The sequence below is a fragment of the Pseudomonas sp. WAC2 genome (genome assembly GCF_030403525.1).
GTDB classification, from domain to species: Bacteria; Pseudomonadota; Gammaproteobacteria; order Pseudomonadales; family Pseudomonadaceae; genus Chryseomonas; species Chryseomonas luteola.
This window is the reverse complement of the sequence record NZ_JAUEPD010000005.1, coordinates 1-56,232: the sequence shown is the minus strand read 5'-3', so window position 1 is coordinate 56,232 and position 56,232 is coordinate 1. Positions and strand designations below refer to the sequence as shown.

Here is a 56,232-nt window from a genome sequence, read left to right as displayed (position 1 = left end):
ATTTCGGCCCGGTCCTGCTGGTGTTTCTACTGGTCAATCTCTTTGTGCATTGGCGCCGGCGTGAGCCTACGGCGTTCGGGTTGACGGCCAGTTATTCGAACAATGTCCTGATCGGTATTCCTCTGGTCGTCAATTTGATGGGGGAGGAAAATCTCGTCTATGTGTTCGCCATTCTGGCGCTGCATAGCCTGACGTTGTTTGCCATGCAGAGCTTTTATACGGCCTTTGGCGGCACGGAAAAGGTTAGCATCCCAGAGCTGCTGATGAGTCTGGCAAACCCGTTGATCGTCGGGCTTTTGCTGGGAGCTGCCGTGAATGTATCAGGGCTAACTTTGCCGGGCCCGATATGGCAAATCGCGACCTGGCTGGCACAAGCCGGTCTGCCTTGCGCCTTGATTGTGCTGGGCGTGAACCTTTCACGCTACCGGCTAAGGCCGAGCCTTTCCGTTGTCGGGTTGACGGCAATAAAGCTGCTGGTCTTTCCCTTCGTGGTCTGGACGGTATGCCTGTGGCTGCCGGGCTTGAGCGGTGCAGCACGAAGTGTGCTGATGCTGATGGCCGCCTGCCCGAGCGGGGTAAACGTGTTGGCATTTGCCCGGACGCCTGAGGAAAACCGTGTCGTCAGCTCAACGGTGTTTCTTTCAACCGTTCTGGCTGTCGTAACCGTGCCGTTGTGGATGGCACTGGTCGGACTAAATCGGTGACTGGCCGTCCGGTAAAAATCGGACGGCCAGAGCGTGGGATCAGCTGGGCAGGATACGGCAGGTCAGACTCTTGATGTAGCGGGTCTCGGGGATGGCAAGGTGGACCGGATGATCAGGGCCCTGGGCACCACGCTCGATCAGCTGGATATGACGATCCAGGTGACGTGCACTGCTGAGCAGGATTTCCTGCAGGTTCTCTTCAACAAGATGCATCGAGCAGGAGGCGCTGACCAGAATGCCGTCCTTGTTCAAGAGGCGCATGGCCTGCTCGTTGAGACGACGATAGGCGGCCTCGCCGTTTTTCACGTCCTTCTTGCGCTTGATGAAGGCGGGCGGGTCGGCCACGATCACGTCGAAGCGCTCGTCAGCAGCCTTCAGCTCCTTCAGGGCCTCGAACACGTCGCCTTCTACACAGGCCATCTTTTCGGCAACGCCGTTCAAGGCCGCATTGCGCTCTACACCATCCAGGGCAAAGCCGGAGGCATCCACGCACATCACTTCGCTGGCACCGAATACAGCGGCCTGCACGCCCCAGCCACCAATGTAGCTGAACAGGTCCAGAACGCGCTTGCCTTGTACATAAGGTGCCAGGCGGGCACGGTTCATGCGATGGTCATAGAACCAGCCGGTCTTCTGGCCCTCAACGATAGGCGCTTCGAATTTCACGCCGTTTTCTTCCAGGGCAGCCCATTCCGGTACGTCACCGTAGGCGGACTCAACATAGCGGGGCAGGCCCTCGGCTTCTCGAGCACTGGAGTCGTTTTTCCACAATACGGCCGCCGGCTTGAGTACCTGAAGCAATGCAGCCAGCACATCATCCTTGTGACGCTCCATGGTGGCCGATGCCAGTTGAGCCACGATAACATCGCCAAAGCGATCCACCACCAGGCCAGGCAGCAGGTCCGAGTCGCCGTAGACGAGGCGATAGAACGGTTTATCGAACAGGCGCTCACGCAGGCTCAGGGCGACTTTCAGGCGATGGACAAGCAGGGATTTGTCCAGTAGATGCTTGGTATCGCGGGAGATCAGACGGGCGCAGATCAGGTTGTGTGGGGACAGGGCAACGATACCGATCGGCTTGCCACCAGCGGCTTCGAGAACGGCTTGTTCGCCGGCCTGGAAAGCGGTCAGCGGAGTGGCTGCCACGTCAATTTCGTTACTGTAGACCCAAAGGTGCCCGGCGCGCAGACGGCGCTCGGCATTGGCTTTCAGTCGCAGGCTGGGCAAGGACATTTGAGGGACTCCAAGAAAAAGGGGCGAAGTATACCTGCCCTGGCGGCACGGCGCCTTCGCGCTTGAAGATCAGTCTCAAAGATAGAGAGAAACACGACGTACGGGTGAAAAATGGCCCGGCTGATACCGTGCGGGCCATGGATTAGGCAGGCTGGGGATCAGGCGGCGATCATGTTGATCAGCTCGCGATTGAACGCGGGAATGTCATCAGGCTTGCGGCTGCTGACCAGTTTTCCGTCCACGACGACTTCCTTATCCACCCACTGGGCACCGGCATTTTTCAGGTCATCGGTCAGCGAAGGCCAGCTAGTCATGGTCTTGCCATCCACCAGACCGGCGGAAATCAGCAGCCAGGCACCATGGCAGATCACGGCGATCGGCTTGCCGCTGCTGCTGGCCTCTTTGACCAAAGTCTGCGCACGCTCATCGGTGCGAGTGGTGTCTGAGTTGACAACGCCGCCTGGTAAAACCACTGCGTCATAGTCGCCGATGTTGGCAGCATCGAACGTCAGGTCGACATTGAATGTGTCCGCCGGGTCGGTGTGGTTCCAACCCTGGACGGTACCAGACTTGGCAGAAATGATATGAGTCTTGGCGCCCACCTTCTCGAGGGCCTCCTTGGGGCCGGTCAGCTCGGCTTGCTCGAAACCGTCAGTTACCAGGATTGCTACTTTTTTGCCTTCTAGCGATGCCATCATGAAACCTCCGTAAGCTATGTGATCTAGGATTAAGTGGAGATGCGTTTCCACGGCTTCTGTATGAGTCGAACCCGGGAAAGCAGGCAAGTTCCTCCAGTGATCAGTGGTTGCTGAGCGTAGGGTGGGCTAAAATGTGAGGTCATTCACAGGTATCTGATCCATGTCGCTAGAGCTTCAACCCGAGCAGATTCGCCAGGCTCTTCAGGGAATCACCATCCCGCCTCAACCGCAGGTCATGGTTGATCTACAACTTGAGCAGCTTGCCCCGGACCCCAGCCTCAAGGTGATTGCGCAGCTGATCAGCCAGGACCCCGGCTTGGCAGGCGCGCTGCTCAAGCTCGTCAATGCACCCTGTTTCGGGCTGGCCAACCGGATTACGTCTATCCAGCGGGCCGTCAACCTCCTGGGGATCAATTCCGTCGTCAATCTCATCAATGCGCAGTCCATCAAGAGCGAGATGAGTGATGAGACGATCGTGACGCTAAACCGCTTCTGGGACACCGCCCAGGATGTGGCGGAAACCTGCCTGACACTGGCCAAGCGGACAGGCTATCAGGCTCCGGATGAGGCATACGCTCTTGGGCTCTTTCACAACTGCGGCATACCGCTGATGCTAGGGCGCTTTCCTCATTATATGGAAGTGCTGGAGGAGGCTTATGGACGGGTTGGGCCTGAAAGGCGTGTCGTGGATACGGAAAACCATTACTTCAACACCAACCATGCGGTCGTCGGTTATTACACGGCCCGCTCATGGCGTTTGCCAGCCCATGTCGCTGAGGCCATTTCCAATCATCACAATGCGCACCGGATTTTTGTCGACGGTGACGCCAGCAGTGTGCCGATGAAAAACCTGTTGGCCATTCTGAAAATGGCCGAGCATATCTGTGGCTGTTATCGCGTGCTGGGCAATCAGGCTCAGGACGCCGAGTGGAATCTGGTCAGTAATCAGGTTTTGGATTACATCGGTCTTTCCGAGTATGACTTCGATATGCTCAAGAACAACATCCTTGAAATGGGGCTTGGGCACATCCATTTTTAAGAGCATATTGTTTTCTCTGTCGAGGGCTGAATGCCTGAATTACCTGAAGTCGAAACGACCCGGCGTGGAATAGCGCCGCACCTGGTAGGGCAGCGTGTGTCCCGTGTCATCATTCGTGATGCCCGGCTGCGCTGGCCCATTCCGGAAGACCTGGATGTTCGCCTGTCCGGCCAGAGGATCGAGGCGGTCGAGCGGCGCGCCAAGTACCTGTTGATTCGTGCCGAGGCGGGTACGCTGATTGCTCATTTGGGCATGTCCGGCAGCCTGCGAATGGTGCCGGTCGGGACGCCGCCGGTTAAGCACGAGCATGTGGATATCGAACTCGAGTCAGGATTGTCGCTGCGCTATACCGACCCTCGCCGCTTCGGCGCCATGCTGTGGTCCCATGAGCCTCTGGAGCATGTGCTGCTCAAGTCGCTGGGGCCGGAGCCTCTGACCGAGGCGTTTGACGGGCGGCGACTCTACGAAATGTCGCGTGGTCGCTCCATGGCGGTAAAGCCCTTCATCATGGATAACGCCGTTGTGGTGGGCGTTGGCAATATTTATGCGACGGAGGCCCTGTTTGCGGCCGGTATCGATCCGCGTCGGGCGGCGGGCAGCATTTCCCGTGCGCGCTACGACCGGTTAGCCCAAGAGATCAAGCGCATCCTGGCCCTGGCTATCGAGTCCGGGGGTACGACCCTTCGGGATTTTGTGGGTGGCGACGGCAAGCCGGGCTATTTCAAGCAGGAGCTGTTTGTCTATGGCCGGGCAGGTGAGTTCTGCAAGAACTGCGGCTCAGGGCTACGTGAGGTACGTTTGGGGCAACGCGCCAGTGTCTATTGCGGCAAATGCCAGCGATAAATGAACGTGCGTGAGCTATTTCTCTTTTTGTAAGTCAGCCGGTTAACGTACGGGCTGCACAGGGCGGAATCCTGATCTAGGCTGTGGTCGCTTGCCAAACAGCAGAACTGACCCACAAAATCAAGGATAAGCCATGTCAGTCCGTCGTCTCGCTCTTGCCTCCCTGTGCGCTGCAATTTCCTGCGCCAGCGCCGCCCATGCCGCTCCCAACCCGTACAGTCATCTGGTCGTCTTTGGCGATAGCCTGAGCGACTCGGGACAGTTTCCCGACCTGAATGGCCCATTAGGCTCCTCGCTGCGCTTTACCAATCGGGTAGGGCCCACATACCAACCGGGGAGTGGTGAGCCGGTCGGGCCTACCAGCGTCATGCTGCTGGGCGGCCGGCTAGGCTTTTCCAGCCAGGAGCTTGGGCCTTCCACATCGCTCATCAATTCCGTGTTGGGACTTTCCGACGGCAACAACTGGGCGGTAGGCGGTTATCGAACCGACCAGATCCTTGCGTCGATTACCGAGGAGAATGGCTCTGTTGTGGCCACCAATGGTCTGACGCTTCGCCGCCGGGATGGCTATCTGGTCGATCTGGCGGATCAGGGCCAACGCCTTGATTCCAACGCATTGTATTACCTGACGGGAGGGGGAAATGACTTCCTGCAGGGTGTGGTCACATCGCCTGCGACAGCCCAGACAGCGGCCAATCAACTGGCTGCCAGTGCCAGCGCATTGCAGCAGGCCGGTGCCCGCTACATCATGGTCTGGCTGCTGCCTGATATCGGCCTTACGCCTGCCTTGAGCGGAACCCCACAGCAAGCGGCTGCGTCCCAGCTCAGTGCTGTGTTCAACAATCAGCTGGTGTCACAGCTTTCCACCATTGATGCGCAAATCATTCCATTGAATGTGCCACGACTTCTGAGTGAAGTGTTGGCCGATCCTGCCCGTTACGGCCTGGCGGCCGACCAGAACCTGACGGCTACCTGTTTCGATGACTGCACGCAGCAGAACGCTGTTTACGGCCTCGACAGCGCCAACTCTGATCCGACCCGGTTGCTCTACAACGACCGTGTGCACCCTACGATTACTGGTCAGCGCCTGATCGCCGACTATGCCTATTCAATTCTGGCGGCCCCCTGGGAGCTGACCTTGCTGCCGGAAATGGCCTATGGTTCGCTGACTGCCCATCAGGGACAGCTGTATTCGCAATGGCTGAGTGACCGCAATCACTGGCAGCCAGTAGGCACATGGAATTCCTTCGTATCGCCGGGCGGGTTGCGTCAGAACTTTGATGGACAGTCCAGCAGCGTGAGCGGTGATGGTGACGGCTACAGCCTGGACTTGGGAGGCAGTTTCCGCCTGAATGACTATTGGCGTGTGGGCGTGGCCGCCGGGTTTTACAAGCAGGATCTGAACGTGGGTGCTGCTGATTCTCGCTATGACCTGCGCAGTTATTTCGCTACCGCCTTCGCGCAATATCAGCAGAATCACTGGTGGGCCGACCTGGCCTTGACCGGGGGACACCTGGATTACCATGATCTCAAGCGTACCTTCGCCCTGGGGCCGACTGAGCGTAGCGAAAAAGGCGATACCAACGGTCATCTGTGGGCGGCAAGCGGGCGGCTGGGCTTTGATCTGGCCCAGCCACAAAGCGCCTGGCACCTGTCGCCGTACATCAGTGCCGACTACGCGCGAATTACCGTGGACAGTTATTCGGAAAACAGTGATCGAGCAACGGCGCTGAATATCGACGAGCAAAAGCGCCGCTCGCGGCGCCTGGGCGCTGGTCTGCAGGGGCAGTTCGAGCTGACCACCAGAACGCAGGTTTTCGCAGAAGTGGCTCGGGAAAAGGAGTTCGAGGACAGTACGCAGGACCTTACGATGTCTCAGGTTGACCTGCCAGGACTCAGCTATACGTTGCAGGGCTATACGCCATCGGATCGGTTGGACCGTGCTTCGCTAGGGGTTAGCCAGCAGCTGACCGACGATGTGGCAGTGCATGCGAGCTATTCCTATCGCAAGAGCCGGGAAGACGATGCTCAGCAGTCTGTAGGCCTCAGCGTGTCGTGGCAGTGGTAATAAAGAGGTCTGAAATGGGAGTCGACGCATAAAAAGTCGTCGATTCCTTGGACCTATTTGCCGTTTCGACCTACAAAGATAGGTATGCACCCTTAATCATGGGCCGGACGATGTGTCTCACCAATACCTTCCAGACACGCTTGCCGGTCAGCCTATCAGTGTTCGTTATGCCGAGGTTGTTACTAGATGACGAGAGCCCGTTTTATCTCGCCCAACGAAGTTGCTGCTCTGCGTTCCAACATTCTTTCCAAGCTGACCTATGACGTAGGCAAGGACCCCGAGCACGCCCTGGATCATGACTGGTTCATGGCGACTGCCCTGGCGACGCGTGACTATATCGTCGATCGCTGGATGAGTCGGACGCGTGAGGCTTACCGGGCCAACCAGAAGCGCGTCTATTACCTGTCCCTGGAGTTTCTCATTGGCCGCCTGCTGATCGACAGCCTGTCCAATCTGGGCATACTGGAGGAAACCCGTCGCGCACTGGCAGACCTGGGTGTCGACCTTGAGCGTATCCGCGGACTGGAGCCGGACGCTGCCTTGGGTAATGGTGGTCTGGGCCGTCTGGCGGCATGCTTCATGGAAAGCATGGCGACGCTGGGTATTCCTTCCCATGGGTACGGTATTCGCTACGAGCACGGCCTGTTCCGTCAGGTCATCGCTGATGGTTTCCAGCACGAGCAGCCGGAGAACTGGCTTGATTTCGGTAATCCGTGGGAATTCGAGCGTGCCGAGGTCGTGTACGAGATCGGGTTTGGCGGTCATGTCACGCCCTATGAAGGCAATTCCTTGCGTCAGGTCTGGACGCCGGGTGAGAAAGTTCGTGCGGTTGCCTATGACACGCCCATCATGGGGTGGGGTGGGGAAGGGGCCAATACGCTGCGCCTGTGGCGCTCCCGCCCTCTGGAAAACATCAAGCTGGACACCTTCAACGCAGGTGACCATGTCGGGGCCGTAGCCGATCAGGCCCGGGCTGAAAGCATCTCTCGAGTGCTGTATCCGGCCGACAGCACCGAGGCGGGACAGGAGCTGCGCCTGCGTCAGGAGTATTTCTTCGTGGCCGCCTCGCTGGCGGATCTTACCCGCCGCCATATTAAGCAGCACGGCGACATCATGAGCCTGCCCGAATACGCGGCCATCCAGCTCAATGATACTCACCCGGCCATTGCCGTGGCCGAGTTGATGCGCTTGCTGGTGGATGTGTACGGTCTGCCATGGGACGCTGCCTGGAGCACCACCGTCAACACGCTGTCCTATACCAACCACACCCTTCTGCCGGAAGCACTGGAAACCTGGTCGGTCTATCTGATGGAGCGCCTCCTGCCGCGCCACATGCAGATCATCTACATGATCAATGCCCAGTTCCTCGATTCGCTCCGTGCACGGGGCGAGACAGATGGCTCCATGCTGTCTTACGTGTCCCTGATCGATGAAAGCCACGGCCGCCGGGTACGTATGGGCAATCTGGCCTTTATCGGTTCGCACAAGGTCAACGGCGTGTCCGGATTGCATACCGAGTTGATGCGCAAGACCGTCTTCCGCTCCATGCACCGGCTCTTCCCGGATCGAATCAACAACAAGACTAACGGCATTACCTTCCGCCGCTGGCTCTATCAGGCTAACCCTGCGTTGACCGATCTTTTGGTGGATGTATTGGGCGAGGATGTCCAGCACGATCCTGAAAAAGCACTCCCCCGGCTCAAGCCCTATGCCAACGATGCCAATTTCCGAGAGCGTTTTGCCCACCAGCGGTTGCATAACAAGAACAGTTTTGCCGAACTGGTGAAAAAGACGCTGGACGTCTCCCTCAATACCGACGCCATCTTCGATGTGCAGATCAAGCGCATCCATGAATACAAGCGGCAGCTGATGAACCTGCTGCAGACCATAGCGCTGTATCAGGCCATCAAGGACAACCCCAACGGGCAATGGACGCCTCGTGTAAAGATTTTCGCGGGCAAGGCAGCTGCCAGCTATCACCAGGCCAAGCTCATCATCAAGCTGGCCAACGACGTGGCCAAGGTGGTTAATAATGACCCGTCCATTCGTGACCTGCTCAAGGTGGTGTTCCTGCCTAACTACAATGTGAGCCTGGCTGAAGTCATTATCCCGGCGGCCGACCTTTCCGAGCAGATTTCCACAGCGGGTCTCGAGGCTTCAGGCACCAGCAATATGAAATTTGGCCTGAACGGTGCACTTACCATTGGCACGCTCGATGGCGCCAACGTTGAAATGAGTGAGTTTGTCGGTCAGGAACATATGTTCATCTTTGGCCTAAAGGCGGCCGAGGTTGAAGAGCGCCAGCGCATGGGGGGCAACTCTTCGGACATCATCAACAGCTCGCCACGGCTGTCGGCCGTACTTTCAGCCATTCGCAGCGGGCAGTTCTCACCGGATGATCCCTCTCGCTATAACGGGCTGCTGGACGTGCTGACCTGGCACGACCGCTTTCTGGTCTGTGCTGATTTTGATGCCTACTGGGATGCTCAGGTGGCTGTCGAACAGCGTTGGAATCAGCCGGACGAGTGGTGGCGCTCAGCGGTACTCAACACGGCCAGCATGGGTTGGTTCTCCTCCGATCGAACCATTCGTGAATACGCCACGGATATCTGGCAAGTCTTGTAAGTCTCAATAGCCGGCACCTTCGCGTGCCGGCTTTTTTCTGCATTACGGAGATTTTCTGTGCCCCGCCACGTGACTCATCTCGAAACCGGAAACCCTGCTGAACTGGGCGCGACACTGGTCGGCGATGGCATCAACTTTGCTGTGTGGGCGCCAGAGGCCGAGCGGGTAGAGCTCTGCCTGTACGATGCCAGGGGCGAGCATGAAACCCATCGACTCGTCTTCCACGAAAAGACAGGCAGTGTCTGGCATGGGCATTTTTCAGGAGGTAAGGCGGGGCAGCGTTATGGGCTGCGGGCTTATGGTGCCTATCAGCCCTCTCAAGGACTTTACTTCAATCCTCACAAGCTACTGGTCGATCCTTATGCCAGGGCAGTAGATCGGCCGTTCGTGCTGCATCCCAGCGTCTATGGCTTCGATCCAGACCACCATGATCGCCCTGACCATCGCGACAGCGCGGCTCATGTTCCCAAGGCCATCGTTCAGGCACCGCTAACACCGCTTGAGCTGGAAGGCCCGCGTTACAGAGGTAGCCAAAGCCTTATCTATGAGCTGCATGTGCGTGGCATGACCATGCAGCATCCCAAAGTTCCTAAAACCATGCGTGGCAAACTGGCCGGGCTTCGGCAGCCTGCCGTGATCGAGTATCTGCAAACACTTGGGGTCACTACGCTGGAACTGCTCCCTATTGCGGCCTGGGCGGATGATCGTCATCTGCCCAAGCTTGGGCTTGGCAATTACTGGGGCTATAACCCCGTCACCATGATGGCTGTCGACCCCCGTCTGGCAGGACGTGACGCCATTATTGAGTTACGTGAAACCGTGGCAGCGCTGCATGCGGCAGGGTTCGAAGTCATCCTTGATGTGGTGTTCAACCACACCGGTGAAGGTGACGAGCTGGGTCCGACCTTTTGTATGCGAGGACTGGATAACCGAGGCTATTACCGGCTGCACCCAGACGATCCTTCGGTTTACATCAATGATGCAGGTTGCGGTAATTGCCTGGCGCTGCAACGCGAGCCAGGGCTGAGGCTGACGATGGACTCGCTGCGCTATTGGGTGCAGGCGGCAGGTGTAGACGGTTTCCGTTTCGATCTGGCGCCCGCACTTGGACGGCTTGAGACCGGCTTTAGCGTCGATGCACCATTGATGCTGGCTATTGCCCAGGACCCGGTTCTGCGGGAGGTCAAGCTGATCGCCGAGCCTTGGGATATTGGCCCGGGCGGCTATCAGGTCGGACAGTTCCGCAGCCCTTGGGCTGAATGGAATGATGATTTTCGCGACGATGTTCGCAAGTTCTGGCGGGGCGACGATGGCATGCGTGGCGCACTGGCGACCCGATTGTCAGGAAGCGCCGATCTGTATGACCGGCACGGCCGGAACATCGACGCCAGCATCAACTTTGTGACGGCTCATGATGGGTTCACGCTGGCAGACCTTGTGACTTATGCACGTAAGCATAATGAAGCCAATGGCGAAGAAAATCGCGACGGGACTCAGGATAATCACAGTTGGAACAACGGTGCCGAGGGCCCGACCGACGATCCCCACATTAATGAACAGCGTGCAGCTGATCAGCGTGCCCTGCTGGCAACGCTGCTGCTGGCAGGTGGCACGCCAATGTTGACGGCTGGCGACGAGTTCGGTCGCACTCAGCATGGCAACAACAATGCCTATGTTCAGGATAATCCGCTGTCATGGTTGGACTGGGCACTTGCCAGCAGCCCAACCGGCAAACGCCAGATCGATTTTGTCGCCCGGCTGGCTGCGCTGCGTCGTCAATACAAGGCGTTGCAAGCCGAGCACTTCATCGGGCGTCCCGCTCACGGTGACTGGGTTAGCGTGCAATGGCTCGATGCAGAAGGTGAACCCTTGGACGAGGCGGGTTGGAACAGGCCCGAATCTGCGCCATTGGCACTGGTGCTCTCGCCCATGAACGGTGCCGGGCACCTCAGGGCAGAGCGGTTATGGCTCTGTTTTCAGCCGCTTAACCATCCTCAGACGTGTCGGTTAGCGCTATCTCGTGACGGTCATCACTGGTCGCTCATTCTAGATAGCGCACGACCTGAACTGGAAGCCGGTCATGCAGTCTACTCCAGCGCCGAAAGCCTAGCGCTCGGCCGCGGTGTTAGCATAGCCGTGGAGTTGCTGCGTCCCTAGCGGCGTGCAGACCTTGTCTCTCGAACAATCAGAACGTTGAGTGAGGCTTGTAGGCCGCTTCGCTTGAGACGGAGCTTGAGCATCCGCGCTACACTGCGCGAACCTTTTCTACCGGAGCCTCACATGTCCCGTATTACGCTGAGCCGCTATCTGATCGAACAGACCCGTAGTCATAAAACCCCAGCCGATCTGCGTTTTCTGATCGAAGTCGTAGGCCGTGCCTGCAAGCGAATCAGCTATGAGGTATCCAAGGGTGCGCTAGGTGGCGTACTGGGCAGCATGGGCACTGAAAACGTTCAGGGCGAAGTTCAGAAGAAGCTGGACGTCCTGTCCAATGAAATCCTGCTTGAAGCCAACGAGTGGGGCGGCACCCTGGCTGGCATGGCGTCCGAAGAGATGGACCAGGTTCACCAGATCCCCGGTGAGTACCCCAAGGGTGCTTATCTGCTAATGTTCGATCCCCTGGACGGCTCCTCCAACATTGACGTGAACGTTTCGGTCGGCACCATCTTCTCCGTTCTGCGTAAGGATCATGGGGGCGCCACCTACGGTGATACTACTGAAGAAGCCTTCATGCAAAAGGGCACTGAGCAGGTCGCTGCAGGTTATGCCATCTATGGCCCCCAGACCATGTTCATTCTGACCCTGGGCGATGGCGTCAAAGGCTTTACCCTGGACCGTGAGTTGGGCAGCTTCGTATTGACACACGAAAACATCTCCATTCCGGAGACAACTGCCGAGTTCGCTATCAACATGTCCAACCAGCGTCACTGGGAGCCGCCGGTACAGCGTTACGTAAGCGAGCTGCTGGCTGGCAAGGAAGGTCCGCTGGAGAAGAACTACAACATGCGCTGGATCGCCTCCATGGTGGCCGATGTGCATCGTATTCTCACCCGTGGCGGTATCTTCATGTACCCACGTGATGCCCGTGAACCGGAAAAGCCCGGCAAGCTGCGTCTGATGTACGAAGCCAACCCGATGGCTATGCTGGTCGAGCAGGCAGGCGGTGCGGCCACCAATGGTTACCAGCGTATTCTGGAAGTGCAACCGGAAGGCCTGCATCAGCGTGTAGCCGTCTTCCTCGGCTCCAAAGAAGAAGTCGAGCGCGTTACCCGTTACCATCAGGACGCCTGATGACCGACTGGCCAATGGTCATTTACCGTTGGCCAGTTCTCTTCTCCCGCTAATGCAGGCTTCGTTCAGCCTGTATTAAGCCGCGATTCAGACGCTGTTAAGGGCTCTTTTTCTAATCTGACCCTGCTTGCTCATTCATGGCCAGCGAGGACAGCATTATGAATCTCTTTCAGAAAATGGCAGCGTTTGCAGTAATCAATACCGTGAGCTACACCGCCCTGGCAGCAGATCGCGATGCTTCTGTTGAAACCCCGGTCGGCTCTACGGGCGGTGGTGTGATGGATACCCGGGACTTACTGCAGACAGCCAAAGAATCCGATACCGGCGATGGGGTTTCCCAAGGTCCGCAGTGGAGTCAGCGCCTTGGGCGCTCCGGTCAGCGCTATACAATTGCAACCCAACGCTTCAACGGTAAGGCTATTGAGCCGCATAACCTCTCCGGGCATTACTCCGGTGTCTCGGCCACAAACCCGCTGGGTACTGTAACTTTCGAGGTTCCGTCCCTCGAGCAAAGCACATCGGCTCATCAGCCGACACCGTACTCATCTGGCAAAGGGACAATCTGACGGCGTAAACCTCTGCACGGGAGCGCAGTGCTCCCGGCAGGGCAGGTTCATGGCCGACGGGTTGCCAGAAACTCACCTTTGCCTACCGGCACGAGGCAAGTCGAAAAGTCCGGATCGCTCTCAACCAGAGCTTTGAAGGCCGCCATTTCATCGGCATGGGACAAGGCATTGTCCACGATCAGAAGGCCGCCCGGGCGCAGGACTCTTCTGAGGTCAGGCCACCAGCCACAATATTGGCAGCGCTCGGAATCAAGAAACACAAGGTCCAGTGAGTACTTGTCCTGTGCAGCCAGGATGGCACCGCCGTCACCGTAAAGCTGTGTTATCACCGCCTCGAGCCCGGAGCGCTTGAAGTTCTGCCGTGCCAGCTCGATTTTGGCTTCAGAAAGCTCCACGGTGCGAATGGTTCCGCCCACTGTATGAGCTGCTTTTGCCAGCCATAAGGTGGAGTAGCCATTGGAAGTTCCGATTTCCAAGACACGCTTGGCATTGGTAGCCTGAACCATGACATAAAGAAACTCACCCGTATCACGTGTGATATTCAGCATGCGATTTGGCCGCTCATGGGTACGGCTATCGTTAACTTCCCCAAAGGTTTCCAGTTCTTTTAATAAAGTATCCAGGTCGGAAGGCATTAATTATCCACTCACTGTTTTTGTTTTAGGGAATTAATACTGCTGGATAATAGTAAGTGTTTGGAGAATAAAAAAGCCCCGCCAATATAATTAGCGGGGCTTTTAGTTAACGCTTTAGGAAGCAACCGAGGGTGTATCGTTACTCGGCTGCTTTGGGTGCTTTTTTAGGAAGCTTAACTTTGGTGCCTGGAACATATAGTCCATATGCAGTTTCAGCATGATTTTGGCAGCAATAATCGGTACGACAATGCCAACAAGGCACGCTGCAAAGATATGCAGGTAGACGTTATCGACATGCAGGAACTTGCTCAGGATAACGCGCACGCCGCTCCCGGCCAGGATGTGCATGAGATAGATCGGCATGGACAGCGTGCCGATGGTAATGAACCACTGAACAGGTTTGCGGGCCAGCAGCATAGACAGGCTCGTAACCAGCAGAATGGCCGATAGCGCCACCATCAGCGACATCCATCCGCGGTCGGTATAAGTGTGATGCGAGATGATATGGAACTGATACTCCAGCCCCGCTGTAACCAGAAGCGTAAAGGCTGCTATGCGACCTGGCTGCGCTTCGATGGCAGCAGCGATATTGGTAAACCAGACGCCAAAGGCGAAAAACACGAAGTTCTGGATCAGAAAGTCGACCAGCATCTGGCGCGGCGCGTATTGCTGGAGCCCGTAGGCCACGGCGGACAGCAGGAAAATGGGTAGGAAAACCTTCTTCGATTTGCTGCCGTACAGCACGATGGACAAAACAAATACAAAGAACAGCGCATACAGGAACCAGAACTGCGCTCTGGGCCGCCACAAGAGGGAGAACACCTCACCCAGCGTCACATCGCCATTGGTATAGCGAGAGAGAAAGGCTTCAATCACGCCCTGCAGGATTGACCAGACAAGGAAAGGGTAGACAACCGTGTCCAGCTTGTTGACGAATACACCCTTGCCGCCGCGACTCGTTAGCGATTTGAAGAAAAACAGGCCAGACAGGAAGAAGAACAACGGCATGTGAAAGCTATAGATGATGCTGTCCACAAGCATGTGCGTCTCGACATCGGTCTTGATGATGCCGGCATTTAAAAGCCCGCGGAGCACATGGCCATAGACAACCAGGATTATGCCAATGGCTTTGGCATAATCGACCCACACATTTCGGTTATTCATTGAACTATCCTTGATTCAAAGGTTGAAACTAAGACGATTTTTTAGAGGTGGTAAGTTGGGATCCAACTGCTCGTCCCTGTGCCTGAGGAGTTCCGCTTCCTTGGTCAGGCTTGGCCGCTTTAATAACAACGCGAGATCGTAAAGCCATCATAAATTAGAATGTGAAACGTATAGTGAAAAGTCTAAAAAAATAATTCCGACAATCGGGATTTGCTTTAAAGTCTGGCCAGACCTACGCACGCTTATTGTTATTGGCAAAATTAAATACGCCAATAAAACCCTGAATAAAGAACGGGTTTTATAACAAGATAAAAACGTGTTTATGGAACAATCACAACTCCAGCGACGAGGTCTGACAATGGCGATGTGCTATTGTTCCGTGGCGCTTTGAAAAGATTTCGCTGTTCTGTCTGGCAGATCGCCAAATCAGCATTTGAGGCTGGACATCTGCATGCTGGAGTGCTCACTGGCAGTCTAGAGGTCTGGATTGATGCCCTTGAGCTGCTGTTTGACGAGGATCTTCTCGTAATCGGGTGAGGTGTAGATCAGAAGTGCCTGCCGCTTCATATCTGCGTTGGTGGAAAACCTGTAGAACACCGTATTGTTATCGAACGCCATGAACGCATGACTGTTGGGCTGACTTTCCAGTTTGATGAAGTGATCGGACGGCGATTGCGAGGAGGGTGGCCCATATTTCTCGGTCAGGCCTTGAGCAATGAGAAAGCTCTTTTCAACCGGCGTGACAATCGAAAGGCGCAAGAAGCGGTTGTCGATAAAGAACAGCCCAGCCTCAAGGCTATCCTTGCCCAGCTTAAGATCGGGGCAGCTATAATACTCCAGCCCCTCGATAGGTGCAGTACGCGGTGTCAGAGTACAGATCTTGCTTTCCAGTACCGTTTGCTTGCTATCACCAAAGTGCAAATCTTTATAGCCGTCTACGGCTTGGGAAAGGCCTGCATGCAGCGAAGCGATAACGCCTAGCAGATACCCTGACTTGCACATTACATGACATTCCGACGTAAGGGTGAATGATGATGACGCGCATCATACCTCATGTCAGCGATGTTGAAAGAAGTGGTGCAGTCGCCGAGTAAGCCGGGAGGGGAACCCAGGCTTACCCGTTCAGAGGTAAATTACCAGACGCCAGGAGGAATGATGTCGTCAGAGTCATATTTGATCTTGTCGATGTTCTCTTTCTTGCTGTGTTCCGGCGTCGTGTCATCCAGGGTTTCAGGCTGGGTATCGTCCTTGGGATAGTCTTCAGCTTCAGGCATACAGGCGTCCTCCAGTGGATACGGGGTCTCTTGTTTGGGCCGATAAATGCCCATCAGGTTCCTTGAGAACCTTATTCAGGGGCCATCACGACTCGATTACGGCCCTCATGCTTGGCCTGATAAAGAGCCGCATCAGCGCGTTTCAACAGTGACTCGGCAGGCTCATCCGCATCCCCATCTGCGCCGCCAATGCTGGTGGTAACCGCAACTGGGCCGTTGACGGTCAAAAAGGGGGTGTCAGCAATGGCAAGGCGTATGCGTTCAGCTATGCCGTCCAGCTGTTCCGTCTTGTCGATGCGGGTAATCACGACAAACTCTTCACCTCCCAGTCGGAGTAACAGGTCATGGGGGCGAAGCGTGGTGGCGATCCGGTGTGCGGTTTCGACAAGCACCTGATCGCCTGCGGCATGGCCATGCTGATCGTTGACTGCCTTAAAGTGATCCAGGTCGATGAACAGCGCGCCGATTCGCTCGTTGTCGCGCCGCGCGGCAGCTTGCTCGACCGGATAGAAGTGCTCCAGCGCCGCACGATTCCATAATTGTGTCAGCGGATCGAGCATCGCTCTGCGGCGCTCGCGTGAGATAACGGTGCGCAGGTAGCGGGTCTGCTCTGAAAGGCTGCGTAGTTTCAAGTAGCCGTCAGCCATTTGGGCAAGGTCTCTCAGGCGGTCACGCTCCCGAGCCGTCAGCTGCCTGGGCTCGGAATGCATCAGGCACAAGGTGCCAATGGGCAGACCTGATGGCGCCACGAGGGGATGCCCTGCATAAAACCGTATGTACGGGGGCTCGATCACCAGTGGGTTGGATGCAAAACGCTCATCGCTCAAGGCGTCCGGTACGATCAGCGGGCGATGGGTATCAAGCAGAGCATGGGCACAAAAGGCAACACTGCGTGCTGTAGCGCTGAAGGGTGATCCACTGTGGGCCTTGATGCACTGTTGTTCACGGTCGATCAAGCTGATCAGCACTCGGTCGACCTTGAACAGGTCCCGCGCGATCCGCACCAGGGCATTCATATAGGCATCCGCCGGGGTATCCAGTATTTCAAGCGACTCCAGCGCTTTTTGGCGCTCGGCTTCACGAGGGTGTGCAGGCGCAGCGTGCATGGTGAATCCTGTGGCAGGTAGGTGCGATAACCTTGTTCCAGAAGGCGTTCCGCTTGATATGACCCTCGGAAACGCGCGGTGTTGCCAAGGAAAATAGGCGGCGTGTAGGAGGTGAGGGGCGAAGCCCGGCTGTCATCTCTCCGCCGGGCTAGCTGTGCCAACTTTGCTAGGCATCAAGAAGGGTCTTGATGGTGCTGATCAGGTATCCAGGCGTTGCGTCTGGTCATCTGCCAGGCCTGAAAGCTCTGGACGATACCTCTCAAGGCCATGAAGCCCAGAAACGACAACCACAGCCCATGGTTGCCCAGGTCTTTGAGCGCAATGCCTAGCGGAAGGGCGAGCAGGACGGCAATGACCATCGCATTGCGCATTTCCCGGGCTCGGGTTGCTCCGATGAACAGCCCATCCAGCAGGTAACTGCTCATGGCAATGACTGGCAGTGCGGCCAGATACGGAAGGTATGTATAAGCCGCTTCACGTACCGCGGGAAGATCGCTTTGCAAGTCGATGAAGCGTGCACCGAACAAGGCAAACCCCAGGGCAAATAAGAGACTGGCCAGCAGCGACCAGCCGGCGGCAATGACCAGGGTTTGCCGGAGGGCCTTGCGATCACGAGCCCCAATGGCGTGCCCTGCCAACGCCTCCACCGCATGGGCAAGTCCATCCAGGGCGAATGCGGTCACCATCAGGCCATTGAGGAGAAGGGCGTTAGCGGCCACCGTGGCATTACCTAAACGTGCGCCCTGAAATGTGATCAGAAAGAAGACGCCTTGCAAGGCCAGCGAGCGGATAAAGATATCGCGGTTAACCGCCAGCAGGGGGCGCCAGGTGGACCAGCGCTTGAGTCGCGCGATGCGAACCGCGCCTGCCATGTGATGCAGTGTCTGGCGCGCCAGCCATAGGCCAAGCCCCACGCCGAACCACTCAGCCAGGGCGGTTGCTGCTGCAATACCGCGAATGCCCCAGCCAAAGCCGAACACGAACAACACGTCGAGCAGCAGATTGACGATGTTGGTGGTCAGCAGCATCGCCAGCGGCGCACGCGCATTCTGGGTGCCCAGCAGCCAGCCGATCAGGGCATAGCTCGACAGGGCTGCAGGCAGACCCAACAGGCGAATCTGGAAAAAGCGCTCGGTGGCTTCGCTCAACGCTGCCGAGGAGGTCATGCTGTTCAGCAGCAGAGGAAGGCCTAGCAGTGAAAGGCCGATCAACCCCAGCGCCAGCACACAGGCCAGCAACAGACCTTGCAACAGAATTTGCCGAAGCGCACTGCCATCCTTACGGCCGCTGGCTTGCGCAGCGAAGCCGGTCGTTCCCATGCGTAGGAAGCCCAGCACCGCGACCATTGTAGTGTAGAGGCTTCCCCCCACCGCCACGGCGCCCAGATCATGTACATCCGGCAGATGACCGGCGATGGCGCTATCTAGCAGGGTCACGAGGGGTACGGTCAGGTTGGACAGAATCATCGGGCCGGCCAGCAGCCAGACACGACGATGCATTGGACGGTAGCGCCAATCGGCAAGCAGGGTGGACATAAGGGCTCCAGTCAGCAGAACCCCTAGTGTAAAGGCTTACCGATCATCATGTTTCATGGCTGAGAAAACAGTACTGGCCGGGCAGGGGCGGTAGGGCTAGTGTTGAGGGTGCGCCATCGGCATGGCATTACCTGTGTGTAGTGATTTTTCTTTGGGAAAGGAGCTGACATGTACAAGCATTACCCTGCTGCCTATCAAGCAAGTCATGGTTCGGCCCTGTCGGTGGATACGGCCTTCTATGACCGTATTCGGGAGGGCAAGGACAAGCGGACGCTTATTGAGTCCTTTGACGTTCCGATCCGTACCGGTCGTGCGTGGCGGGTGCCGGCCGGGCATGTCTTTCGAGTGACGACGCCTGTAGGGCCGCAAGTGGGCGACTTCAATATCTGGAATGCCCATGATCCACGGGAGCGGCTATGGGCAGCCCGTACCCGTCAGCTACAGGGCGCTCATGTGTCTATCTATGATCGACTGTGGTCGAACCTGCCCTTTCTGCGGCCAATGGTCACCATCACGGACGACACCCTGGCTAGTTATGGCATCGACGAACATGGCGGACGCATTCATGACCTGCTGGGTACCCGCTGCGATCCTTACGTCAACAAGCTCCTGACCGGAGAAGATTTCCATCATCACTGCCATTCGAACCTGACCCGCGCGGTATTGCCCTACGGGCTGACCGAGTTCGACGTACATGATGTGCTAAACATTTTTCAGGTGACCGGGCTTAACGATGAGGACATGTACTTCATGAAGGCCTGCCCGGCGAAGCAAGGAGACTACCTGGAGTTTTTCACGGAGATCGACGTGCTGTGCGCTCTGTCGACCTGCCCAGGTGGTGATCTGTCCGTTGCGCTGTGGGGGCCGGACGCGCAAGACCCGCTGTCCGTCTGCCGCCCTCTGGGCGTTGAGGTTTATTCGCTGGATGACACCCTACTGGCAGGCTGGTCATCCCCGGAGCGGGCGGGTTACAAGGGAAACCACGGCCTGGAACTGGTGAGGCCTGCGTGGGATCGGTGAAGGACTGTCCTTTTGAGCCTTGCACTGCACAGCCGTTGTTCCGCGTAACGGTAAACAGCTAGTTCAGTTGTCCACCGGTTTCCTTGAGGTCGTTGGGCGTCATCATAGCCGCCTTCACGGCTATTCCAAGGCCCGCTACCAGGGTCTCGAGTGCCATGGAGGGCTGGCCTGGATGCCGGGCCGCTTGTTCGGGCAGATAAGGGATATGGATGAAGCCGCCGCGCACATTCGTGCCGGCGAGCCGGTGCATCAGTCCATAAAACACATGGTTGCAGACAAATGTGCCAGCCGTCTGCGATACCGAGGCAGGAATACCGGCATCCCTGAGTGCCCGTACAATGGCTTTAATAGGTAGCGTCGAGAAATAGGCCGCCGGACCGCCTGGCACTACAGGTGTATCGATGGGTTGTTGACCATTATTGTCGGGAATACGGGCATCGTTCACGTTGATGGCTATGCGCTCGAGGGTCAGGTCCGTACGCCCCCCGGCCTGGCCTACACCAATCACCAGGGCGGGCCGATGAGCTGCCAGCATGTGATCCAGCGAGACCAAGGCAGCACCAAAGACGCACGGCAGCTGGCGCGTGATGATGTAGGCATCGCCCAGATTCAGACCATCCAGTTGGCGCACGGCCTCCCAGGAAGGATTCACGGGCTCGTTCTCGAACGGTTCGAATCCGGTCAACAGGATGGTAGTCATGGTGGTCCTCACATCAGGATATATAGCAGCATGATATTAACTGCCAATAGACTCAAGGCGGTGGGGATTTGTGCCTTGATGACACTATTCTTGTCCGGCAGATTCAGCAGGGCGGCTGGCACGATGTTGTAGTTGGCTGCCATAGGTGTCATCAGCGTGCCGCAGTAGCCTGAGAACATGCCTATGGCCGCCATCACCGCCGGGTTGGCATCGTACTGCCCGATCAGAATTGGAACGCCCACACCGCCTGTCATCACCGGGAAAGCCGCAAAGCCGTTACCCATAATGATGGTAAACAGCGCCATCCCCACGACATACACGGCCACCGCCACGAAGCGGAAATCCATATTGATATAGGAGGTGGTGAGGTGTGCGACGGCCTTGCCAACGCCCGCATCGTTGAACAGGAGCCCCAGCATAGCGAGCATTTGCGGCAGTACCAGGGCCCAGCCCAAGGCCTCGGTCAGGCGGCGTGATTCGCGCATGGATTGCACAGGCGTATCGCGCGTCAGCCAGCAGGCGAGGGCCAGGGAAACCAGACAGCCGACACCCAGGGAGACAAAGGTCGTATTTTTAGGATCCAGCAGTGGAAGGCCACCGATCTGCACGTCCTTGACCACTACCGAGCCGATAACGGTGACCAGCGGAATGGCCAGGGCGGGAACGAACAGTTTGTTCTTGAGGCGCAGCGCACTGGCTTGGCGTTTTTCAGCAGGCAATTCCCCATGCTTGCCCAGTCCGACGCCACCTGTGCCTGCAATGACGGCCATGACCAGCACGCCTACGCCTACCCAGGCGGGCGGCAATAGATCGCCTACCAAAAAGACAAGGCTGAACAGCGCCCAGAAAAAACCTGTTGTCCAGCGCTTGGGATGAGCGCGATCGGCAAAGGTCATAATTGCCGTGATTGCCAGGATGATGCCGGCCAGCCAGTAAAGGTATTGAATCGAGAGGATCATGGCATCACTCCTGACGGCCGATAGGCGTATGGTCGGCGTCCGGACGTTTTCCGCCCAGCTCGCGCTCCAGCTGACTGTTGAAACGCTTGAGGCGAATGGCATGGATAATGAACGCACAGATGGCGGTAGGAATGCCCCAGACCGCAATGTGCAGCGGCTCGACATCGATATTGGAGCCGAGCAGGAAGGTATGCATCAGGGCGATGGCGCCGAAGGCGACAAAGATGTCCTCGCCAAAAAACAGGCCGACATTATCGGTAGCAGCGCACAAGGCGAGTAGTTTGTAGCGAATTTTCTCCGGCAGCTTGCCGTAGCGGTTTTCTGCAGCCCCTTCGGCCATGGGCGCGAGCAAAGGGCGCACCATCTGCGGATGCCCGCCCAGGCTGGTCAGACCCAGCGCAGCCGTCAGCTCCCGTACAAACAGGTAAAAGATTAGGAGCCGGCCCACCGTGGCGGTGCGGATCTTGGCAATCCAGTTCTGGGCATGTTCACGCAGGCCATGCCGTTCGAGAAGACCGATTACGGCAAGCGGCAGGAGGATGATGAGGGGCAGGGCACGTGTCTTGACGAACCCGGCGCCGATAGTGGCAAGAATGGTCTCGAACGGCATGGAGGCCGCAAAACCGGTCGCCAGGGCTGCCAGAGCCACGACCAGCATGGGATTGAAGCGCAGCACAAAGCCGATGACGATAACCAGGACACCGATCAGTGGCCACAGGTTGACTGTGGTTTGCATAGGGAGTCTCCCTCGCCGGTTATGCCCAGGCAGGTGGGTTTGACGGCTGTGTGGAGGCGATCGGGAGCGCCTCCTTTGATGTTTACGCCGCCCGAGCCGGCGTCAGTTCTTGTTATGACTGCAACGGGCACGATCGCACCAAAGGTATCGATCTGCGATACCAGAAACCTGCAGTGGCTCGCTCAAGGCGAAGCGTCCCCATTTTTTGTATGGATAGTGAAGAACGTCCAACAAATAAAAGTGTTCACCGCTGATTGATAAAAAGCGTGGCCTTTCAGGGGCGAGGCGACTGACGGCCAGTGGTGAGAGGTCGTTCAAAGGGGGTAGAGTGAAATGCTCTACGGGGATGGTAAGCCAGCATGAACCTTCGCTTTCTCGAAACATTTGTCTGGGTGGCGCGTCTGGGCAGCTTTCGGCTGACAGCTGAAAAACTGTCCAGCACCCAGGCGGCAATTTCCAGCCGTATCGCCGTGCTTGAAGGCGAGCTGGGTGTCCAGCTGTTCCTTCGCGATCCGCGAGGCGTCACGCTGACAGCCGATGGCCAGAAGGTCTTGGGTTATGCCGAGCAGATGATCGATACCTGGCACGACCTGCGCAAAGTGCTTGGGCAGGAAACCCGGCTGAGCGGACGGATACGCATCGGCGCCATGGACACGGTCATCCACAGCTGGCTGAGCGCCTTGTTCACCTGTGTAACCGACGCCCATCCAAACGTGGAAATCGAGCTGCTGGCCGATACGGCGCTCAACTTGAGCGACCAGCTGCTCAAGGGACAGCTTGATCTGGTATTCCAGACCGATCTCTTGCGCGCCGAAAGCGTGCGTAACCTGAAGCTGGCCAGTTATCCCATCCGCTGGGTGGTTGCAACCGACTCGCCGCTCAACCGCGCGTACACGAGTCTGGATGAGCTGGCCCGCGAGCGGTTGATTACCTTCTCGCGTAATTCGCGTCCCCATCAGGACCTGCTTAACTTTCTGCATCAGCACGGGATTTCGACGCCCCGGGTCTCTTGCGTCAACTCGGCGGCGGCCATCATCCAGTTGATCAGGGACGGATTTGGCATTGGTGCATTGCCCCCGGCCCTCGTTAGCGAGGCGCTGAAGCACGGGGCCCTGGCGCTTTTGCCTTTCGAGGCACCGCCGCCGTTTGCCGTGTATGCCAGTTGGCATACGGGCGTGGGACTGACGTTGAACGAGGCCATTGTGGCGCTCAGCCAGCAGGTAGTCGGCGGCTTCTGTGCGCAGGTGGGGCCTGAACAGGCATTACCGGCCTGAAGCAACAAAGCCTTATCGCCGGGGGCCGGAAAGTTTTGTTGGACAGCCGGCATGATTTCCTCAAAGACTGGTTTTTCCGCATCAAGGGAATCCTGATATGAGCACGCGTATCCTTCTGAATTGCGATATGGGCGAAAGCTTCGGAGCCTGGACGATGGGCGACGATGCTCATGCCATGCCACTGGTGGACCAGGCCAATCTCGCGTGTGGCTTCCATGCTTCGGACCCGCTGACGATGCAGAAGACCGTAGCCCTGGCCGTAAGGCATGGTGTTCGAATCGGTGCTCATCCGGCTTATCCAGACCTGGTCGGCTTTGGCCGCCGGCATATGGTGTGCTCGCCGGAGGAGGTGAAGGCGCTGGTGCTCTATCAGATCGGCGCACTGGATGCCTTCTGCCGCGCAGCAGGAGCGACCGTGCAATATGTGAAACCTCACGGTGCCCTGTATAACGATCTGGTGCGTGACGATACCTTGCTCAATGCCGTGCTCGAGGCCTGTTTGCAGTTTCGTGAGGGGCTATCGCTTATGGTGCTCGCCAAGACGGACAACACCCGTGAGCAGCAGCTGGCGGAGAAAGTCGGCGTACCCTTGCTGCGTGAAGCCTTCGCCGACCGCGCCTACATGCCTGACGGGCAACTGGCGCCTCGCCGGGAAGCGGGCGCGGTCCATCATGATCCCGAACGTATTTTATCCCAGGCGATCGCCATTTCCCGCGGGGATGCCTTTCCTGGTTTCGATGGCCAACCCATGTGCCTGACGGCAGACAGCCTGTGTGTCCATGGAGACAACGCCGAGTCACTCGCTGTGTTACGTCGCCTGCGGGCGGCTCTGGATGCGGCATGATCCGGATTGAGCCCTACGGCGCCGAGGCGCTGATGTTGACCCTGGCGGATACACCCACGCCCGATCTCCCCGGACGTATTGCTCGTCTAGCCGATCTGATTGAACACAGACTGGGCGACGGTGTGATCGATCTGGTGCCGGGCTGGAATACGTTGCTCATTCACTATGACTTGCTGCGCTACGACCTGACGGACATTCAAGCTCGCGTCACGGCGATCGTCGAGCGGTGGCGCAAGGAGCCGGAAACCGTACAGAGCTCTTCACGCCGGCATGAAGTGCCCGTCTGGTACTGCGGGCCGGACCTGGAGCCGGTGGCCAAGGCCTGCTCGCTGACGGTCGCGGAATTGATTGCTTTGCATAGCGGACGCGATTATCTGGTCGGTGCCATCGGCTTTGCGCCCGGTTTTGCCTATATGGGCGAGCTGGATGAGCGAATCGTCCTGCCTCGACTGGCCTCACCGCGGCCTCGGGTGGAGGCTGGTAGCGTGGCGATTGCCGAACGCATGACCGCCATCTATCCCCAAGCGTCACCCGCGGGCTGGCATATCCTTGGACTAAGTGCCTGGCCGCTCTTTGACGCACAGGCCGAGCCGCCATGTCCGCTTGCTGTGGGCGATCAGGTTCGGTTCGTTGCGGTTGACGAGGCCGCCTATCGCGCCGCGGGAGGTCAGGTATGAAAGGGTTGAAAGTCATAAAACCGGGGCCGCTGAGCCTGCTGCAGGACGTCGGTCGTTATGGGTGGCGTCATCTGGGCGTATCCACATCAGGTCCGATGGACCGTCAGGCGGCGGCCTGGGCCAATCATCTGCTCGAAAATCCCTATGGTAGTCCGGTCCTGGAAATTGCCCTGGGTGGCGTAGAGATGGAAGCCCAGGTCGATACCTGGCTGGCACTGACCGGGGCGCCGCTGGGCGCGACGGTAGATGGACAGACGGTTCCTGCCTGGTCGCGCTTCTGCATGAAGGCCGGGCAGCGGCTGCAATTGGGATTTGCCCAGGCCGGGCAACGCGCTTACCTGGGCGTAGTGGGTGGCTTCAGGGGTAAGACCGTGCTGGGTAGCGTGGCCACACATCGTCGCGAAGGTCTGGGCGGACTGAATGGCGATGGTCAAGCGTTGCAGGCCGATGACATTCTGGTTTGCAGCCCTGGGCTTGAGGCTTTCGACAAGGCACTGGGTGCGGCGAGCCGCTTCATTCCCGACTACCGTGAGTCTCCGGTGTTACGTCTGGTCGTCGGGGGCGATGGAGAAGCCTTTGCGGTCGAGCAGCGGGATCGGTTCTTTGGTTCATCCTGGCGAATCAGTCCTCAGGCCGATCGGATGGGGATTCGTCTACAGGGCGATGCACCGCTTGCAGCGCCAGTCCGTCAGTGGTCTCTGGGGGTTCTGGCCGGAGCGGTGCAGGTTCCGCCGGAAGGCCAGCCCATTGTGCTCATGGCAGACTGTCAGACCATGGGGGGATATCCGGTCCTCGGCTTCGTGCATCCGCTGGATCTCTGCCGGCTGGCGCAATGCCCTGCCCACCATGAAGTGCGCTTCAGGCCGATCGAGCTGGAGGAGGCCCAGGGTGATCTCAAGCGGTTCTATCGGTTTTTCAAGCACCATGAAATGAACTTATGTGCGGACTAGAGGGTGCCGTTTGTGCGAGTGATTTTTGCTGAGCCGTGCGTCATGACGTATAACGTTATGTAAGTATGGCCAGAAGTGATCAACGTACAAACAGATGAAAACACCCAAGCGCATGGAATCTCTGGTCGAAGACGGCCTGATTGATGAGGTGCTGCGCCCGCTGATGAGCGGCAAGGAGGCCTCCGTATATGTAGTTCGGTGCGGCGACGAGATCCGTTGCGCTAAGGTCTACAAGGAAGCGAACAAGCGCAGCTTTCGTCAGGCGTCCGAGTATCAGGAAGGTCGCAAGGTGCGTAACAGCCGTCAGGCGCGCGCCATGGCCAAGAGCACCAAATATGGCAAGAAGGAGCGGGAGGAGGCCTGGCAGAACGCCGAGGTTGCCGCCCTGTACCGGCTGGCAGGTGCCGGCGTTCGCGTACCGAAGCCGCATGACTTCCTGGATGGCGTCCTGCTGATGGATCTGGTGACGGACGAGCGGGGGGATGCCGCTCCGCGTTTGAATGACGTGACCCTGACGCCCGACGAGGCCCGTGAGTATCATGAGCTGATGATCCGGCAGGTGGTGCTTATGTTGTGTGCCGGACTGGTACACGGCGACTTGTCCGAATTCAACGTGTTGTTGGCGACCGATGGGCCGATGATCATTGACCTCCCTCAGGCCATCGATGCGGCGGGCAACAACCATGCCTTCCGTATGCTCGCCCGTGATGTGGAAAACATGGCCCAGTATTTTGGGCGTTTTGCGCCTGAGCTGAAGCAGACCCGGTATGCACCAGAAATGTGGGCGCTTTATCAGAAGGGCGAGCTATACCCGCACACCCCGCTTACGGGCATCTATGCTGAACCCGAGGGGCAGACCGATGTTTCATCCGTCATGCGCGAAATCGAAGATGCCCGGCGCGAAGAGGCACGTCGCCAAGCGGCTCGTAAAGAGGCCGAGGCACCGTCGTCCAGCGATGAGCCTCCACCCCCGCCATGGCTGAGCTGAGCCTGATGTTCGGCCCGGTGCGATCATTTTATTAGGTAGTAACCATGAAAGGTCATACGCAAGTCATTGATTATCTGAAGGACCTGCTCCGTGGTGAGCTGGCCGCACGCGATCAGTACTTCATCCATTCCCGTATGTATGAAGACTGGGGGTATCTGCGCCTTTACGAGCGCATCAACCATGAAATGGAAGAGGAAACCCAACATGCAGATGCCCTGCTGCGTCGTATCCTCTTTTTGGAAGGGCAGCCGGACATGCGCCCCAAGGACATCAATGTAGGCCATACAGTGCCGGACATGCTGCGCAGCGATCTGGCGCTGGAATACGAAGTGCGTGAGGCACTGGCCCAAGGCGTTGCGCTGTGTAACAGCGTGGGTGATTTCGTCAGTCGTGAAATCCTGGTGGCACAGCTTGAAGACACCGAGGAAGACCACGCCTATTGGCTGGAGCAACAGCTGCGCCTGATTGACAAGCTGGGGCTGGAAAATTACCTGCAATCCCAAATGAAGGCCGGCGAGCCTTCCGAGGCGGTATAGCGCGCCTGGTTATGAGGCGCAATACAGCGCCTCAGGCCACTTCCTGAATACAGACATCACTTAGCCCAACCTCAACGGCACGTCGCTCGATGCTGGGCTGAGCATGCAGCTCCCAAGGGGCATCCACCACACCGGTAGGCTCGGGGACATGCTTGATCAGTAGCTGCATGATGGCCTGCTCCTGAGTGATGGGTTCAAAACTCTCCATCTGTTCTTCGAGCGGCTCGCCATTAAAGCGGTAGTGAATGGCGTAACGGTGCAGGTTATGCATAACGATCTCCTTAAAGGACCTGTACCTAGATGGACCGCGGCGGCGCCTTACTCGTTTCAATCATTTCGGCTTCGCGCTTGAGTAGCGTCTCCTTGCGCGCAACGCCCCAGCGATAACCGGTCAACGCTCCGCTGGCGCCGATGACGCGATGACAAGGCACCAGCAGGCCCAGGGTGTTACTGGCACAGGCGCGGGCAATGGCGCGTGGATGACTGTCCAGTTCTACAGCAAGCTCTCCGTAGCGCCGGGTCTCGCCGGGCGGGATCTGCATGAGGGCCTGCCAGACCCGTTGCTGAAAGGCACTACCCTGCATATCCAGCGGCAGGGCATGCACCTGGGTCGGCTTATCGAGCTGAGCATGGACATGGGCAAGCTCATCGGCCAGGGCGGCGTCGTCATGCTCGCAATGGGCGGCGGCAAAGCGCTCGGCCAATTCCCGTTCAAGCGCTGATGCCTCGTCCCCAAACAATACGGCGCAGAGGCCACGGGAGGTCTTGGCGACTAATACCAGCCCAAGTGAACAGACAGCAATGCCATAACGGATGTGTTCTCCTGCACCCTTGCGCCGACGTTGCGCCAGCGCCAGGGCGTTGGGCTGTTCATAGACAGCGCGGCTGCTGCCATACCCACTGGCTAGCGCAGCTTCCAAAACAGTCTCCGCTCGAGGCAGGTTAGCCTGCAGACGCTGCTGGCGACGGGCTTCAGCCCAGGCGCGGGGTGTAAGCCCGGTACGCTGTTTGAACAACCGGGCCAGATGCGAGGGTGAAAGCCCAATGCGCGAGGCCAGTTGATCCAGGGAGAGCGGCTGCTCGGCCTGGTCGAGCAGGGCACATGCTGCCTGAATCAAGGCGTCCTGCTGCTTAACGGGGCTTTCCCGGTCCGGCTGACAGCGTTTACAGGCGCGATACCCGGCTGCTTCTGCCTCGCGTGGCGTTGTGTAGAACGTCACACGCTCCTGACGAGGGCGACGGGCAGGGCAGGAGGGGCGGCAATAGATGCCAGTGGTCTGGACCGCAAACACGAATCGGCCGTCATGGGCCGTATCGCGGGTACAGACGGCATTCCAGCAGAGGTCGATGTCGAGCATGGCGGGGATCTCATCTCGTCAGGGTTTGGATGATTGTCGGCTTCCAGGCCGCAGTGGGCAATCCGATTCACGCTTTCAAATCCGTACAGGCACGCTCCGTCCGAGACGAATAAAGATTTGTATCACTCGAGCGATACCCTCTCACAGTTAACACGAAACTAGCCTCTGGGCTTCTGGGACCAGGCAATGAGCCAGATCAAGACCGCACTGTTTTTTCTGACGCTTCTCATGGGCGGTCTGCAACCTGTTCAGGCCCACGAGGTAGCGCTGCGCGTCGTGACGGAAGAGCTGCCGCCTTACAACATGACCATTTCCGGCAAGCTGACCGGCTTTAGTACAGAAGTTGTAGAGGCTGTATTGGCCCAGGCCGGACTCAACGGGGCCTTTCAGTCAATGCCCTGGGCCCGCGCCTACGAGACGGCGCTGCACGATGAAAATGTCCTGATTTATTCGATTGCCCGTACACCCCAGCGGGACGGGCTATTCAAATGGGTTGGCGTCATTGCTCCAGCTCAATGGGGGCTATTCAGCGACCGTACGCGGAATATTTCTCTTAATGCACTTGAGGATGCCAGGCGCTATCAGATCGCTACGGTACATGGTGATGTAGGTGAACAGTATTTGCAGTCCCGCGGCTTTTCCGTGGGACTGAACCTGCAATCCAGCAATACCTATGCGCAAAACTACCAGAAGCTCAAGCGTGGACGGGTGGACCTGTGGGTCGCCAATGCCGTTATGGCCAAGTATCTGGCACGGCAGGCAGGTGAACCGTTTGATGACACCGTGACTCAGGTTTATCCACTGACCGATATCGGACGCAACGAAGGGCTGTATATGGCTTTCAGCGCCCGGACGCCCGATGAAGTGGTCGCCCGAGCCCGAGAAGGGTTCGAGCAGATCAAGCGTAACGGTATCTATGAGGCATTGAAAAAGAAATGGCTGTAGATACCGATAATACTCATGCAGAGCTGCCGGAGCACTGGCAGCAGGGACGACACTCGCTGGGCTGGCGTCTGGTAGTTGTCACGCTGGGGTTCTGTTTTTTTTTCACGCTGATCACCGTTGGGGTTCGTACCTGGGCGGTGTGGCACGAGAATGTCCATCAAATGGAGATTGAGTTGGGGCTGATCGAGCAGGTCTACCAGCGCACCTTGACCAAGGCCATCTGGGACATGGATCAGGAGTCGGTCGAGGCGCATCTGGACAGTGCCGTTCATATCGCGTCGGTGGCGCGCGTGCAGCTGACCGTGTTTTCCGCTCAGCAAACGCCGATCGTTCAGGTGCGCTCCCGTACCGGATGGATCGAGTCAAACCTGGCTCCGATGCGCCAGGTTCCTCTGGTCTTTTCACCGTACGCCGGGAGCAGGGAGACTGTTGGGGAGCTGAGACTCTATGGCAATGAAGACCTGCTCTGGTCTGAACTGAAATCGGTCGTGGTGTCAATCGTCGGGTTCCAGCTTCTGCAATCCATGCTGCTGGCCGGCCTGATCATTCTTATGTTCAGCCGTCTGGTCACGGTACATATCCGGCGTATTGCGCTTCACTTGGCTGAGTTGAGCCCCGAGCGGCTTCACCTTCCCTTACGGCTTTTTCGTTCTGCCAGGCGCGAGGACGAATTGACCCTGTTGGTACAGGGGATCAATCAGCTACAGAACAACCTGTCCGGGTATCTGGGGCGGCAACATGTGTACGAAAAGGAGCTGGCCGCGCACCGGGATCAGTTGGCCGAGCGCGTACAGGCCCGTACAGCGGAGTTGCAACGCCTGACCGAGGCGCAGCACATGGTGCTGCTGTTGTCCAATCGGCTTATCCGTGCGCCGTATGAGCGGCTGGAGCTGTATCAGCAGTCCTGCCTGAGCGAAGTGGCCCAGCGCCTGGGGGCCTGTTATGCCCTTTGGTATATCCGTGAGGAGTCGAGTGCTTATTTTCGTCTGGCCATGCATTGGTGCTGTGAAACCCACGCCGTCCCGGAAAACCAGATCAACGCAGCGCAGCTGGCGCATCTGGAGGTACTTCTTGATCAGGGCGAGCCGGTTACGTTCACTTCCGGCAAGGCGCTTACCGATGTGCTGTCAGCGTATGGTGCTGCCGCCTTCCAATTATTGAATGCCGAAGCCACTGCATTTGTCCCGGTAGGAGCTGGCGATGAGCAGCTGGGGTTTCTGGTGTTCATTCGCAAGCAGGTTATCGACGTCTGGCAACCTGATGAGCACGCTTTGTTGGCCATGACGGCGCAAATGCTGTTGCACAGCACCCGGCATCGCGTGCAGCTGGGCGACATCATGCAAACCCAGGAGGCGTTGCGGGAAGCCAATGCTCAGTTGAAAGCACTTTCGCGGAGCGACCCGCTGACGGGGTTGCCCAACCGGCGGCATTTCGATGAGGTCAAGGACGTTGAGTTCAGCCGTGCTCAGCGTTCGGGCCAACCCCTGTCCGTGCTGATGTGCGATATCGACTACTTCAAGCGCTACAACGACACCTATGGCCATGCCCAGGGGGATGAGTGTCTGCGCCTGGTGGCGGCGGCCATGAAGGCCAGCATTGCGCGGGCAGGTGATCTGGTCGCGCGCCTGGGTGGGGAAGAGTTCGCTGTTCTGCTGCCGGCTACAGACAAGGCTGCGGCGTACCTCTTGGCAGAGCGATTGCGTCAGGCTGTCTGTGACTTGGCTATTCCCCATGACGAATCGTCTGTCGCACCCATCGTCACCCTGAGCATCGGACTGGCCACGTTCGAAGCAGGCATTTCCAGCACCTTTCATGAGCTGCTCGAACTGGCTGATCGATCCTTGTACCAGGCGAAAGGGGATGGTCGTAATCGGGTAGTGAGCGCCACATTCAGGAAGACGTTATGAAAATTGGAAAATGGATGGCACTGCTGGCGGGGATGGTTGGTACTCATGTCATGGCCGAGCCGATTCAGGTGGTTACCGAAGAAAGCCAGTTCATTACAGTCAAAAATGGGCGTATTGGAGGGGCGGCAACAGAGGTCGTTGAGCTCACGCTGAGTCGGGCCGGGCAGACGGACTACAGGATTGGTCTTTACCCTTGGGCAAGGGCCTACGATATCGCGACCAACCAGCCAAACGTTCTTATCTATCTGGTTGCCCGGACACCGCAGCGTGAATCCTTATTCAAATGGGTAGGGCATGTAACGAGCATGCAATATTACTTTTACAAGCTGAAGTCCCGTACGGATATTGATCCGCAGAGCCTGGAGGATGCGCGGCAATACAGCGTAGGCGTGATGCGTGATGATTTCCGGCATCAGTATCTACTGCACCATGGGTTTTCCCGGTTGGTGATATCGGCTGGGGTTGAAGAGAACTTTCAAAAGCTTATCAATGGAAAGGTGCAGCTGGCACCGCTGACGGAAAGCAGCGCCGCCCACGAGTGCGCCCGAAAGCATTTTGACTGTACCGAACTGGAACAGGTTGCAGCGCTAGGTACCATTGAGGCGGAACTGTACATGGCCTATAGCGTGGCAACGGATGATGCTGTCGTGGAAAGGACCCGCACCGCCTTCGGACAGCTCCAGCAGGAAGGTGTTGTCGACAAGATCATTGGTACGCTCACGAATAACCATTGAGACACCTGCTCGATGCATTATGAATTGATCCAAGTCTCGTCTTTACCGTAACGCATCGCCGGTTATTTGCAGGAATACACACCTTGGCAATCCGGTGCTCACTTGCGCCGACATGCCGTTATCCTAGGGTGTCTGAGGATTGTTTTTGTAATTAAGGGATTGAGCGATGCAGGCTTTGACAACCATTACCAATTTTGGTGATTCCTCGGTCATGTTGCCGTGCGCATTCATTGTTGCTCTATGGCTGTGGCTTGGCGCTTCACGCCGTACGGCACTGCTCTGGCTGTCGTTGTTTGGTGGGGCATGCCTGCTGGTAGCAATTTCCAAGATGGCTTTCTTTGGCTGGGGTATTGGCATCCGCGCCTACGACTTCACCGGCTTTAGTGGGCACTCCATGCTGGCCTGCAGTGTCATACCGGTTCTGTTCTGGCTGTTGGCAGCCAAGGCCCGGTCTGTCGTGCGCTGGGTCTGTGCCGGAGCCGGGGCGCTCTTCGCCCTCGCGATTGCGGTCACCCGAATCAAGTTGGGGTTTCACTCGGTTTCCGAAGTGGTTACCGGGGTGCCGATCGGCTTTGCAGCCAGTGGTGTCTTTCTCTGGCTCATGCGTGATCGAGCGGTCGTGGTGAAATCAAACCTGGCTGTCATTGCCAGCCTGCTGGCCCCCTTGCTGGTGCTCTATGGGCTCAATGCACCAACCCAGCATTTCATGGAGGATGTCGCAACCAAGCTGGCCAACGGTGCGAACCCCTATACACGTGCTCATCAGCGTGCAGGTGTTAAGCCGATAGGCGATTAGACCTTAGTAGGGTGTATGATGGTGTATCCCGAGGAGTGACAGCTGCCATGGAGCAATCTTCTCCCGTACAGCTGTCATAGAAGCATAGATGGTGCGCTCGTGTGTCATCGGCTTCGAATCCATCAGCCCTGTCCAATGGAGGTCTTATGGCCACACCTTCGCAGCATGAGTTGCGAAAGCAGTTTCGTGCATTGCTTGAATCCAATAAGTGCTATGACGTTGGTTCGGTATTCGATCCGATGTCTGCCCGCATCGCGGCCGATTTAGGCTTCGAAATGGGTATTTTGGGCGGATCGGTTGCGTCGCTCCAGGTTCTGGCTGCACCTGACTTTTCCCTCATTACCTTAAGCGAATTTGTCGAGCAGGCGACCCGTATCGGTCGTGTCGCGACACTGCCCATCATTGCCGACGCCGATCATGGCTACGGTAATGCCCTGAACGTCATGCGTACCATCGTCGAGCTTGAGCGCGCCGGTGTGGCAGCCTTGACTATCGAAGACACCCTGCTGCCTGCCCAGTATGGTCGCAAGTCTACTGACCTGATTCCATTGGATGAAGCTGTTGGCAAGATCCAGGCCGCTCTGGCAGCCCGTATCGATCCAGCACTGAGCGTGTTTGCCCGGACCAATGCCGGTGTCTTGAGCGTTGAGAAAACCATCGAGCGCGCCCGTGCTTATCAGGATGCAGGCGCCGATGGCATCTGCATGGTGGGTATCAAGGACTTCGATCATCTGGAGCAGATTTCGCAGCACCTGAGCGTGCCGCTGATGCTGGTTGCCTATGGCAATCCCGAGCTGCGTGATTTCGAGCGTCTGGCCAGCCTGGGCGTGCGTATCGTTCTAAATGGCCATGCGGCCTATTTCGCCGCTATCAAGGCCACCTACGACTGCCTGCGTGAACAGCGCGGCATCCATGCTTCCGACCTGAGTGCTTCCGAACTCTCGACGAAGTATTCCACGCTTGATGAGTACCGTGTCTGGGCACGTGACTACATGAACGTGAAAGAGTAAGGCGCTTCTTCGCGTCCCGACTCCAGTGAGCCCGACTGCCTGCTGAACGGAGAACTTCCACTCAGCAGGCGGGCCGCTTAAACCATCGTATACGCCTTGGGCGATGCCGCATCCTCCTGACTCACCCCCGTACACTGCTCCCGTTGCGCCTTGTGCGCTTCCTCCATGCGGGCCACATCTGCAGCCTTGATGTAATAGCCGTGATCGTCCTTGAAGCTATGCAGGATGGCAGTGGCAATCATGCCGATAAATCCCAGAATGGCCATCCACCAGATGTACCAGATCAGACCAAAGCCCAGCACAAAGCTGAATCCGGCGATGATCAGCCCGGCGCCGGTGTTGCTCGGCATGTGGATATCCTTGTAATCCGCCTGGTGCTTTTCCCTGACGCCATGCTCTTTCATGTCCAGATAGGCATCAATGCCATGGACTTCCGGCAGCTCGGCAAAGTTATACGGAGCTGGAGGCGAGGCTGTGGACCATTCGAGCGTACGGGCATCCCACGGATCGCCGGTCAGGTCCTTATTGTGGGCGCGCTGGTGAATGCTGACGAGCAGCTGCGCTATCTGACAGATGATGCCGCACAGGATGGTCAGGGCACCGACAGCTGCCACGATCAGCCAGGGATGCCAGTCTGGGTTGGCATAATGGTTGAGGCGGCGCGTCATGCCCATGAAGCCCAGCACATAAAGCGGCATAAAGGCCAGGTAGAAGCCGACCACCCAGAAAAACAAGGCATAGCGTCCAAGCCTTTCGTTTAGGGTGAAGCCAAACATCTTGGGAAACCAGTAGGTGATGCCGGCAAAGTAGCCGAACAAGGCACCGCCGATGATTACGTTGTGGAAGTGCGCCACCAGGAACAGGCTGTTGTGCAGGACGAAATCAGCCCCGGGGACAGCCAGCAGCACGCCGGTCATGCCACCGATGGTAAAGGTCACGATGAAGGCAACGGTCCACAGCATCGGGGTAGTGAACTGAATTCGCCCCTTGTACATGGTGAACAGCCAGGTAAAGATCTTTACGCCGGTTGGAATGGCAATGATGCTGGTGGCAATGCCAAAGAATGCGTTGACGTTAGCTCCTGAGCCCATCGTGAAGAAGTGGTGCAGCCATACGAGGAACGAGAGCACCGTGATCGCCACCGTAGCCCAGATCATCATGTTGTAACTGAACAAGCGCTTGCGGGTAAACGTCGCGGTCACTTCAGAGAACACACCAAACGCCGGCAGAATCAGGATGTACACCTCGGGATGGCCCCAGGCCCAGATGAGGTTCACGTACATCATGGCGTTGCCGCCCAGCTCATTGGTGAAGAAGTGCATTCCTAAGTAGCGGTCCAGACTCAGAAGCCCCAGGGTTACGGTCAGGATCGGGAAGGCTGCCAGAATCAGCACGCTGGTACAAAAGGCCGTCCAGGTAAAGATCGGCATTTTCATCAACGTCATACCGGTGGTACGCATCTTCAGGATCGTGACGAAGAAATTGAGGCCGGTCAGCAGCGTGCCGAGGCCTGAGATCTGTAAGCTCCAGATGTAGTAGTCCACGCCAACGCCAGGGCTGTACTTGATTCCGGAGAGCGGCGGATAGGCGACCCAGCCCGTCTTGGCGAACTCGCCCAGGCCGAGCGACAGGTTGACCAATACTGCTCCGACAACGAACAGCCAGAAACTGAGCGAGTTGAGGAACGGGAAGGCCACGTCACGTGCACCAATCTGCAGCGGTACCACCACGTTCATCAGGCCGACCACCAACGGCATGGCTACGAAAAAGATCATGATCACGCCATGGGCGGTAAAAATCTGGTCATAGTGATGCGGAGGCAGGTAGCCCTCTGCGCCACCCGCCGCAATGGCCTGCTGGGCACGCATCATGATTGCATCCGAGAACCCCCGAAGCAGCATTACCATGGCGACGATGATATACATCACGCCGATTCGCTTGTGATCGACCGAGGTCAGCCACTCCGACCACAACCAGCGCCACTTGCGAAAATAGGTGAGTGCACCCACAGAGGAGAGGGCCACCAGAATAATGAAGCCGATGGCGCCCATGATAATAGGTTCATGAATCGGAATGTCCGATACACTGAATCTTCCGTACATTCGCGTTGCTCCTCCAATGTAACTAGGCGTAATGACCTGAACGCTGGAGATTTCGTTAGTTCCACTCAATACCCTATCGAACCCGCCTCAGGTCTTTTGCAGGCCGGTGTTTAGGATGGGGCTCAACGAGCATTGGCGGCACGAAGCGAAAAGAGCGCCATGCCTTTAGTGCTGGTCCCGGTACCGCTCAAGAATTGCAATGCCGACAGCTCGCATTTCCCAGCGAGTCCAGAATGGCGCATTCAGGATGTTCGTTGCCCGGGCACTGATCCACCAGCTGTTGCAGGGTGTCACGCAGGCTCGCCAGTTCAGCGATCTTGCGGTTCAGCTCATCCACATGGGCGCTGGCCAGGGCCTTGACCTCGGCGCTAGCGCGGTGTCGATCACGCCAGAGCCCCAGGAGTCTGCCGACTTCCTCAAGCGAAAATCCCAAGTCTCGCGAGCGCTTGATAAAGGCCAGCGTCTCCAGATCACTGGTGCGGTACTGTCGATAACCACTGGCGCTGCGCCCGGCTGGGTCCAGCAGCCCGATATTTTCGTAGTACCGGAGCATCTTGGGGGTAAGCCCGCTTGCACGGGCGGCTTGGCTGATGTTCATGACTGACTCATCTTCTCTGGTTGCCAACGTTTGAGCAGTAAAGCGTTACTGACAACGCTCACGCTGGAAAAGGCCATAGCAGCCCCGGCGAAGACCGGGTCAAGCAGGCCAAACGCCGCCAGCGGAATACCAATGACGTTGTAGATAAAGGCCCAGAACAGATTCTGGCGAATCTTGCGATACGTACGACGGCAGATATCCAGCGCCCCCGGCACCAATGCCGGGTCGCCACGCAACAGGGTAATCCCGGCGGCATGCATGGCGACATCAGTCCCGCTGCCCATGGCGATACCCACATCGGCGGCCGCCAGGGCGGGTGCGTCGTTTATCCCGTCACCCACCATCGCCACACAGCGGCCTTGCGACCTGAGCTGCTGTACGACCGCGGCCTTGTCGGCTGGCAGCACTTGGGCATGAACGTCTCGAATACCGGTCTGCCGTGCAACAACCCTTGCGCTGCCTTCGGTATCACCTGTGATCAGATGGCTGCTGATATGGTGCTTTTCAAGCGTGGCAATTGCATGACCCGCTCCCGGCTTGAGCTCATCGCCAAAGGCCAGAAGGGCCAGTACCTTTGGTTCGGGCTGCTGCTCAATCAGCCAGGAAAGCGTGCGACCTTCCTTTTCCCAGGCGTTGGCCTGAGCGAAAAGCGGACCTTTATCGAGCGCTAGCTCATAGAGCAATTGCCCGTTAGCCAACGCCAACTGCCGGTGGTCGATCTGGCCCTCAATACCGCGCCCCGGCAGGGCGCGGATATTCTGTGCAGCAGGTGCGTCCAGCAGGTTCTGCTCGCAGGCAGTGAGAACGGCTTGAGCCAAAGGATGTTCGCTGCCGCGTTGCAGGCGGGCCGACAGGGCAAGTGCCTCTTTCTCACTTACGGTATCTGTCGCCAAATGAATCAGGCGAGGCTGCCCCGAAGTCAATGTACCGGTCTTGTCAAATGCGACGGTATCCACGGCATGGGCTATTTCCAGCGTCTGCGCATCCTTGATCAAAATGCCGTAGCGTGCCGCGACGCCTGTTCCGGCCATAATGGCCGTAGGCGTGGCCAACCCTAGGGCGCAGGGGCAGGCAATCACCAGAACGGCGACGGCATTGATGAGCGATGTTTCCCAGCCTGCGCCTGCCAGCAGCCAGCCAACCAGCGTCAACAACGCGATACCCAGCACGACGGGGACGAACACCTCACTGACGCGATCGACCAGGCGTTGAATGGGCGCCTTGGCGGCCTGGGCGTCCTCTACCAGCCGGATGATACGCGACAGAACGCTTTCATTGCCTAATGCGGTTATGCGAACCGTCAGCATACCCTCGCCATTGATGGAGCCTCCCGTGACACGATCACCCGGTCCTTTGGCCACTGGACGGCTTTCTCCACTGATCAAGGCTTCATCGGCGTAGCTGTCTCCAGACTCCACGAGACCATCGACGGGTATCCGTTCACCGGGACGGATACGTACCCGATCGTCTATCTTGAGCTCCGCCAGACTGACCTCCTGCTCCAGTCCGTCGTTGGATAACCTAAAAGCCCGTTCCGGTCGCAAGGCTTGCAGGGCACGGATGGCATCACCGGTCTGCTGCTTGGCGCGGCTTTCCAGGTATTTGCCCAGGCGGACCAGGGCGATGACCACGGCAGCCGCCTCGAAATACAGGTGCGGCGTACTGTGAGGCGGTGCGCTCCACCACTGGTATAGGCTAAGGCCATAGGCTGCGCTGGTGCCAAGGACAACCAACAAATCCATATTGCCGGAGCGGGCCCGCACAGCCTTCCATGCAGCTACATAAAAGCGAGCACCCAGCAGGAACTGAACGGGTGTTGCCAGTGCAAACTGCACCCAAGGTGGCAGCATGGCGTGGATACCCAGTGGTTGCAGCAGCATCGGCACAATGAGGGGAAGGGCCAATAACAAAGCGAGTATCAGGGCACCTCGTTCCCGGGCCAAACGCTGCCCAGCCGTTTTGTCATCATGGGTGGTAGCAAGTCGGGCCTCATACCCCGCCTTGCCGATGGCGACCAGGAGCAGGCTCGAATCTGTTCCCGGTATCAGCTCGACATGGGCCTGTTCGGAGGCCAGGTTCACGCTTACGGTATTGACGCCCGGAACCTTGCGCAGCGCGCGCTCGACCCGGTTGACGCAACTGGCGCAGGTCATGCCGGTGATATCAAGTTCGAGCGACTCGGTAGGAACGCTATATCCTGCGCGCGTAATGGCTTGCTGCAAGATAGGAAGCGATCCCTCTGGTGCGTGGACCCGGACACGCTCATTGGCCAGATTGACGCTGGCGCTTTCCACACCTTCAACTTTTCTGAGCGCACGCTCCACCCGGCCGGCGCAGGCCGCGCATGTCATGCCGTGTACGGGTAGATCGAATTCGGTCATGGTTAATCTCCTCATCATAGGATAGAGGATCAACCTTGACCTCGTGTTAAGGTCAAGCCCTGCCGATCAATCCTTGATCAGGGGCAACATGCCGGGCAATACCCGGTCCCGACGCGCCACGTAGTGCCAGATCGCCATGCTGGCATGTCCTAGGATCAACAGGATAAACGCATACTGCACGGTGACATGAACCTGCTTGGCTGCACTGCGAAGCGCTTCAGGCAAGGGCAGGGGGCCAAAGCTGAACAACCAGAAGTAGTTGACAGGGCGAACGCTGAAGATAAGCCCTGTGATGGGCATGAGAAAAAGCAGCGCATACAGCACCGCATGCCCCAGCTTGGCCAGTTTCTGCTGAAGCACGGCATTCGGCGGCAACAGGGCTGGTGAGCCATGTTTGAAGCGAATCATCAGACGAATCACGGTCAGAGCCAGAACGGTAATGCCCAGCGATTTATGCAGGGTGAAGACATCGGCTCCGCTGCCCAGTAGCCCACTGAAAAAATCTTCGAAGTAGGGAAGGGAAATGATGAGGATGACCAGAGGGGCCGTTAGCCAATGCAAAAGAATCTGTGCATTCGAATAACGCGGCAGTGTAGCCATGAGCGAGTCCCTATCCGCACGGTGTAGTGGTGATAGGCCGTTCTTCCGAAAGGGCAAGGCGACCTTCCGCAATAATAGGTGACTTACCGTGCTAACAGAAGCTGTCGGACTTGACCTTGACCTCGTGGGAAGGTTGAGAATGAAATTTTCCCGTCAGGAGATACCCCATGCATACCTTTAATGTACAAGGCATGAGCTGTGGCCACTGCGTCAAGGCGGTTACCCAGGCGATCACCGCATTGGACGCATCGGCCAGGGTCGACGTGGATCTGCCAACCGGCAAAGTCACGGTAGTCAGTCGCGAAGCTCCCGAGCCGCTGCTGGAGGCGATTCGCGAAGAAGGTTATTCCGCTGAAATCGCCTGATCCCAGTCCCGCACCAGGCCCCGGAAGAGGATATCGAACATTGCGGTCGAATCCTTGACCGGGTCAAACAGGCCGGGGTCGCGCAGCCAGTCGCTGATCAGGCCAATGAACATCGAATGCACGGCAAAGGCAGCCATGCGAGGCGTGACGCCCGGTTGCAGCCGCTTTTCCTGATGCTTCCATAGCTGCTCGCACAAACCTATGAACTGTGAAATAAAGGCGTTATTGCGCTCCTCGGCCTCCCGCAACTCGTCGGTAAATTCACAGCGATGCAGCAGAATGGTCATGACCCGGCGACTGCGCTCATCCTGAGTCAGCCGGTGCATGCCGTTCACACAGACATCTTTCAAGGAAATAATCGGATCTCGTCCCTGACAACCGCAGAGTTGCTGATTAAGCACTTCCATGGGGGTACGAACCTCGTTGAGCATCTCATGGAACAGATGTGCCTTGTTCTGGAAGTGCCAATACACAGCGCCACGTGTGACTCCGCATTCACGAGCTATCATCTCAAGGCTAGTATGCGCCACGCCATTGGCGAGAAAGAGCTGTTCAGCGGCCTCAATAATGTCGCGTCGGGTCTGCTCGGCTTCTTCTTTGGTTCTGCGCATAAGGTTCGTATGAAAATCAAGGATTAAAACGATAGTTTAACGGTTGGCCGTGTATTTACAAACATTGTTGTATGTAACAGCATGGCAGTTCATCGCTTTTGGGCCGCTGGCCCCCTCCGGATCTCCTCAATGACATTTCGCATTTTGTTAATGCTGGGTGCGCTCAGCGCGTTTGCGCCGTTTGCCATCGATATGTACCTGCCGTCTTTCCCGTCACTGGCAAAAGCCTTTTCAACGGATGTGGAACACGTCCAGTTGAGCCTTTCGGCGTATTTCGCAGGCTTGTCCATTGGACAACTGTTCTACGGACCGCTGGCAGACCGGTTCGGCCGGCGTATACCGCTGCTCACGGGTATCGTTCTGTTCACCCTTGCCTCATTGGCTTGTGCCATGGCGCCTACGCTGGAATGGCTGATTGCAGCGCGTTTCGTTCAGGCATTAGGCGGTTGCGCAGGCATGGTGATTTCGCGTGCCGTAGTGCGTGACTTGTGCGATCCGATTCATGCTGCCAAGGCGTTTTCCCAGATCGTTCTGGTGACCGGGGTTGCGCCGATCCTCGCGCCGATTGGCGGAGGCTTCCTACTCAATCATGTTGGATGGCAAGCCATTTTTATCAGTTTGGTGGTCTTTGCCCTTCTATGTGGCAGCGCGGTTGCGCGCTGGCTACCAGAAACCCTGCCGCCCGAGGCACCGCGTCCATTGTTGCGCAACGCGCTGCGGCAATACTGGCAAATGTTGAGTGACAGGAACTTCATGGGGTTTGCGCTTATCGGCGGCATCTCCATGGCAGGTATGTTTGCGTATATCGCAGGCTCTCCGTTTGTGTTCATCAACCTGTACGGTGTACCGGCAGAGCATTTCGGCTGGGTGTTTGGTAGCAATGCGGCAGGATTCATCTTATTTAGTCAGATTAATGCGCGCCTTTTGAGCCGGCACGGCCCATCCTGGCTGCTGACAAGAGTCACGCGGTTTTACGGGGCGGCCAGCCTTGTGCTGTTCATTATCGCGGCCTTTCAGCCCGCCATGTTGTGGTGGATCTGTGTGCCGCTGTTTTGCTGCATCGCCTCGCTGGGTGGCATCATTCCCAACGCTTCAGCATGCGCGATGGCTGGTCAGGGGAGCAACGCAGGCAGTGCGTCTGCACTGTTGGGATGCCTGCAATTTTCCATCGCGGCCTTATCGTCCGCGGCGGTAGGAATGCTGCATGACGGTACGGCACGGCCAATGGCGGCAATTATTGCGATCTGTGGCGTGGCAGCAGCGGTGCTGGCCTGGCTGACAACACGTACAAGGCCAGCACCCCACTGATCCGATCAGGCCGGAAGGCTTTCCGGCAGCTTATGAGGGGCTTTCAATCGAGCATTGAGCTTGTCGACGTATGTACGCGCTTCGTCCTCGGTTCTAAAAGTGATGGCTTGATCATCCAGACGAACTTGCCAACTACTTTGAGGCGAGCGCGTCAACGGGCGGACTTCAATTTTCATTGCGTATTCCCCCTTCCCTCGGTTGTCGGTGGGCGCTTAGTGTAGACCTCACTTAGGTTACAGAAGCGTGACGTGGATCAAGTTAGTGACCGGTGGTAATCGTAATACCATTTCTCGAACGCTTCCGGTGGAAGCGGAGGGCTGAACAGATACCCCTGGCATTGCTGACAACCGAGTTTGCGGATCACTTCAAGCTGTTCGTCGGTTTCAACGCCTTCCGCCAGAACGCCGAGGCGCAGACTGTGCCCCAAGGCAATAATGGCAGACGCAATGGCCTGATTGCCATGTTCACCATTATCGGTACGGATATCGCGCATGAAGCTCTGGTCGATCTTGAGTTTATCCAGTGGGAAACGGCGCAGGTAGGCAAGCGACGAGTAGCCAGTGCCAAAGTCATCGACTGCAATGCGCACCCCAAGCGCTTTCAGAGCCGCAAGGCTGGTCAATGCCATCTCGACATTTTCCATCAGCGTTCCCTCTGTGATTTCCAGCTCCAGCTTATTGGCAGGCAGATGTTGTCGATTCAGTGCTCTGGTAATGCGCTCGGCCAGATCGGCTTGGGCAAATTGCCGTGGAGACAGATTGACCGCGACGATGTCGAGTTCGATACCTTTGTCGAGCCACTCCCGGATCTGGTAGCAGGCCTGCTCCAGGATCCAGAAGCCCAGAGGGACGATCAACCCGGTTTCCTCGGCCAGGGGAATGAAGTCGGCCGGGGAGATCATTCCAAATTCGGGGTCGCGCCAGCGCACCAACGCTTCTGCGCCAATGGGTTGGCCCGTTGCGACATCAATCAGGGGTTGGTAATACAAGACAAAATCGCAGCGTTGCAACGCTACGCGCAGACGTGATTCCAAGCTTAACCGCCGACGAGCCTGTTCTGTTAACGCCTGCGTATAGAAGCGGTAGGTGTCGCGACCCTGGTTCTTAGCCAAGTGCATGGCCGCGTCTGCATTGCGAATCAGCTCGTCGGCAGTGCTACCATCGCTGGGGTAGACACTGATACCCAGGCTCAAGCTAAGAAAGACCTCCTCGCCATCTTCCAGACGTAGCGGGGCTTCTAACAGCTGGCGCAGCGTTTGCGCCAGCGTCGCCACTTCATCGAGCCGTTCGAATTGCTCAAGGATGACCAGAAACTCATCTCCTCCAATGCGGGCCAGCGTATCCTCGGGTCTCAGGCCGGATCTGAGGGTATTGGCTACTGCGTTGATCAAATCATCCCCTGCGGGATGGCCATAACTTTCGTTAACGGTACGAAAATGGTCGAGATCAAGCAGCAGCACGGCCAGTTGACCCTCTCCCTGCAGCCGTTTCAAGGCATGATCCAGTCGGGTCCGGGCGAGCAGGCGGTTGGGCAGATCAGTTAGTGGATCGAAATGGGCCAAATGGGCCAGCCGTGCTTCGCTTTCCTTGAGTTGGCTGGTATCGCTCAGCACCATCACGAATTGATGTTGGTCCTGCTGGCTGATTTGTCTGATGTTGAGCCAACCAGGGAAATTCATGCCATTGGGCCGGCGCCATAGCACCTCGCCTTCCCAGTGACCCTCCCTTAGCAAGGTGCGCCACAGGGTGCGATAGAAATGATGATCCTGACGACCACCCAGCGGCAGCGGCAGTTTCTGACCTTGCAGCTCGGTGATGGAGCGGTTGCACAAGGCCTGGAAGGTCGGGTTAGCCACGAGAATACGGCGTCGCTGATCGAGCACTACGATGCTGTCACGGCTGTTTTCGAAAAGAGCCGCTGCCTGACGCAGCGACTGCTCCTGCATTTTACGCAGCGTTATGTCTTCGATGATTGCAATAAAATAGTGTGGCTCGCCCTGCGTACTTCGAATCAGGGTAATGTTTAGATCGACCCAGATGATGTGCCCATCCCGACGCACATAGCGTTTTTGAAGTTCATAGCTATCTATTGTGCCGGCGAGCAGTTCCCGGATCCGCTCGGCACCGGAGGAAAAGTCCTCGGAGTAGGTTACGTCATGAACCGTCAGGTTTTTTAACTCGTCGTGTGAATATCCCACCATCTGGCAAAAGTATCGATTGGCTTGCATCCATTTGTAGTCGAGCCCTACCAAGGCAATCCCAATGGCCGCATGTTCGAACGTAGCGCGAAAACGGTGCTCAATCTCGTCCCGCTCTTGAGTATGACGCTGTTGCCGGATGGCCAGTGCGGCCAGGCGGGTAAATTCGTTGACCAGCGCAATGGTGGTCTGCTCGGGTGAGGTGAGTGTGTGGTAATAGATGCCAAATACCCCAACAGCACTCTCGGTCTCATCACGAATCGGCAAGGACCAGCCGGAGCGGATATCGGCCTGCCGGGCAGCCGCGCGCAAACCCTCCCAGTTCGGGTCGTGCTCGATGTCCTGGCTGATAACCAGCCCGTTACGATAGACCGCTGCACCACAAGTGCCTGAGTCTGGAGCGATAGGTGAGTCTTCCATGGCATTGATATACGCATCCGGAAGGCTAGGCGCTGCGCTAACGCGGAGTTTGTTTCGAGAGTAATCCGCTATTTGAATAATAATGCGCATTTCAGGGAATATGTCTTCCAGACGCTTGGCAATACCCGTAAGGATGCTGCGTTTGGAATGCCCCAATAGGAGCTCGTCGAGCACGGCATTGCGGGCGCGCTGTAAGGCGTCAGCCTGAAACTGATGGTGGATATCGGTGAGGGTTCCCTGAAGACCATCATCAATGACCTTGTGAATCCTGAACGAAACCCAGCGATGCGCGCCATCCGCTTGGCACAGGCGCAGCGTGGCAGACCAGTCTTGTCGCGTACCGTCACGAAACTCATTGAGCATCTGGCGGATGGGCTGGCTTTCCTGGCTATGGAAACACTGGAAAACCGAAACGCCTATTGTTTGAGCGATGGGTTTATTGGTCATCCGCTCCCAGGCTGAGCTGAGAAAACGCCAATGTCCGTCTATATCGACCAGAAAGGCCACAATCGGAAGATGAGCGATTATGTCCTGATAATGATGTGTTTTAGCATGCCTCTGATCGACAGGCTGAGGCGGGGAGGGGGCATCGACAGCCTGTTCAGTGGCGTTTAATGTTTGCTGCAGTTGCTCTACATGCCGCTGCAACTCATCGAGCAGCTGTTGGCGCGCGTGCTGCTCTCGACGAACATAGAAATAGAGCAGGACGGCAATGCCACAGACAAAAAGAATGCCCTTGGTCGTTTGCAGAGTACTAAGTGTACTGGTATTGAATGACGCATGATCTAGAAGGTAGTCAGTGACAGCTACCCACGCAATGCCGATCAGGGCGTACAGACCAGCCAAGCGAAATGGATGAAATGTCCGCATCCGTGTCCCCATCGTTCGCGCGAAGCGAAAGCTGATATCCACAGTGGACAGGGTAGCGTGTGACGAGGTTCACCGCCATGCCATTGGCCTGATGCTTGATAGCTCTCTGAAAGCAGCCCGGCAGCCTTTCACTACCGGGCTGCTGGCGATCAGAAGCCTTCCAATACGATCTTGCCCTTGGCCTTGCCGCTTTCCAGCAGGGCATGGGCGCGACGCAGGTTCTCGGCGTTGATCTTTCCGTAATGCTCACCGAATGTAGTGCGCAGTACACCGCTATCGATCAGCTGAGCCACCTCGTTGAGCAGGTTATGCTGCGCCTGCATGTCCGACGTCTCGTACAGCGAGCGGGTATACATCAGCTCCCAGTGCAGCGACAGGCTCTTGCGCTTGAGCGGTACGGCGTCCAGCGACTCAGGATCGTCGATCAGGCCGAGTTTGCCCTGAGGCATCAGAGACTCGATGATCTGCTCATAATGACGATCGGTCTGGGTCAGGCTCGCGACATAGGTAACCTGCGGAATGCCGATGCGCTTGAGCTCCTCGCTGAGCGGTTTGCTGTGATCGATCACATGATGCGCGCCGAGTTCGGTTACCCAGGTCTGCGTCTCAGGACGAGAAGCCGTACCGATGACGGTCAGCCCGGTCAATTGGCGAGCCAGTTGCGTCATGATCGAGCCCACACCGCCCGCAGCGCCCACGATCAGCAGGGTTTCGCCACGATCGGCCTTGTCACGTGTGACACCCAGGCGATCAAACAGCAACTCCCACGCCGTAATGGATGTCAACGGCAGCGCAGCCGCTTGAGCGAACGCCAGCGATTCAGGCATGCGGCCTACGATGCGCTCGTCGACCAGCTGAAACTCGCTATTGCTGCCCGGACGTACCAGTGATCCGGCATACCAAACTTTGTCGCCCGGCTTGAACAGGGTGACATCGCGGCCTACCGATTTGACGATGCCGGTAGCATCCCAGCCCAGAATGCGCGGCTGCGACTCATCGGCATGAGGTACGTAACCCTGGCGAACCTTGGTATCCACCGGGTTCACCGAGACAGCTTTGACTTCAACCAGAAGATCACGTGAGCCTGGGGTTGGTTCGGGGAGTTCGATGTCCTGCAGACTATCCGGGTTATCGACAGGCAGGCACTTGTAATGGGCAACGACTTTCATGCTGTCTTCCTCAGGAGATACGGTACATTTTGGTTACGCTGAATTTCTCAGCGGTACGCTCGATAACCGGCAGGGCGGCCTGAAAGTGCGGCGTTGCCTCGTGCTGGGCCAAGGACGCTTCGTCACGCCATTGTTCGATCATGTGAAACGTGCGTGGCTGCTCGGCATCGCGATGGAAGTCATATTGGATGCAGGCATCTTCTGCACGGCTCTGCGGCTGCAGACCACGTAGGGTTTGTTCCAGCTCAGCTTCAGAGCCTTCTTTGGCAACCAGGGTAGCAACCAGTGTCAGGGGAGTAGTCATCGTATTTCTCCTGTGAAATGGAAATATAGTGTTCTCTTTCAGCGGGTGATAAAAGCCGCTATAAAGCAAGGATCTTTCAATAGAATTTTGAAAATGATCCGTCTGGCTGACTTACAACTGTTTGTTAGGACTGTGGAATGCGCCAGTCTTTCCGCCGCTGCGCGAGAATTAGGTCTGTCTGCGGCAGTCGCAAGCGCGGCACTGAAGCGTCTGGAGGATGCGCTCGATACCAGACTGCTGGCGCGCTCGACCCGAAGCCTTCGGCTAACCTCTGAAGGGCAGATGTATCTGGAGCACGCCCGACAAGCCTTGCAGAGCCTTGAGGAAGGGCAGCGCTTGCTGGAAAGCGGCAAGGCTGGGATCAGGGGTGTGCTGCATCTGTCGGCACCTTCGGATCTGGGTCGCAATCATCTACTAGAATGGCTAGACGAATTTCAGGCGCTGCATCCTGAGGTAAGCTTTCGACTGCTCCTGTCCGATCACCTGAATGATTTGTTTCGTGAGTCTGTAGACATTGCCATCCGGTATGGCGCACCTGAAGATTCTTCTCTGGTGGCCTTGCCCCTCGCTCCGCTCAATCGACGTGTACTGTGTGCGTCGCCTGCATACTTTCAACGACGAGGCCGTCCTCAGCAGCCGGACGAACTGCGTCAGCATAATTGCCTCTGCTATATGCGAGGTTCCAGGGCTCATGATCGATGGGTATTCGATGATGGCAAGCGACAGGTCACGGTCACCGTTCAGGGCGACCGCATAAGCGATGATGCTGATGTTATTCGACGCTGGGCCGTGGCCGGACAGGGGCTTGTCTATAAGTCGTGGCTGGATGTCGCGAATGATGTCGAAGCGGGGCTACTGGAACTGGCGCTACCGGAGTGGCATGGCGAAGTAACGCCGCTTAACCTGCTCTGTCCACACCGCGCCCAACTATCGAGCGCCGTGACGCAATTGAGGGATCTGATCCGGCTGCATTGCCAGAGGCTTCTGGAAAAAGCGCCCTGGCAAGGCCTATAGACAGAAATCAGGCGTAGGGGGCAAGCTGCTGAATAAGTTCGGCATGCAGCGTCTTGTCACCACAGGCGATGATTGCACCGCCATTCTGCGCGTCGCCACCATTCCAACTGGTCATGACACCGCCAGCGCCTTCGATGATCGGAATCAGCGCCTGGACATCATAGGGTTGTAGACTCGCCTCGATAATGACATCCACAAAGCCCGACGCCAGCATGCAATAGGCGTAACAGTCACCACCGAAGCGAACCAGCTGGGCCTGTTCGGCAATGCGTTCAAACGCTGCCAGACGCTCTGGTGTATCAAGGATCTGGGGGCTTGTACACATCACACGGGCCTTGGAGAGGCTGGCACAGGCGCGGGTCTTTAGCGGGGCGCCATTGAGCCAGGCGCCTTCTGGTGTGCCGACAAAGCGCTCGCCTGTGAACGGCTGATTCATTACGCCGATGACGGGGCGAGAGCCATCGTTCAGGGCGATCAATGTACCCCAAAGCGGTAGCCCGGTAATGAAGGCGCGCGTGCCATCGATAGGGTCCAGCACCCAAGTCAGCGAACTGCTTCCGGTAACAGCGTCTTCTTCTTCACCCAGAATGCCGTGTTCCGGAAATTCGCTCAGGATCAACTCACGCATGGCGCGCTCGGCGGCCTTGTCGGCCAGCGTGACGGGGTCGAATAGGCGACCGCCTTTGTCATCCACCTGAAGCTGCGAGCGGAAATACGGCTTGATAGCCACGGCGGCGGCATCGGCCAGGCGCTCGGCGAACTGTTGATACTGGGTCGTTTCAGCGGCATTCAAAGGCATTGAAGTTCTCGATAGCGATTACGGATAGCACAATGAAAAACGGCCGCACGAGGGCGGCCGATAGTACCTGTCAGACCAGGCGGGCGTCCAGGCTGTTCTGGGCCAGGCGCTTGGCTTGATCCTGAGTCATGCCCAGGCTTTCGTACAGTGCCATGAAGTTTTCGGTCACGTAGCCGCCGAAATAGGCTGGATCGTCAGAGTTCACGGTCACTTTCAGTCCACGCTCGAGCAGCTTGAGAATGTTGTGCTGGCTCATGTCATCAAACACGCACAGCTTGGTGTTGGACAGTGGGCAGACCGTCAGCGGAATCTGCTGGTCGATCAGGCGGTGCAGCAGGCGCTCATCTTCGGCTGCACGGACGCCATGGTCGATACGGACCACATTCAGCAGATCCAGAGCTTCCCAGATGTACTCGGGCGGGCCTTCCTCGCCAGCATGTGCCACAGCAACAAAGCCTTCGCTGCGCGCTCGGTCGAAAACACGTTTGAACTTGCTTGGCGGATGACCCATCTCGGAGCTGTCCAGGCCAACCGCAATAAAGGCGTCACGGAAGGGAAGCGCCTGATCCAATGTCTTCTGGGCTTCGTCTTCAGACAGGTGACGTAGGAAGCTCAGGATCAAGCCGCTGGTTACACCCAGCTTCTGCTCGCCATCCTTGAGCGCCTGCTGGATACCGCGCAGAACTACTTCGAACGGAATACCACGGTCCGTATGCGTTTGTGGGTCGAAGAACGGCTCGGTATGAATGACGTTTTGTTCCTTGCACTTGAGTAGGTAGGCCCAAGTCAGGTCGTAAAAGTCTTCTTCAGTGCGCAGAACATTCGCGCCCTGGTAATACAGGTCCAGAAATTCCTGAAGGTTGTTGAAGGAGTAGGCTTTGCGCAGCGCCTCGACATTCTCGAAAGGCAGCTGGATGCCATGGCGCTCAGCCAGCTTGAACATGAGCTCGGGCTCGAGCGTGCCCTCCAGATGAAGATGAAGTTCGGCTTTGGGGAGGGCATTGAGCCAGTCGTACATGGTGGGATTACTCATTAACAGCGATTTGCCCGGAATTATGTCATGCCCACCGGCGCTGCGCAGGTCTTTACTGCCTGAGCGGGGCATTGAAGCAGGCAAAGCGCTATTAATGCCCGTGCAGAGTGTCAGGCCAACGCCTTGCAGTCTGGCAGCCTCCCGGCCCATCTCTGTGTTGTCTATTGTGGAAAAGACGAGCAGGAAAAGCGTTCAGATAGAAATCCTCAACTAGCAGCTCGATCTCGCCTACAGGTTGCCAGTCGTTTTCAGAAAGAGCCCTGTGGCACGAGGGCATTTTGGCGGAGGGCGATGATTTTTTGCGGGCCGATGGCGAAATCACGCGCTGAAACATGTCGTAACCCTATGCCGTCAATTGGCTGGCCTTTCGCCGCATGAGGCGAGTCTTTCAAAGGATACGACTTACATGGTTTCAACATTGAGGGGCGAAGCATTCCTGCTGATCGCCATTATGGCCGGCGTGCTGGCCTATGTCTTCGAGCATCAATTGATAGGAAGCGGCCAGACGATTGCCTTGGTCGGGGCGGTAGCCCTGATCGCAGCCATCATCTGCGCTGCCATGCGTGTTGCTCACCATGCAGAGGTGCTTGCTGAAAAAGTAGGTGATCCCTACGGTACGATGATCCTGACGCTTTCGGCGGTGCTGGTAGAAGTGATCATCCTAGCCATCATGATGGGGCACGATCATTCGCCGACCCTGGCGCGAGACACGATCTACGCAGCTGTTATTCTCGATATCAATGGACTGATCGGCTTGGCCGCTCTTCTTGGAGGGCTCAAGCATGGTGAGCAGCGCTACAATGATGATTCCAGCCGTAGTTATGGGGTAATGATCCTGACCGCAGTGAGTATCTCCATGCTGGTGCCGGAATTCATCCCGGTCGAGCGCTGGCATGTCTACTCCGGCTTTACCATTATCGTAATGGTCTTGATGTATGCCCTGTTTCTGAGGATGCAGACTGGTCCCCATAGTTACTTCTTCAGCTACAACTATCCAGAAAAGAAGAAAAAGAAGCCTGCTGGTGACTCAACTGTCGTAGAGCACGAAGCGCCAGCGAATACAGGGTTATCGGTTGGTCTGTTGATTGTAGGCGTGGTAGTGACAGGCGCATTGGCCGAAGTCATGTCAAAATCACTGGACGCTGGTCTTGAAGGGCTGCCGGTTCCGCCTATGGTGTCTGCCTTGGTGGTTGCTGTTATCTCGGCCAGTCCAGAGATTCTTACTGCCTTGCGTGCAGCTATGGCCAACCGCATGCAGTCTGTTATCAACATCGCGTTGGGAGCATCGCTTTCGACCGTTATTCTAACGGTGCCGGTTGTTGAGGCCATTGCACTTTATACCGGGCAGCCTATGCAAATGGCTATGACCCCAGTACAGACGGTCATGATGGGTGTCACCCTCATCATTGCTGCCATCAATCTCAATGACGGTGAGACCAATGCAATTGAAGGCATGACTCACTTTGTACTGTTCCTGACCTTTATTATGCTGACAATCATCGGTCTCTGATCCTGAGGGCGGGCTTGGTAATGCTTGCCCGCTCCATGCATTGTTCAGAAAGTGGCAACTTGAAAATTCAATGCACCTTATTTTCGGCCTGCCATATTCTTAGTAACAATTGGGATTACTAGACTCCTAATAAACGGCTAGGCAAGGGAAGGCCTGTAGGCCATTAGCACTAGGGTAGGGCTGAAAATCTATAGGAGAGCAAGATAAAGGAGCAATCCGTCATGGAGTGATCAAAAAGTGATCAATTTTCCCTAGGCCGCGCAACATATGCGTTTGGCACATGTATCCTTGGCTTATCCACAGCCCCATCCACGTTAAGTGTGAGCAAATCGAGCCTCTCAACGCGCCTGCTAATCCTATATACGCTTTGAAATCAAGCACTTATTCTGGATTGGTAGCAGAAATCCTGTGGATGGATAAGTCCGCTCCGTAATACTCCTCCTCTTGCGTCAGACGCAGACCAAGCACTTTCTTGATGACGCCATAAACGATTAGTCCGCCTGCCAGTGCAATCGCTACGCCCATACATGTGCCAATCAGCTGGCTTACAAGGCTTACGCCTCCACGGCCTTCCAGCACGGGTTGCCCGAAGATGCCACATGCGATACCACCCCAGACGCCGCATAGGCCGTGCAAAGGCCAGACGCCCAGAACGTCATCGATTTTCCATTTCACCTGGGTGGCAGTGAATGCCCATACAAAGAGCCCTCCAGCAACCAAGCCTGTTGCCAATGCACCAATAGGATGCATCAAATCCGAACCGGCACAAACTGCAACCAGCCCAGCTAACGGACCGTTGTGTAGAAAACCTGGATCGTTTCGCCCAAAGATAAGCGACGCCACGACACCGCCTACCATGGCCATCAATGAATTTACGGCAACTAGACCGCTTACGCCGTCCAGTGTCTGAGCGCTCATGACATTAAAGCCAAACCAGCCAATAATCAGAATCCATGAGCCAAGTGCGAGGAAAGGAATATTGGAGGGAGGGAACGCCACCAGCCGCCCATCACGATAACGACCGTTACGGCGGCCGAGTAACAGGACGGCTCCCAATGCAAGCCAACCCCCAACGGCGTGCACCACAACCGATCCGGCAAAGTCATGAAACTTCGCGCCAAAAGAGGCTTCAAGCCAAGCTTGTACGCCGTGGTTGTTATTCCAGACGATTCCCTCAAAAAACGGATAGATAAAAGCCACGATTAGAGCCGTTGCGCAGAGCTGTGGTGCAAACCGTGCCCGCTCAGCAATACCGCCAGAAATAATCGCCGGAATAGCGGCTGCAAATGTCAGCAGAAAGAAAAACTTCACCAAGGCGTAGCCGTTATCGGCCATTAGCGCTTCAGCCGGGCCAAAGAAGTTGACGCCATAGGCAATCCAATACCCGATAAAAAAATAAGCCAGGGTAGAAATGGCGAAGTCGGCCAGTATTTTTGATAGCGCATTGACCTGGTTTTTCTGGCGAACCGTGCCTACTTCCAAAAAGGCAAAACCAGCATGCATGGCCAAAACCATGACAGCGCCTACCAGAATGAATAATGTGTTGGATCCGTGGATCAGAATGCTTACGGCGCTTTGCAGTTCGTTCATGATTGGCAATTACACAAGAATGAATAACGGCACCAAAAACAATCAGTACTCAAGGTCAGTGCACTAGAACGGCGCATTTTGCCTGACGTGATTTACATGCTTTTATGTTAGGTGCAGATGTTAAATGGCAGAGAAGGCGAGCCCACAAGCCTCAATTGCACGCTTGCAGGGCAGGGTCTCTCTCCTGCGCACCATAAGGCAGCAATTCTTGTGCCGTTCGAAGCGGTGAAGAGCGAAGTTATACGCTTCGCTTGGGCAGTTTTATTCCTGGATACGGTGCAACGCTATGCGGCCCCGGCTAACATCTGCCAGAAAGCGCTCTAGAGGAGAAAGATGCTCTTCCGGCAAAGCCAGGCGAATATCGACACCCGAGGCACCGAATGCTTTGTCGTCTAGAAGAGTATCAAACTCATGTAGTCTGGATTCGAGCAGGGGAAGCTCAGAATAAGTGCAGTGGCAGGCCACCAGAACTCGAGGTACTAACTCCACACGCTCAGCCTGTTGAAGGCATTTGGCAGCACAGCCTCCATATGCGCGCACCAATCCACCTGTCCCCAGCTTTATGCCACCGAACCAGCGTGTTACCACTACAACCACACGGTCACAGTTCTGTCCTTCGATGGCCGTTAGGATGGGGCGGCCGGCAGTCCCGCCAGGCTCGCCGTCATCGTTGAACCGATATTGTTGGCCAAGCTTCCAGGCCCAACAATTGTGAGTAGCGCCAGGGTCGCTGACCCGGTCAATAAAAGTCTGCGCATCGGCAGCACTTGAAATAGGCGCAGCAAAGGCCTGAAAGCGACTCTTGCGGATCTCTTCCTGAAACACCGCTTCAACTAATAGTGTTTCGCTCATATGCGAGCCGGCAGCTGAAGGCTACAGCCCTTGAATATGATATGAGTCAACGTATGGGGCGCTGCCTCGAAATCCTGGTCAGTCAATTGGTTGCGTCCTGTCACATGGCAGAGTTGGCTGGAAAAGTCAGCATAGTGCTAAGTGCTGCCCCATAGCAGGAAAATAAGATGTACAGGGTCAACGGGATCCATTTTGCCGTGTTTGATCCATGCTTCAAAGACAGCTGCCTGCTGCCTAAACCAGTTCCGGTAGTCCTGATCGAAATATTCATACAGGCAAATACCGTCACCAACAATTTCCATGGCAAAAATATGCGAGGCTAGAAGGTACCGCCGAGAAAGCGTCATTTTGGCTTGAATGTAGCGAGCCAATACTTCGGCAGGATCTTCTTCAAACGTAGGCGTTAGATGTACTGCCAGAGCTCAAGGATATTGGCCAGCAGAGCCATATGAAGCCTAACGTGTTATTGAAACAGTAATGTACGCTGGCCTTGGGCAAGCCGACCCGCTGGGCAATGGTATTCATGAAGCCAGTCAGGGCCTCAGGAGTGCCGCGTTTCGAGAACGGCGCTTGATAAAATGAGTAGCATAAGCAGGCGCAGCGCATCAAATAGGCACTGCGCCTAAGCTCTTAGAAATGATATTTGGCTATCACGCTAAAAGTATTCTGGTCCGTGCGAAAAGCTTGGCTGTCTTTGATGCCGTATTTGTCAGACCAGTAATCGTACTCCACCCCTACATACATATGCTTGGCTTCGTAGCCCATCGCCTTGCCAAGGTCATATTTGATCTGTGGGTTAAAGTGGAAATTGGCGTGATAGCTGCGACTAGGAGTTTTGTTATCGTTTCTATTATTAACGACCCAGTCGATGTAGCCGTCAAACAGGATATCTGAAGTCCCCGCCGGCAAAGTAATGGACCATGCGGGCGTAACCTGCCAGGCGCCTGAGCGAACCCGGCTACCTTCAGGCTTGCGATAGTAGAAGTTCAGAGTAAAGAAATTGAAGCCGGGCACCTTCAGATCGAAACCAGGGCCGATCAGGTAGCTATCGACATCACCTTCACCAAACTCATAGGTAGTGGCCAGCAGCACATCAGTGATCGGGCCAAGCTCTAATTTGGTACCCGTCAGCTTACCCAGCGAGAAGCGAGGGCTGAATTCGCCATAGTAACTGTGATGGCCATTGGCGTTGGAGCGCCCGACACCGTTGTACCAACTGTTATCGACAAAAAACCAGATATCGCCCCATGACCAGTCACTGGCATGTTCAAAGGTGATCGTTTGCTGGGTATCAGGATCAACCTTGTAATTTTGCCCGTATAGGTAGGTAAGGCTATTGTCCTGCCAATGTAACATGTCATCAGCCATAGCATTTCCTGTTAACAACAGGCCGCTGGCTAATACAACGGAAGAAAGGGCGCGGCTCATTGTCTGCTCCTAGAGAAAAGTCGTTTTTTAGTAATAAACGCTCCAAACCTGTCCGCTCGGTCAGGCTTTTCCCCGTTTAGCAAGAACAGAGCCAAGGTTTGGGCGGCGGCATTCTACAGAGGTCTAAGCCAAGCGAAAGGGCTTTTTGAGTCAATCAGGTAAGCGGTAGGTAAGGCCGACAGGTAGGCTTTTCGCCGTGCCAAAAAATGAGCACCGTGTAATAAGAATTCGGGCGCTTTGTCGATATAAAGGAAAGGCTCTGTTCCACGCTTGAGCAGAGCAGAACATCATCACCACAGGTGAGCAGGAGAAATCAACATGCGGCATCCCCTAAAGCTGTTAGCAGGCATTCTGGCGTTTCACGCTAGCGTCACCTGTGCCCAGACCATTAATAGCCCGGGCGCTGCAGGCGGCTCTCCTTCAGTCTTGATGATTACGCGAGGGGATACAGCCACTACATCCGCCTGTGATGTTGGCATTTACCTTAAGAACGAACTGGCCTCCCGCTTGATGGCTGGCGAAAGCGTTTCCTTTAACCTGCCGCCGGGCGAAACCACTGTTACGCTGCGTTCGCTAGGTGCTGGCTATTGCTCTGCTCCAATGGCTTCTATAAAGAGTCAGTCATTGTTGCTTGCACCCGGAGAGATAAAGCAATACCGCGTCGTCCAAAGTGAGCAGGGCTACTTCCTGGCGCCTGTCGATCTCTATCAAGATCGATAAAGGTTGATTACAGATATATTTCAAATAAAGCTTGACCTGTGAGCGGAGGGGCCTATAATGCGCCCCACTTCCGCTGCAACGGAACAGCAAAAAGCCTTGTAGATCAATGGTTTAGCTGTTTACTCAGGGTCAGGCCTCCGGTCTGG

The 56,232-nt window shown here is 56.7% G+C and carries 52 protein-coding genes and 1 pseudogene (1 of these 53 only partly in view); 25 read left to right on the top strand and 28 right to left on the bottom strand.

The features are described from left to right. Window positions 1-704 carry the 3' portion of an AEC family transporter gene (locus QWJ10_RS12055; RefSeq protein ID WP_019364903.1) on the top strand. It extends 202 nt beyond the left edge of the window, so the window shows 704 of its 906 coding nt (coding positions 203-906); the start codon falls outside the window, past its left edge; its stop codon occupies window positions 702-704. Between the two features lie 39 nt (window positions 705-743). On the opposite strand, the gene QWJ10_RS12050 is transcribed toward QWJ10_RS12055, so the two are convergent. Then, window positions 744-1,937: a class I SAM-dependent rRNA methyltransferase gene (locus QWJ10_RS12050; protein WP_289926618.1), complete on the bottom strand. Its 1,194-nt coding sequence runs from the start codon at window positions 1,935-1,937 to the stop codon at window positions 744-746. Between the two features lie 158 nt (window positions 1,938-2,095). After that, a complete protein-coding gene (locus QWJ10_RS12045; protein WP_289926617.1) occupies window positions 2,096-2,635 on the bottom strand; it encodes a type 1 glutamine amidotransferase domain-containing protein in 540 nt (179 codons plus the stop codon). A gap of 160 nt (window positions 2,636-2,795) precedes the next feature. Here QWJ10_RS12045 and QWJ10_RS12040 point away from each other — a divergent pair, with 160 nt between their 5' ends. From QWJ10_RS12040 to QWJ10_RS12010, 7 genes are all read left to right on the top strand, one after another. Continuing rightward, complete coding sequence (locus QWJ10_RS12040; RefSeq protein WP_010795548.1) at window positions 2,796-3,674, top strand: HDOD domain-containing protein; 879 nt, start codon at window positions 2,796-2,798, stop codon at window positions 3,672-3,674. Window positions 3,675-3,704: 30 nt separating this feature from the next. Then, window positions 3,705-4,517, top strand: coding sequence for a bifunctional DNA-formamidopyrimidine glycosylase/DNA-(apurinic or apyrimidinic site) lyase (gene mutM / locus QWJ10_RS12035; protein ID WP_289926616.1), 813 nt, complete (start codon window positions 3,705-3,707; stop codon window positions 4,515-4,517). A gap of 133 nt (window positions 4,518-4,650) precedes the next feature. Then, window positions 4,651-6,585, top strand: a complete 1,935-nt coding sequence (gene estP / locus QWJ10_RS12030; protein ID WP_289926615.1) for an esterase EstP — start codon at window positions 4,651-4,653, stop codon at window positions 6,583-6,585. Window positions 6,586-6,771: 186 nt separating this feature from the next. Continuing rightward, a complete protein-coding gene (locus tag QWJ10_RS12025) occupies window positions 6,772-9,210 on the top strand; it encodes a glycogen/starch/alpha-glucan phosphorylase (protein ID WP_289926613.1) in 2,439 nt (812 codons plus the stop codon). A 57-nt stretch (window positions 9,211-9,267) separates the two neighbouring features. Next, on the top strand, window positions 9,268-11,367 hold the full coding sequence (gene glgX / locus QWJ10_RS12020; protein ID WP_289926611.1) for a glycogen debranching protein GlgX: 2,100 nt from the start codon (window positions 9,268-9,270) through the stop codon (window positions 11,365-11,367). A 123-nt stretch (window positions 11,368-11,490) separates the two neighbouring features. Next, on the top strand, window positions 11,491-12,501 hold the full coding sequence (locus QWJ10_RS12015) for a class 1 fructose-bisphosphatase (RefSeq protein ID WP_010795543.1): 1,011 nt from the start codon (window positions 11,491-11,493) through the stop codon (window positions 12,499-12,501). Between the two features lie 158 nt (window positions 12,502-12,659). Beyond that, the gene (locus QWJ10_RS12010; RefSeq protein WP_157782868.1) at window positions 12,660-13,067 is read left to right on the top strand and encodes a hypothetical protein; all 408 of its coding nucleotides are present in this window, start codon (window positions 12,660-12,662) and stop codon (window positions 13,065-13,067) included. 47 nt (window positions 13,068-13,114) lie between these two features. Here the strand turns inward: QWJ10_RS12010 and QWJ10_RS12005 are convergent, their stop codons facing one another. The 6 genes from QWJ10_RS12005 to QWJ10_RS11980 form a co-directional block, all read right to left on the bottom strand. Then, complete coding sequence (locus QWJ10_RS12005; RefSeq protein WP_289926608.1) at window positions 13,115-13,702, bottom strand: O-methyltransferase; 588 nt, start codon at window positions 13,700-13,702, stop codon at window positions 13,115-13,117. Window positions 13,703-13,816: 114 nt separating this feature from the next. After that, window positions 13,817-14,866 (bottom strand): acyltransferase family protein, encoded by a 1,050-nt coding sequence (locus tag QWJ10_RS12000; RefSeq protein WP_125887403.1) that lies wholly within the window; start codon window positions 14,864-14,866, stop codon window positions 13,817-13,819. A gap of 474 nt (window positions 14,867-15,340) precedes the next feature. Next, on the bottom strand, window positions 15,341-15,868 hold the full coding sequence (locus tag QWJ10_RS11995) for a hypothetical protein (RefSeq protein ID WP_019364912.1): 528 nt from the start codon (window positions 15,866-15,868) through the stop codon (window positions 15,341-15,343). Window positions 15,869-15,999: 131 nt separating this feature from the next. Further along, complete coding sequence (locus tag QWJ10_RS11990; RefSeq protein ID WP_157782869.1) at window positions 16,000-16,140, bottom strand: hypothetical protein; 141 nt, start codon at window positions 16,138-16,140, stop codon at window positions 16,000-16,002. Window positions 16,141-16,211: 71 nt separating this feature from the next. Next, a complete protein-coding gene (locus QWJ10_RS11985) occupies window positions 16,212-17,246 on the bottom strand; it encodes a sensor domain-containing diguanylate cyclase (protein ID WP_289926602.1) in 1,035 nt (344 codons plus the stop codon). 173 nt (window positions 17,247-17,419) lie between these two features. Beyond that, window positions 17,420-18,781: an MATE family efflux transporter gene (locus QWJ10_RS11980; protein ID WP_289926599.1), complete on the bottom strand. Its 1,362-nt coding sequence runs from the start codon at window positions 18,779-18,781 to the stop codon at window positions 17,420-17,422. A gap of 168 nt (window positions 18,782-18,949) precedes the next feature. Here QWJ10_RS11980 and QWJ10_RS11975 point away from each other — a divergent pair, with 168 nt between their 5' ends. After that, a complete protein-coding gene (locus tag QWJ10_RS11975; RefSeq protein ID WP_010795535.1) occupies window positions 18,950-19,801 on the top strand; it encodes a DUF1989 domain-containing protein in 852 nt (283 codons plus the stop codon). Window positions 19,802-19,859: 58 nt separating this feature from the next. Here QWJ10_RS11975 and pcp read toward each other — a convergent pair whose 3' ends face one another. The 3 genes from pcp to QWJ10_RS11960 are packed head-to-tail and all read right to left on the bottom strand — an operon-like array spanning window position 19,860 to window position 22,196. Further along, entirely contained in the window at window positions 19,860-20,501 is a 642-nt protein-coding gene (gene pcp / locus QWJ10_RS11970) for a pyroglutamyl-peptidase I (RefSeq protein ID WP_019364917.1), read from the bottom strand. A gap of 8 nt (window positions 20,502-20,509) precedes the next feature. Continuing rightward, window positions 20,510-21,460 (bottom strand): DUF979 domain-containing protein, encoded by a 951-nt coding sequence (locus tag QWJ10_RS11965; RefSeq protein ID WP_150346744.1) that lies wholly within the window; start codon window positions 21,458-21,460, stop codon window positions 20,510-20,512. Between the two features lie 4 nt (window positions 21,461-21,464). Next, window positions 21,465-22,196 (bottom strand): DUF969 domain-containing protein, encoded by a 732-nt coding sequence (locus QWJ10_RS11960; RefSeq protein WP_010795532.1) that lies wholly within the window; start codon window positions 22,194-22,196, stop codon window positions 21,465-21,467. Between the two features lie 359 nt (window positions 22,197-22,555). On the opposite strand from QWJ10_RS11960, the gene QWJ10_RS11955 reads away from it, so the two are divergent. The 6 genes from QWJ10_RS11955 to bfr all read left to right on the top strand — a co-directional run bounded on the left by QWJ10_RS11955 (window position 22,556) and on the right by bfr (window position 27,465). Beyond that, window positions 22,556-23,470 carry a LysR family transcriptional regulator gene (locus QWJ10_RS11955; protein ID WP_019364920.1) on the top strand — a complete coding sequence of 305 codons (915 nt, stop codon included), beginning with the start codon at window positions 22,556-22,558 and terminating at the stop codon, window positions 23,468-23,470. 97 nt (window positions 23,471-23,567) lie between these two features. Further along, window positions 23,568-24,314, top strand: coding sequence for a 5-oxoprolinase subunit PxpA (locus QWJ10_RS11950; RefSeq protein ID WP_019364921.1), 747 nt, complete (start codon window positions 23,568-23,570; stop codon window positions 24,312-24,314). After that, the gene (locus QWJ10_RS11945) at window positions 24,311-24,991 is read left to right on the top strand and encodes an allophanate hydrolase subunit 1 (RefSeq protein WP_289926588.1); all 681 of its coding nucleotides are present in this window, start codon (window positions 24,311-24,313) and stop codon (window positions 24,989-24,991) included. The genes QWJ10_RS11950 and QWJ10_RS11945 overlap by 4 nt, the downstream gene beginning before the upstream one ends. Then, entirely contained in the window at window positions 24,988-25,941 is a 954-nt protein-coding gene (locus QWJ10_RS11940) for a biotin-dependent carboxyltransferase family protein (protein WP_074822520.1), read from the top strand. The genes QWJ10_RS11945 and QWJ10_RS11940 overlap by 4 nt, the downstream gene beginning before the upstream one ends. 94 nt (window positions 25,942-26,035) lie before the next feature. Further along, entirely contained in the window at window positions 26,036-26,929 is an 894-nt protein-coding gene (locus QWJ10_RS11935; protein WP_122041804.1) for a PA4780 family RIO1-like protein kinase, read from the top strand. A gap of 44 nt (window positions 26,930-26,973) precedes the next feature. After that, window positions 26,974-27,465, top strand: a complete 492-nt coding sequence (gene bfr, locus QWJ10_RS11930) for a bacterioferritin (protein WP_010795526.1) — start codon at window positions 26,974-26,976, stop codon at window positions 27,463-27,465. A 31-nt stretch (window positions 27,466-27,496) separates the two neighbouring features. On the opposite strand, the gene QWJ10_RS11925 is transcribed toward bfr, so the two are convergent. Both QWJ10_RS11925 and ada read right to left on the bottom strand, forming a co-directional pair. Further along, on the bottom strand, window positions 27,497-27,736 hold the full coding sequence (locus tag QWJ10_RS11925) for a hypothetical protein (protein WP_010795525.1): 240 nt from the start codon (window positions 27,734-27,736) through the stop codon (window positions 27,497-27,499). A gap of 25 nt (window positions 27,737-27,761) precedes the next feature. Further along, window positions 27,762-28,823: a bifunctional DNA-binding transcriptional regulator/O6-methylguanine-DNA methyltransferase Ada gene (gene ada / locus QWJ10_RS11920; protein ID WP_125887392.1), complete on the bottom strand. Its 1,062-nt coding sequence runs from the start codon at window positions 28,821-28,823 to the stop codon at window positions 27,762-27,764. Between the two features lie 186 nt (window positions 28,824-29,009). Between ada and QWJ10_RS11915 the strand changes: the two genes are divergently transcribed. The 5 genes from QWJ10_RS11915 (at window position 29,010) to QWJ10_RS11895 (ending at window position 34,215) form a co-directional block, all read left to right on the top strand. Continuing rightward, window positions 29,010-29,768 carry a transporter substrate-binding domain-containing protein gene (locus tag QWJ10_RS11915; protein WP_019364925.1) on the top strand — a complete coding sequence of 253 codons (759 nt, stop codon included), beginning with the start codon at window positions 29,010-29,012 and terminating at the stop codon, window positions 29,766-29,768. Next, window positions 29,759-31,675: a GGDEF domain-containing protein gene (locus QWJ10_RS11910; protein WP_289926574.1), complete on the top strand. Its 1,917-nt coding sequence runs from the start codon at window positions 29,759-29,761 to the stop codon at window positions 31,673-31,675. Before QWJ10_RS11915 ends, QWJ10_RS11910 begins: the two co-directional genes overlap by 10 nt. Continuing rightward, on the top strand, window positions 31,672-32,409 hold the full coding sequence (locus QWJ10_RS11905) for a transporter substrate-binding domain-containing protein (protein ID WP_125887389.1): 738 nt from the start codon (window positions 31,672-31,674) through the stop codon (window positions 32,407-32,409). The genes QWJ10_RS11910 and QWJ10_RS11905 overlap by 4 nt, the downstream gene beginning before the upstream one ends. 166 nt (window positions 32,410-32,575) lie before the next feature. Beyond that, on the top strand, window positions 32,576-33,205 hold the full coding sequence (locus tag QWJ10_RS11900) for a phosphatase PAP2 family protein (RefSeq protein ID WP_125887388.1): 630 nt from the start codon (window positions 32,576-32,578) through the stop codon (window positions 33,203-33,205). Window positions 33,206-33,351: 146 nt separating this feature from the next. Beyond that, the gene (locus QWJ10_RS11895) at window positions 33,352-34,215 is read left to right on the top strand and encodes an oxaloacetate decarboxylase (RefSeq protein ID WP_019364929.1); all 864 of its coding nucleotides are present in this window, start codon (window positions 33,352-33,354) and stop codon (window positions 34,213-34,215) included. A 77-nt stretch (window positions 34,216-34,292) separates the two neighbouring features. Here the strand turns inward: QWJ10_RS11895 and cyoB are convergent, their stop codons facing one another. From cyoB to QWJ10_RS11875, 4 genes are all read right to left on the bottom strand, one after another. After that, on the bottom strand, window positions 34,293-36,317 hold the full coding sequence (cyoB, locus tag QWJ10_RS11890) for a cytochrome o ubiquinol oxidase subunit I (RefSeq protein ID WP_074822539.1): 2,025 nt from the start codon (window positions 36,315-36,317) through the stop codon (window positions 34,293-34,295). 187 nt (window positions 36,318-36,504) lie between these two features. Beyond that, complete coding sequence (gene cueR, locus QWJ10_RS11885) at window positions 36,505-36,915, bottom strand: Cu(I)-responsive transcriptional regulator (RefSeq protein ID WP_019364931.1); 411 nt, start codon at window positions 36,913-36,915, stop codon at window positions 36,505-36,507. Continuing rightward, window positions 36,912-39,311 (bottom strand): heavy metal translocating P-type ATPase, encoded by a 2,400-nt coding sequence (locus QWJ10_RS11880; RefSeq protein ID WP_289927217.1) that lies wholly within the window; start codon window positions 39,309-39,311, stop codon window positions 36,912-36,914. Before QWJ10_RS11880 ends, cueR begins: the two co-directional genes overlap by 4 nt. A 51-nt stretch (window positions 39,312-39,362) precedes the next feature. Then, the gene (locus QWJ10_RS11875) at window positions 39,363-39,896 is read right to left on the bottom strand and encodes a cytochrome b (protein ID WP_150346755.1); all 534 of its coding nucleotides are present in this window, start codon (window positions 39,894-39,896) and stop codon (window positions 39,363-39,365) included. Window positions 39,897-40,063: 167 nt separating this feature from the next. Between QWJ10_RS11875 and QWJ10_RS11870 the strand changes: the two genes are divergently transcribed. Then, entirely contained in the window at window positions 40,064-40,261 is a 198-nt protein-coding gene (locus QWJ10_RS11870; RefSeq protein WP_289926565.1) for a cation transporter, read from the top strand. Here the strand turns inward: QWJ10_RS11870 and QWJ10_RS11865 are convergent. Then, window positions 40,240-40,872, bottom strand: a complete 633-nt coding sequence (locus QWJ10_RS11865; protein WP_010795513.1) for a TetR family transcriptional regulator — start codon at window positions 40,870-40,872, stop codon at window positions 40,240-40,242. The two genes, QWJ10_RS11870 and QWJ10_RS11865, sit on opposite strands and share 22 nt — an antisense overlap. Before the next feature lie 129 nt (window positions 40,873-41,001). Between QWJ10_RS11865 and QWJ10_RS11860 the strand changes: the two genes are divergently transcribed. After that, window positions 41,002-42,180 carry a Bcr/CflA family multidrug efflux MFS transporter gene (locus tag QWJ10_RS11860; protein ID WP_289926561.1) on the top strand — a complete coding sequence of 393 codons (1,179 nt, stop codon included), beginning with the start codon at window positions 41,002-41,004 and terminating at the stop codon, window positions 42,178-42,180. A gap of 5 nt (window positions 42,181-42,185) precedes the next feature. Here the strand turns inward: QWJ10_RS11860 and QWJ10_RS11855 are convergent, their stop codons facing one another. The 4 genes from QWJ10_RS11855 to QWJ10_RS11840 all read right to left on the bottom strand — a co-directional run bounded on the left by QWJ10_RS11855 (window position 42,186) and on the right by QWJ10_RS11840 (window position 47,140). Beyond that, window positions 42,186-42,356: a hypothetical protein gene (locus QWJ10_RS11855; protein ID WP_010795511.1), complete on the bottom strand. Its 171-nt coding sequence runs from the start codon at window positions 42,354-42,356 to the stop codon at window positions 42,186-42,188. A 77-nt stretch (window positions 42,357-42,433) separates the two neighbouring features. Continuing rightward, on the bottom strand, window positions 42,434-45,667 hold the full coding sequence (locus QWJ10_RS11850; RefSeq protein WP_289926556.1) for an EAL domain-containing protein: 3,234 nt from the start codon (window positions 45,665-45,667) through the stop codon (window positions 42,434-42,436). A gap of 149 nt (window positions 45,668-45,816) precedes the next feature. Beyond that, a complete protein-coding gene (locus QWJ10_RS11845) occupies window positions 45,817-46,836 on the bottom strand; it encodes a zinc-binding alcohol dehydrogenase family protein (RefSeq protein WP_289926553.1) in 1,020 nt (339 codons plus the stop codon). A gap of 10 nt (window positions 46,837-46,846) precedes the next feature. Continuing rightward, the gene (locus QWJ10_RS11840; RefSeq protein WP_019364940.1) at window positions 46,847-47,140 is read right to left on the bottom strand and encodes a putative quinol monooxygenase; all 294 of its coding nucleotides are present in this window, start codon (window positions 47,138-47,140) and stop codon (window positions 46,847-46,849) included. 93 nt (window positions 47,141-47,233) lie between these two features. Between QWJ10_RS11840 and QWJ10_RS11835 the strand changes: the two genes are divergently transcribed. Then, a complete protein-coding gene (locus QWJ10_RS11835; protein WP_289927215.1) occupies window positions 47,234-48,154 on the top strand; it encodes a LysR family transcriptional regulator in 921 nt (306 codons plus the stop codon). A 7-nt stretch (window positions 48,155-48,161) separates the two neighbouring features. On the opposite strand, the gene hisN is transcribed toward QWJ10_RS11835, so the two are convergent. Together hisN and QWJ10_RS11825 are read right to left on the bottom strand one after the other, a co-directional pair. Continuing rightward, window positions 48,162-48,953, bottom strand: coding sequence for a histidinol-phosphatase (gene hisN, locus QWJ10_RS11830; RefSeq protein ID WP_122041816.1), 792 nt, complete (start codon window positions 48,951-48,953; stop codon window positions 48,162-48,164). Between the two features lie 70 nt (window positions 48,954-49,023). Beyond that, window positions 49,024-49,971: an adenosine deaminase gene (locus QWJ10_RS11825; protein ID WP_074822673.1), complete on the bottom strand. Its 948-nt coding sequence runs from the start codon at window positions 49,969-49,971 to the stop codon at window positions 49,024-49,026. A 421-nt stretch (window positions 49,972-50,392) separates the two neighbouring features. On the opposite strand from QWJ10_RS11825, the gene QWJ10_RS11820 reads away from it, so the two are divergent. Continuing rightward, window positions 50,393-51,496 carry a calcium:proton antiporter gene (locus QWJ10_RS11820; protein ID WP_019364944.1) on the top strand — a complete coding sequence of 368 codons (1,104 nt, stop codon included), beginning with the start codon at window positions 50,393-50,395 and terminating at the stop codon, window positions 51,494-51,496. Window positions 51,497-51,877: 381 nt separating this feature from the next. Here the strand turns inward: QWJ10_RS11820 and QWJ10_RS11815 are convergent, their stop codons facing one another. The 4 genes and pseudogenes from QWJ10_RS11815 to QWJ10_RS11800 form a co-directional block, all read right to left on the bottom strand. Further along, window positions 51,878-53,086 (bottom strand): ammonium transporter, encoded by a 1,209-nt coding sequence (locus QWJ10_RS11815; RefSeq protein ID WP_122041819.1) that lies wholly within the window; start codon window positions 53,084-53,086, stop codon window positions 51,878-51,880. A 261-nt stretch (window positions 53,087-53,347) separates the two neighbouring features. Next, a complete protein-coding gene (locus QWJ10_RS11810) occupies window positions 53,348-53,938 on the bottom strand; it encodes a YigZ family protein (protein ID WP_289926544.1) in 591 nt (196 codons plus the stop codon). Then, a pseudogene (locus tag QWJ10_RS11805) lies at window positions 53,935-54,463 on the bottom strand (TetR family transcriptional regulator C-terminal domain-containing protein); the annotation flags it as partial. The pseudogene QWJ10_RS11805 and the gene QWJ10_RS11810, both read right to left, overlap by 4 nt. A 105-nt stretch (window positions 54,464-54,568) precedes the next feature. After that, a complete protein-coding gene (locus tag QWJ10_RS11800; protein WP_289926542.1) occupies window positions 54,569-55,366 on the bottom strand; it encodes an outer membrane protein OmpK in 798 nt (265 codons plus the stop codon). 318 nt (window positions 55,367-55,684) lie between these two features. On the opposite strand from QWJ10_RS11800, the gene QWJ10_RS11795 reads away from it, so the two are divergent. Next, window positions 55,685-56,086 (top strand): hypothetical protein, encoded by a 402-nt coding sequence (locus tag QWJ10_RS11795; RefSeq protein WP_289926540.1) that lies wholly within the window; start codon window positions 55,685-55,687, stop codon window positions 56,084-56,086. Window positions 56,087-56,232 lie beyond the last annotated feature (146 nt).

What these genes read in the sequence shown, in the direction of transcription:
- QWJ10_RS11975 (WP_010795535.1), top strand. Translation starts at nt 18,950, where the DNA reads ATGTACAAGCATTACCCTGCTGCCTATCAAGCAAGTCATGGTTCGGCC.
- QWJ10_RS11860 (WP_289926561.1), top strand. Translation starts at nt 41,002, where the DNA reads ATGACATTTCGCATTTTGTTAATGCTGGGTGCGCTCAGCGCGTTTGCG.
- hisN (WP_122041816.1), bottom strand. Translation starts at nt 48,953, where the DNA reads ATGCCTTTGAATGCCGCTGAAACGACCCAGTATCAACAGTTCGCCGAG.
- cyoB (WP_074822539.1), bottom strand. Translation starts at nt 36,317, where the DNA reads ATGTACGGAAGATTCAGTGTATCGGACATTCCGATTCATGAACCTATT.
- QWJ10_RS11840 (WP_019364940.1), bottom strand. Translation starts at nt 47,140, where the DNA reads ATGACTACTCCCCTGACACTGGTTGCTACCCTGGTTGCCAAAGAAGGC.
- QWJ10_RS11855 (WP_010795511.1), bottom strand. Translation starts at nt 42,356, where the DNA reads ATGAAAATTGAAGTCCGCCCGTTGACGCGCTCGCCTCAAAGTAGTTGG.
- QWJ10_RS11955 (WP_019364920.1), top strand. Translation starts at nt 22,556, where the DNA reads ATGAACCTTCGCTTTCTCGAAACATTTGTCTGGGTGGCGCGTCTGGGC.
- QWJ10_RS11925 (WP_010795525.1), bottom strand. Translation starts at nt 27,736, where the DNA reads ATGCATAACCTGCACCGTTACGCCATTCACTACCGCTTTAATGGCGAG.
- QWJ10_RS11895 (WP_019364929.1), top strand. Translation starts at nt 33,352, where the DNA reads ATGGCCACACCTTCGCAGCATGAGTTGCGAAAGCAGTTTCGTGCATTG.
- QWJ10_RS11910 (WP_289926574.1), top strand. Translation starts at nt 29,759, where the DNA reads ATGGCTGTAGATACCGATAATACTCATGCAGAGCTGCCGGAGCACTGG.
- QWJ10_RS11905 (WP_125887389.1), top strand. Translation starts at nt 31,672, where the DNA reads ATGAAAATTGGAAAATGGATGGCACTGCTGGCGGGGATGGTTGGTACT.
- QWJ10_RS12005 (WP_289926608.1), bottom strand. Translation starts at nt 13,702, where the DNA reads ATGCCTTCCGACCTGGATACTTTATTAAAAGAACTGGAAACCTTTGGG.
- QWJ10_RS11825 (WP_074822673.1), bottom strand. Translation starts at nt 49,971, where the DNA reads ATGTACGACTGGCTCAATGCCCTCCCCAAAGCCGAACTTCATCTTCAT.
- QWJ10_RS12010 (WP_157782868.1), top strand. Translation starts at nt 12,660, where the DNA reads ATGAATCTCTTTCAGAAAATGGCAGCGTTTGCAGTAATCAATACCGTG.
- QWJ10_RS11935 (WP_122041804.1), top strand. Translation starts at nt 26,036, where the DNA reads ATGAAAACACCCAAGCGCATGGAATCTCTGGTCGAAGACGGCCTGATT.
- QWJ10_RS11820 (WP_019364944.1), top strand. Translation starts at nt 50,393, where the DNA reads ATGGTTTCAACATTGAGGGGCGAAGCATTCCTGCTGATCGCCATTATG.
- QWJ10_RS11880 (WP_289927217.1), bottom strand. Translation starts at nt 39,311, where the DNA reads ATGAGGAGATTAACCATGACCGAATTCGATCTACCCGTACACGGCATG.
- cueR (WP_019364931.1), bottom strand. Translation starts at nt 36,915, where the DNA reads ATGAACATCAGCCAAGCCGCCCGTGCAAGCGGGCTTACCCCCAAGATG.
- QWJ10_RS11850 (WP_289926556.1), bottom strand. Translation starts at nt 45,667, where the DNA reads ATGCGGACATTTCATCCATTTCGCTTGGCTGGTCTGTACGCCCTGATC.
- ada (WP_125887392.1), bottom strand. Translation starts at nt 28,823, where the DNA reads ATGCTCGACATCGACCTCTGCTGGAATGCCGTCTGTACCCGCGATACG.
- QWJ10_RS11810 (WP_289926544.1), bottom strand. Translation starts at nt 53,938, where the DNA reads ATGAGCGAAACACTATTAGTTGAAGCGGTGTTTCAGGAAGAGATCCGC.
- estP (WP_289926615.1), top strand. Translation starts at nt 4,651, where the DNA reads ATGTCAGTCCGTCGTCTCGCTCTTGCCTCCCTGTGCGCTGCAATTTCC.
- pcp (WP_019364917.1), bottom strand. Translation starts at nt 20,501, where the DNA reads ATGACTACCATCCTGTTGACCGGATTCGAACCGTTCGAGAACGAGCCC.
- QWJ10_RS12045 (WP_289926617.1), bottom strand. Translation starts at nt 2,635, where the DNA reads ATGATGGCATCGCTAGAAGGCAAAAAAGTAGCAATCCTGGTAACTGAC.
- QWJ10_RS12050 (WP_289926618.1), bottom strand. Translation starts at nt 1,937, where the DNA reads ATGTCCTTGCCCAGCCTGCGACTGAAAGCCAATGCCGAGCGCCGTCTG.
- QWJ10_RS11795 (WP_289926540.1), top strand. Translation starts at nt 55,685, where the DNA reads ATGCGGCATCCCCTAAAGCTGTTAGCAGGCATTCTGGCGTTTCACGCT.
- QWJ10_RS11950 (WP_019364921.1), top strand. Translation starts at nt 23,568, where the DNA reads ATGAGCACGCGTATCCTTCTGAATTGCGATATGGGCGAAAGCTTCGGA.
- mutM (WP_289926616.1), top strand. Translation starts at nt 3,705, where the DNA reads ATGCCTGAATTACCTGAAGTCGAAACGACCCGGCGTGGAATAGCGCCG.
- QWJ10_RS11870 (WP_289926565.1), top strand. Translation starts at nt 40,064, where the DNA reads ATGCATACCTTTAATGTACAAGGCATGAGCTGTGGCCACTGCGTCAAG.
- QWJ10_RS11945 (WP_289926588.1), top strand. Translation starts at nt 24,311, where the DNA reads ATGATCCGGATTGAGCCCTACGGCGCCGAGGCGCTGATGTTGACCCTG.
- QWJ10_RS11800 (WP_289926542.1), bottom strand. Translation starts at nt 55,366, where the DNA reads ATGAGCCGCGCCCTTTCTTCCGTTGTATTAGCCAGCGGCCTGTTGTTA.
- QWJ10_RS11940 (WP_074822520.1), top strand. Translation starts at nt 24,988, where the DNA reads ATGAAAGGGTTGAAAGTCATAAAACCGGGGCCGCTGAGCCTGCTGCAG.
- QWJ10_RS11915 (WP_019364925.1), top strand. Translation starts at nt 29,010, where the DNA reads ATGAGCCAGATCAAGACCGCACTGTTTTTTCTGACGCTTCTCATGGGC.
- QWJ10_RS11960 (WP_010795532.1), bottom strand. Translation starts at nt 22,196, where the DNA reads ATGCAAACCACAGTCAACCTGTGGCCACTGATCGGTGTCCTGGTTATC.
- QWJ10_RS11835 (WP_289927215.1), top strand. Translation starts at nt 47,234, where the DNA reads ATGATCCGTCTGGCTGACTTACAACTGTTTGTTAGGACTGTGGAATGC.
- QWJ10_RS12025 (WP_289926613.1), top strand. Translation starts at nt 6,772, where the DNA reads ATGACGAGAGCCCGTTTTATCTCGCCCAACGAAGTTGCTGCTCTGCGT.
- QWJ10_RS12040 (WP_010795548.1), top strand. Translation starts at nt 2,796, where the DNA reads ATGTCGCTAGAGCTTCAACCCGAGCAGATTCGCCAGGCTCTTCAGGGA.
- QWJ10_RS11865 (WP_010795513.1), bottom strand. Translation starts at nt 40,872, where the DNA reads ATGCGCAGAACCAAAGAAGAAGCCGAGCAGACCCGACGCGACATTATT.
- QWJ10_RS11900 (WP_125887388.1), top strand. Translation starts at nt 32,576, where the DNA reads ATGCAGGCTTTGACAACCATTACCAATTTTGGTGATTCCTCGGTCATG.
- QWJ10_RS11815 (WP_122041819.1), bottom strand. Translation starts at nt 53,086, where the DNA reads ATGAACGAACTGCAAAGCGCCGTAAGCATTCTGATCCACGGATCCAAC.
- QWJ10_RS11990 (WP_157782869.1), bottom strand. Translation starts at nt 16,140, where the DNA reads ATGCCTGAAGCTGAAGACTATCCCAAGGACGATACCCAGCCTGAAACC.
- QWJ10_RS11875 (WP_150346755.1), bottom strand. Translation starts at nt 39,896, where the DNA reads ATGGCTACACTGCCGCGTTATTCGAATGCACAGATTCTTTTGCATTGG.
- QWJ10_RS11980 (WP_289926599.1), bottom strand. Translation starts at nt 18,781, where the DNA reads ATGTCCACCCTGCTTGCCGATTGGCGCTACCGTCCAATGCATCGTCGT.
- QWJ10_RS12000 (WP_125887403.1), bottom strand. Translation starts at nt 14,866, where the DNA reads ATGAATAACCGAAATGTGTGGGTCGATTATGCCAAAGCCATTGGCATA.
- bfr (WP_010795526.1), top strand. Translation starts at nt 26,974, where the DNA reads ATGAAAGGTCATACGCAAGTCATTGATTATCTGAAGGACCTGCTCCGT.
- QWJ10_RS11845 (WP_289926553.1), bottom strand. Translation starts at nt 46,836, where the DNA reads ATGAAAGTCGTTGCCCATTACAAGTGCCTGCCTGTCGATAACCCGGAT.
- QWJ10_RS11965 (WP_150346744.1), bottom strand. Translation starts at nt 21,460, where the DNA reads ATGATCCTCTCGATTCAATACCTTTACTGGCTGGCCGGCATCATCCTG.
- QWJ10_RS12015 (WP_010795543.1), top strand. Translation starts at nt 11,491, where the DNA reads ATGTCCCGTATTACGCTGAGCCGCTATCTGATCGAACAGACCCGTAGT.
- QWJ10_RS11985 (WP_289926602.1), bottom strand. Translation starts at nt 17,246, where the DNA reads ATGCACGCTGCGCCTGCACACCCTCGTGAAGCCGAGCGCCAAAAAGCG.
- QWJ10_RS11995 (WP_019364912.1), bottom strand. Translation starts at nt 15,868, where the DNA reads ATGTGCAAGTCAGGGTATCTGCTAGGCGTTATCGCTTCGCTGCATGCA.